The 54,854-nt window shown below is 54.9% G+C and carries 45 protein-coding genes (1 of these 45 only partly in view); 16 read left to right on the top strand and 29 right to left on the bottom strand.

Annotated features, from left to right (window positions below; translation table 11 throughout):
- From QN378_RS13345 to QN378_RS13360, 4 genes are all read left to right on the top strand, one after another.
- Positions 1-917, top strand: partial view of an amino acid ABC transporter substrate-binding protein gene (locus QN378_RS13345; RefSeq protein ID WP_322201274.1) — the 3' portion only. The gene continues 115 nt to the left of window position 1, outside the view; the window shows 917 of its 1,032 coding nt (coding positions 116-1,032); its start codon lies off the left edge, out of view; it ends in the stop codon at positions 915-917.
- Positions 918-987: 70 nt separating this feature from the next.
- Positions 988-2,169, top strand: coding sequence for an amino acid ABC transporter permease (locus QN378_RS13350; RefSeq protein WP_322201276.1), 1,182 nt, complete (start codon positions 988-990; stop codon positions 2,167-2,169).
- Between the two features lie 10 nt (positions 2,170-2,179).
- Positions 2,180-3,277: an amino acid ABC transporter permease gene (locus tag QN378_RS13355; RefSeq protein WP_323548942.1), complete on the top strand. Its 1,098-nt coding sequence runs from the start codon at positions 2,180-2,182 to the stop codon at positions 3,275-3,277.
- Positions 3,278-3,287: 10 nt separating this feature from the next.
- The gene (locus QN378_RS13360) at positions 3,288-4,052 is read left to right on the top strand and encodes an amino acid ABC transporter ATP-binding protein (RefSeq protein ID WP_322201280.1); all 765 of its coding nucleotides are present in this window, start codon (positions 3,288-3,290) and stop codon (positions 4,050-4,052) included.
- Between the two features lie 907 nt (positions 4,053-4,959).
- Here the strand turns inward: QN378_RS13360 and QN378_RS13365 are convergent.
- The 5 genes from QN378_RS13365 to tssD form a co-directional block, all read right to left on the bottom strand.
- Positions 4,960-5,490 carry a hypothetical protein gene (locus QN378_RS13365; RefSeq protein ID WP_322201282.1) on the bottom strand — a complete coding sequence of 177 codons (531 nt, stop codon included), beginning with the start codon at positions 5,488-5,490 and terminating at the stop codon, positions 4,960-4,962.
- 327 nt (positions 5,491-5,817) lie between these two features.
- Entirely contained in the window at positions 5,818-6,417 is a 600-nt protein-coding gene (locus tag QN378_RS13370) for a DUF4225 domain-containing protein (RefSeq protein WP_323548943.1), read from the bottom strand.
- 515 nt (positions 6,418-6,932) lie between these two features.
- A complete protein-coding gene (locus QN378_RS13375) occupies positions 6,933-7,637 on the bottom strand; it encodes a DUF4225 domain-containing protein (protein WP_323548945.1) in 705 nt (234 codons plus the stop codon).
- Positions 7,625-8,119 carry an Hcp family type VI secretion system effector gene (locus QN378_RS13380; RefSeq protein ID WP_323548946.1) on the bottom strand — a complete coding sequence of 165 codons (495 nt, stop codon included), beginning with the start codon at positions 8,117-8,119 and terminating at the stop codon, positions 7,625-7,627. Before QN378_RS13380 ends, QN378_RS13375 begins: the two co-directional genes overlap by 13 nt.
- A gap of 251 nt (positions 8,120-8,370) precedes the next feature.
- Positions 8,371-8,853, bottom strand: coding sequence for a type VI secretion system tube protein TssD (tssD, locus tag QN378_RS13385; RefSeq protein ID WP_323548948.1), 483 nt, complete (start codon positions 8,851-8,853; stop codon positions 8,371-8,373).
- A 560-nt stretch (positions 8,854-9,413) separates the two neighbouring features.
- On the opposite strand from tssD, the gene QN378_RS13390 reads away from it, so the two are divergent.
- From QN378_RS13390 to QN378_RS13410, 5 genes are all read left to right on the top strand, one after another.
- Positions 9,414-10,706 (top strand): CynX/NimT family MFS transporter, encoded by a 1,293-nt coding sequence (locus QN378_RS13390; RefSeq protein WP_323548949.1) that lies wholly within the window; start codon positions 9,414-9,416, stop codon positions 10,704-10,706.
- 93 nt (positions 10,707-10,799) lie between these two features.
- Positions 10,800-11,270: a nuclear transport factor 2 family protein gene (locus QN378_RS13395; RefSeq protein ID WP_322201294.1), complete on the top strand. Its 471-nt coding sequence runs from the start codon at positions 10,800-10,802 to the stop codon at positions 11,268-11,270.
- Between the two features lie 155 nt (positions 11,271-11,425).
- Complete coding sequence (locus QN378_RS13400; RefSeq protein ID WP_323548972.1) at positions 11,426-16,915, top strand: NEL-type E3 ubiquitin ligase domain-containing protein; 5,490 nt, start codon at positions 11,426-11,428, stop codon at positions 16,913-16,915.
- Positions 16,916-16,989: 74 nt separating this feature from the next.
- Positions 16,990-17,331: a GIY-YIG nuclease family protein gene (locus QN378_RS13405; RefSeq protein WP_322206818.1), complete on the top strand. Its 342-nt coding sequence runs from the start codon at positions 16,990-16,992 to the stop codon at positions 17,329-17,331.
- A gap of 84 nt (positions 17,332-17,415) precedes the next feature.
- Positions 17,416-18,348 (top strand): glutathione S-transferase family protein, encoded by a 933-nt coding sequence (locus tag QN378_RS13410; RefSeq protein ID WP_322201296.1) that lies wholly within the window; start codon positions 17,416-17,418, stop codon positions 18,346-18,348.
- 6 nt (positions 18,349-18,354) lie between these two features.
- On the opposite strand, the gene QN378_RS13415 is transcribed toward QN378_RS13410, so the two are convergent.
- Both QN378_RS13415 and yejK read right to left on the bottom strand, forming a co-directional pair.
- The gene (locus QN378_RS13415) at positions 18,355-18,705 is read right to left on the bottom strand and encodes a glutaredoxin family protein (RefSeq protein WP_322201298.1); all 351 of its coding nucleotides are present in this window, start codon (positions 18,703-18,705) and stop codon (positions 18,355-18,357) included.
- A gap of 56 nt (positions 18,706-18,761) precedes the next feature.
- Positions 18,762-19,763 carry a nucleoid-associated protein YejK gene (yejK, locus tag QN378_RS13420; protein WP_322201300.1) on the bottom strand — a complete coding sequence of 334 codons (1,002 nt, stop codon included), beginning with the start codon at positions 19,761-19,763 and terminating at the stop codon, positions 18,762-18,764.
- Between the two features lie 414 nt (positions 19,764-20,177).
- On the opposite strand from yejK, the gene QN378_RS13425 reads away from it, so the two are divergent.
- Positions 20,178-20,459, top strand: a complete 282-nt coding sequence (locus tag QN378_RS13425; protein WP_299829188.1) for an HU family DNA-binding protein — start codon at positions 20,178-20,180, stop codon at positions 20,457-20,459.
- A 148-nt stretch (positions 20,460-20,607) separates the two neighbouring features.
- Here the strand turns inward: QN378_RS13425 and rlmF are convergent, their stop codons facing one another.
- The 5 genes from rlmF to QN378_RS13450 all read right to left on the bottom strand — a co-directional run bounded on the left by rlmF (position 20,608) and on the right by QN378_RS13450 (position 27,189).
- A complete protein-coding gene (gene rlmF / locus QN378_RS13430; RefSeq protein ID WP_322201302.1) occupies positions 20,608-21,576 on the bottom strand; it encodes a 23S rRNA (adenine(1618)-N(6))-methyltransferase RlmF in 969 nt (322 codons plus the stop codon).
- Positions 21,577-21,756: 180 nt separating this feature from the next.
- The gene (locus QN378_RS13435) at positions 21,757-24,603 is read right to left on the bottom strand and encodes a valine--tRNA ligase (protein WP_322201304.1); all 2,847 of its coding nucleotides are present in this window, start codon (positions 24,601-24,603) and stop codon (positions 21,757-21,759) included.
- Positions 24,604-24,738: 135 nt separating this feature from the next.
- On the bottom strand, positions 24,739-25,209 hold the full coding sequence (locus tag QN378_RS13440; RefSeq protein WP_322201306.1) for a DNA polymerase III subunit chi: 471 nt from the start codon (positions 25,207-25,209) through the stop codon (positions 24,739-24,741).
- Between the two features lie 7 nt (positions 25,210-25,216).
- Entirely contained in the window at positions 25,217-25,645 is a 429-nt protein-coding gene (locus tag QN378_RS13445) for a DNA polymerase III subunit chi (protein ID WP_322201308.1), read from the bottom strand.
- 56 nt (positions 25,646-25,701) lie between these two features.
- A complete protein-coding gene (locus QN378_RS13450; RefSeq protein WP_322201310.1) occupies positions 25,702-27,189 on the bottom strand; it encodes a leucyl aminopeptidase in 1,488 nt (495 codons plus the stop codon).
- Positions 27,190-27,521: 332 nt separating this feature from the next.
- On the opposite strand from QN378_RS13450, the gene lptF reads away from it, so the two are divergent.
- Together lptF and lptG are read left to right on the top strand one after the other, a co-directional pair.
- Positions 27,522-28,643, top strand: a complete 1,122-nt coding sequence (lptF, locus tag QN378_RS13455) for an LPS export ABC transporter permease LptF (protein WP_322201312.1) — start codon at positions 27,522-27,524, stop codon at positions 28,641-28,643.
- A complete protein-coding gene (gene lptG, locus QN378_RS13460; RefSeq protein WP_323548955.1) occupies positions 28,636-29,697 on the top strand; it encodes an LPS export ABC transporter permease LptG in 1,062 nt (353 codons plus the stop codon). The genes lptF and lptG overlap by 8 nt, the downstream gene beginning before the upstream one ends.
- A gap of 81 nt (positions 29,698-29,778) precedes the next feature.
- Here the strand turns inward: lptG and QN378_RS13465 are convergent, their stop codons facing one another.
- The 17 genes from QN378_RS13465 to gap all read right to left on the bottom strand — a co-directional run bounded on the left by QN378_RS13465 (position 29,779) and on the right by gap (position 49,477).
- Complete coding sequence (locus QN378_RS13465; RefSeq protein ID WP_322201316.1) at positions 29,779-30,264, bottom strand: RDD family protein; 486 nt, start codon at positions 30,262-30,264, stop codon at positions 29,779-29,781.
- 101 nt (positions 30,265-30,365) lie between these two features.
- The gene (locus tag QN378_RS13470) at positions 30,366-30,578 is read right to left on the bottom strand and encodes a cold-shock protein (protein WP_322201318.1); all 213 of its coding nucleotides are present in this window, start codon (positions 30,576-30,578) and stop codon (positions 30,366-30,368) included.
- A 378-nt stretch (positions 30,579-30,956) separates the two neighbouring features.
- Positions 30,957-32,081, bottom strand: a complete 1,125-nt coding sequence (gcvT, locus tag QN378_RS13475) for a glycine cleavage system aminomethyltransferase GcvT (RefSeq protein ID WP_322201320.1) — start codon at positions 32,079-32,081, stop codon at positions 30,957-30,959.
- 70 nt (positions 32,082-32,151) lie between these two features.
- Entirely contained in the window at positions 32,152-33,528 is a 1,377-nt protein-coding gene (locus tag QN378_RS13480) for an L-serine ammonia-lyase (protein WP_322201322.1), read from the bottom strand.
- Between the two features lie 118 nt (positions 33,529-33,646).
- The gene (gene gcvP, locus QN378_RS13485; protein WP_323548958.1) at positions 33,647-36,511 is read right to left on the bottom strand and encodes an aminomethyl-transferring glycine dehydrogenase; all 2,865 of its coding nucleotides are present in this window, start codon (positions 36,509-36,511) and stop codon (positions 33,647-33,649) included.
- A 9-nt stretch (positions 36,512-36,520) separates the two neighbouring features.
- Entirely contained in the window at positions 36,521-36,904 is a 384-nt protein-coding gene (gene gcvH / locus QN378_RS13490) for a glycine cleavage system protein GcvH (RefSeq protein WP_322201326.1), read from the bottom strand.
- Positions 36,905-37,203: 299 nt separating this feature from the next.
- Positions 37,204-38,712 carry a sigma-54-dependent transcriptional regulator gene (locus QN378_RS13495; RefSeq protein ID WP_323548959.1) on the bottom strand — a complete coding sequence of 503 codons (1,509 nt, stop codon included), beginning with the start codon at positions 38,710-38,712 and terminating at the stop codon, positions 37,204-37,206.
- Between the two features lie 126 nt (positions 38,713-38,838).
- Positions 38,839-39,195 carry a DUF5064 family protein gene (locus tag QN378_RS13500; protein WP_323548960.1) on the bottom strand — a complete coding sequence of 119 codons (357 nt, stop codon included), beginning with the start codon at positions 39,193-39,195 and terminating at the stop codon, positions 38,839-38,841.
- Between the two features lie 60 nt (positions 39,196-39,255).
- Positions 39,256-40,185 (bottom strand): carbamate kinase, encoded by a 930-nt coding sequence (gene arcC / locus QN378_RS13505; RefSeq protein WP_323548961.1) that lies wholly within the window; start codon positions 40,183-40,185, stop codon positions 39,256-39,258.
- 75 nt (positions 40,186-40,260) lie between these two features.
- Positions 40,261-41,268 (bottom strand): ornithine carbamoyltransferase, encoded by a 1,008-nt coding sequence (locus tag QN378_RS13510; RefSeq protein WP_322167880.1) that lies wholly within the window; start codon positions 41,266-41,268, stop codon positions 40,261-40,263.
- A 30-nt stretch (positions 41,269-41,298) separates the two neighbouring features.
- Complete coding sequence (gene arcA, locus QN378_RS13515; protein WP_323548963.1) at positions 41,299-42,555, bottom strand: arginine deiminase; 1,257 nt, start codon at positions 42,553-42,555, stop codon at positions 41,299-41,301.
- Positions 42,556-42,588: 33 nt separating this feature from the next.
- Positions 42,589-44,019 (bottom strand): arginine-ornithine antiporter, encoded by a 1,431-nt coding sequence (gene arcD / locus QN378_RS13520; RefSeq protein WP_322201336.1) that lies wholly within the window; start codon positions 44,017-44,019, stop codon positions 42,589-42,591.
- Positions 44,020-44,261: 242 nt separating this feature from the next.
- Positions 44,262-44,675, bottom strand: a complete 414-nt coding sequence (locus QN378_RS13525; RefSeq protein ID WP_323548966.1) for a YbaN family protein — start codon at positions 44,673-44,675, stop codon at positions 44,262-44,264.
- A gap of 68 nt (positions 44,676-44,743) precedes the next feature.
- On the bottom strand, positions 44,744-45,343 hold the full coding sequence (locus QN378_RS13530) for a biliverdin-producing heme oxygenase (protein WP_323548967.1): 600 nt from the start codon (positions 45,341-45,343) through the stop codon (positions 44,744-44,746).
- A 71-nt stretch (positions 45,344-45,414) separates the two neighbouring features.
- Positions 45,415-47,775 carry a TonB-dependent hemoglobin/transferrin/lactoferrin family receptor gene (locus QN378_RS13535; protein ID WP_416350627.1) on the bottom strand — a complete coding sequence of 787 codons (2,361 nt, stop codon included), beginning with the start codon at positions 47,773-47,775 and terminating at the stop codon, positions 45,415-45,417.
- Positions 47,776-47,864: 89 nt separating this feature from the next.
- Positions 47,865-48,380, bottom strand: a complete 516-nt coding sequence (locus QN378_RS13540; protein ID WP_323548969.1) for a sigma-70 family RNA polymerase sigma factor — start codon at positions 48,378-48,380, stop codon at positions 47,865-47,867.
- A 95-nt stretch (positions 48,381-48,475) separates the two neighbouring features.
- Positions 48,476-49,477: a type I glyceraldehyde-3-phosphate dehydrogenase gene (gap, locus tag QN378_RS13545; RefSeq protein ID WP_322201343.1), complete on the bottom strand. Its 1,002-nt coding sequence runs from the start codon at positions 49,475-49,477 to the stop codon at positions 48,476-48,478.
- Between the two features lie 221 nt (positions 49,478-49,698).
- Between gap and edd the strand changes: the two genes are divergently transcribed.
- The 4 genes from edd to QN378_RS13565 are packed head-to-tail and all read left to right on the top strand — an operon-like array spanning position 49,699 to position 54,727.
- Complete coding sequence (edd, locus tag QN378_RS13550) at positions 49,699-51,525, top strand: phosphogluconate dehydratase (protein ID WP_322201345.1); 1,827 nt, start codon at positions 49,699-49,701, stop codon at positions 51,523-51,525.
- On the top strand, positions 51,522-52,484 hold the full coding sequence (locus QN378_RS13555; RefSeq protein ID WP_322201347.1) for a glucokinase: 963 nt from the start codon (positions 51,522-51,524) through the stop codon (positions 52,482-52,484). The genes edd and QN378_RS13555 overlap by 4 nt, the downstream gene beginning before the upstream one ends.
- 52 nt (positions 52,485-52,536) lie before the next feature.
- The gene (locus QN378_RS13560; protein ID WP_322201349.1) at positions 52,537-53,274 is read left to right on the top strand and encodes a response regulator transcription factor; all 738 of its coding nucleotides are present in this window, start codon (positions 52,537-52,539) and stop codon (positions 53,272-53,274) included.
- The gene (locus QN378_RS13565) at positions 53,264-54,727 is read left to right on the top strand and encodes an ATP-binding protein (protein ID WP_322201351.1); all 1,464 of its coding nucleotides are present in this window, start codon (positions 53,264-53,266) and stop codon (positions 54,725-54,727) included. Before QN378_RS13560 ends, QN378_RS13565 begins: the two co-directional genes overlap by 11 nt.
- Positions 54,728-54,854 lie beyond the last annotated feature (127 nt).

Here is a 54,854-nt window from a genome sequence, read left to right on the forward strand (position 1 = left end):
AGTGCGGCGTCAGTGATGGCCTGCCAGGTTTTTCGGTGCCTGATTCCAAAGGCGTCATCCAAGGTATCGACGCAGACTTCTGCCGTGCAGTCGCTGCTGCAGTTTTCGGTGATGCTACCAAGGTCAAATTCAGCCAGCTGAACGCTAAAGAGCGTTTCACCGCGCTGCAATCGGGCGAGATCGACATTCTGTCGCGTAACACCACGTGGACCAGCTCCCGTGATGCAAGCATGGGCTTGATCTTCCCTGGCTTTGTTACCTATTACGACGGTGTGGGTTTCCTGGCCAACAAGAAACTGGGTGTGAAAAGCGCCAAGGAACTGGATGGCGCTACCATCTGTATTCAGGCCGGCACCACCACCGAGCTGAACGTTTCTGACTACTTCCGCGCCAACAACCTGAAGTACACGCCGATCACATTCGACACCTCCGACGAAAGTGCCAAGTCGCTGGAAAGCGGCCGTTGCGACGTTCTGACTTCCGACAAATCCCAGCTTTACGCACAGCGCAGCAAACTGGCTTCGCCGGCAGACTACGTTGTACTGCCTGAAACTATCTCCAAAGAACCTTTGGGGCCGGTTGTACGTAAGGGCGACGAAGATTGGATGGAGATCGTGCGCTGGACTGGCTTCGCTCTGCTGAACACTGAAGAAGCCGGCGTAACGTCGAAAAACGTTATGGATCTGGTCAAAAACGGCAAAAACCCTGACGTTGCTCGTCTGTTGGGTGTTGATGGCGAGTACGGCAAAGACCTGAAGCTACCTAAAGATTGGGTTGTGAAGATCGTTTCGCAAGTCGGTAACTACGGTGAAATCTTCGAGAAAAACCTCGGTAAGGCCACACCACTGGCGATCGACCGTGGTATGAACGCTTTGTGGACCAATGGCGGCATCCAATACGCACCACCAGTACGCTGATAGGCCCTGCGCTCGGTAATCCATAACGGTTACCGAGCGCTGTCTGTTGCATTTTTTCCTGGGGCACTTCATGCAAAATCAAATCGGCGCACCCAAGCAGAGGTTCTCCCTCAGCGACCCAAAAGTGCGTGCGTGGCTATTTCAGATCATCACGATTGTCGCGGTGGTCTTCATGGGTTGGTATCTGTTCGATAACACCCAGACAAACCTTCAACACCGCGGTATTACCTCTGGCTTCGAGTTTCTTGATCGCAGCGCCGGATTCGGTATTGCTCAGCATCTGATTCCCTATGTCGAATCGGACACCTACTCGCGCGTTTTTGTTATCGGTTTGCTCAACACACTGCTGGTCACGTTTATCGGCGTGATACTGGCAACGCTGCTGGGCTTCATCGTCGGCGTGTCACGGCTATCGTCCAACTGGATGATTAATAAGCTGGCGACTGTTTATGTAGAAGTCTTCCGTAACATTCCGCCGCTGCTGCAGATTTTATTCTGGTACTTCGCGGTCTTCTTGACCATGCCAGGGCCTCGTAGCAGTTACAGCTTCGCCAGCATGTTTTTCTTCAGCAATCGTGGCTTGAATATGCCCGGTGCTCTTTTGACTGACGCTTTTTGGCCGTTTTTTGCCAGTATTGTGTTGGCAATAGTAGCCATCGTGTTTATGTCTCGCTGGGCGACCAAACGGTTCGAAGCCACTGGCGTTCCTTTTCACAAGTTTTGGGTTGGGTTGGCCCTGTTTCTGGTCATCCCTGCACTGGACGTGCTGATCGTCGGTAGCCCGTTGCAATGGGAAATGCCTGAACTCAAAGGGTTCAACTTCGTCGGTGGCTGGGTAATGATCCCGGAGTTGCTGGCGCTGACCATTGCCTTGACGGTGTACACGGCTGCGTTTATCGCTGAAATCGTGCGCTCCGGGATCAAATCGGTCAGCCACGGGCAGACCGAGGCCGCTCGTTCGTTGGGGCTGCGTCCGGGTCCAACCCTGCGCAAGGTCATCATCCCGCAAGCGTTGCGCGTGATCATTCCTCCGCTGACCAGCCAATACCTGAACCTGGCGAAGAACTCGTCGTTGGCGGCGGGTATCGGTTACCCGGAAATGGTTTCGTTGTTCGCCGGTACGGTGCTCAATCAGACCGGTCAAGCTATTGAGGTGATTGCGATCACCATGAGCGTGTACCTGGCAATCAGCATCAGCATTTCGCTGTTGATGAACTGGTACAACAAGCGCATTGCGCTGATCGAGCGGTGAGGAAAAGCTCATGACAACTCATTCTTTCAAACCCGACATGACGCCGCCAAAAATGAGCGTGGGCGCCGTGGCGTGGATGCGGGCCAACCTGTTCTCCAGCTGGCTCAACACATTGTTAACGCTGTTGGCGTTTTACCTGATTTGGCTCATCGTGCCGCCGTTGCTGCATTGGGCGATCTTCGATGCCAATTGGGTGGGTACAACCCGCCAAGACTGCACCAAGTCGGGCGCATGTTGGGTGTTTATCGAGCAGCGCTTTGGCCAGTTCATGTACGGCTATTTCCCGCCTGAACTGCGTTGGCGAGTGAACCTGACGGTTATATTGGCCGTCGTCGGCGTTGCGCCGTTGTTCATGAAAATGATGACCCGCAAAGCGATCTATGGCTTCAGCTTTCTGGTGATCTATCCGATCGTGGCTTATTTCCTTTTGCGAGGCGGCATTTTCGGCTTGACCAGAGTGGCCACGAGCCAGTGGGGCGGGTTGATGTTGACCTTGGTGATTGCCACCGTCGGTATCGCCGGCGCATTGCCTTTAGGTGTTGTACTGGCCCTTGGTCGACGTTCTAGCATGCCGGCGATTCGCGTGGTCTGCGTGACCTTCATCGAGTTCTGGCGCGGCGTTCCATTGATCACCGTATTGTTCATGTCGTCAGTGATGCTGCCGTTGTTCCTGCCAGAAGGCATGAGCTTCGACAAACTGTTGCGCGCACTGATCGGAGTGATTTTGTTCCAGTCGGCCTACGTGGCTGAAGTGGTACGTGGTGGCTTGCAAGCCATCCCTAAAGGTCAGTACGAAGCGGCCGCTGCGATGGGCTTGGGTTACTGGCGCAGCATGGGCCTGGTGATTCTGCCGCAAGCGTTGAAAATGGTGATTCCGGGCATCGTCAACACGATCATTGCCCTGTTCAAAGACACCAGCCTGGTGATCATCATCGGCTTGTTCGACCTGCTCAACAGTGTCAAACAAGCAGCCGCCGACCCGAAATGGCTCGGTATGGCCACCGAAGGCTATGTCTTCGCTGCGCTGGTGTTCTGGATCTTCTGTTTCGGCATGTCCCGCTACTCCATGCATTTGGAGCGTAAGTTGGACACAGGCCACAAGCGTTAGGAGTTTTGTGATGACTGAAGTGAGCAAACTGCCTCTGGGCGCCGAAGGCATGATCCAGATGGAAGGCGTACACAAGTGGTACGGCCAGTTCCACGTACTCAAAGATATCAACCTGAACGTCCGCCAAGGCGAGCGTATCGTTTTGTGCGGCCCGTCGGGTTCGGGTAAGTCGACCACCATCCGCTGCCTCAATCGTCTGGAAGAACACCAGCAAGGCCGGATCGTGGTCGATGGCACTGAGTTGACCAACGACCTCAAACAGATCGAAACGATTCGTCGTGAAGTGGGCATGGTGTTCCAGCACTTCAACCTGTTCCCGCACCTGACCATTCTGCAGAACTGCACCTTGGCCCCAATGTGGGTGCGCAAGATGCCCAAGCGTCAAGCGGAAGAAATCGCCATGCACTACCTGGAGCGTGTACGCATTCCAGAGCAGGCGCACAAATTCCCGGGTCAACTGTCCGGCGGTCAACAACAGCGCGTGGCGATTGCTCGCGCTCTGTGCATGAAGCCGAAAATCATGCTGTTCGACGAGCCAACCTCGGCCCTCGATCCAGAAATGGTTAAGGAAGTGCTCGACACCATGGTCAGCCTGGCAGAAGACGGCATGACCATGCTCTGCGTAACCCACGAAATGGGCTTCGCCCGTACCGTGGCAAACCGAGTGATCTTCATGGACAAAGGCGAGATTGTTGAAGAAGCCGAGCCTAATGCGTTCTTTGATAACCCGCAGAGCGACCGGACCAAGTTGTTCTTGAGCCAGATCTTGCACTAGTGGTTTTGATGATGTGAAGAAAAAACCCGGACTTAGTGTTCGGGTTTTTTTATGCGCAGCTGGCCAAATTTGGTGGGAGCAGGCGTGCCTGCGAAAGCGGTGGGGCGGGCGGTGGAGATGTTGGCGAATTACACATCCTGTGGGTCCAGCCTAAACAACTCCACCATGCAATATTTCCATGAAAATGAGGGCGTTGGGCATGGAATACCACATGTTAAGCCCAACCAGCATCCACACGAAATTCAGCAGCGTAAATCTAGCATTACCCTTGCCTAGAAGATCATTCTCAAAATAGTTGATTGCACGCTGCGCTCCGATCCATAAGTAGATTTTTATATCCAGAGAGAACAGGGTGACTTGGCCCCCGTCAGTCTGGGGCAGTCAAATATCTGAACATCATATTTTCTTCCACTAACGCGAGGTTTTCGTACGACACGAATTTCGGCACGAAAACATCGTAGGGCAGGCTTGTCTGCGAAGGCCATTCATAGCTGAATGTCAGGCAAAACTCAGCGCCTATTTTTTCAATAAGCAACTTTCATTTCCCTGCATGCTTTATTCACTTTGGATTCAAAACATTTTCCGGCCCGGCTTTTTCAAATAAGCACGCATTGCATAAGTCCCAGTGACCAAAAGGGATACAAAGAACACGCCCATGACATATCGCGATTGAATGGGTGTTAATGTTGCGATCCTCAATAATATATTCCCGGCAATAACAGTATAAAATACAGAGCAACAGATAATCACTCCGGCCCTTCCTAAAAAAAATTAAAACACGGATAAAATTATCTGCAATTCTCATAAAACCTCAAAATATAAAGTTTTTCATTGTTAATTTAAAAGATTTTCCAGAATAATATTCTTCTACTCCATGGATAAGCTACAGCTTCAGCATGAAGAATGATCATACAAAATGACAGCCAACCATCGATTTATCGATAACGTTTAAGAATAGAAATTTCCCATCGTTCAAAAACTCTTGGTGAAATATCGCGCAGAAAATGTTGTAAACCAATGCAGCGGTGGATTTTTCGACTGAAAATCCTTCGCCCGAAAGCGCAAACCTTGCCCAGAGAGAAGGTAAATAAATCATAAAGGCGAGCAGTATAAAAATATATGAGGTAACCCCATTGGGACCAAACGCTCCCCCGTTGGATTTCGGAATTATAGTATCTGGTCGCGCAAGCCAGTCTTGCAGTGGTTTCAACCAGAACAGAATAAATAAAACAGTGATCACGACATATACTATGAAATTTTTTACAGGTTTTTTTTCCCATTTGGCCAACGCTCGTCTCTGGTAGGTCTTTCGGCGGTCCGGGCTGGGGCAGGGCAAAACTACTGGCATAGGATCGCGTGAGAACCAGCTTTTTCGTTTCCATGGTACTGGGCTGGTGAAGAAGTAAGCGAACATGACGAGGAGTGATGCTCCGGCCATAATGGGGTTCTCCTTCACTCCTACAAATGGAATGTAGTTGTTCTCAAGGTAGTTCCAGTGCAAAGCGAAGCATGCGAGGATATACAAATAGTAGCCTAAGTATCTCGTGGGGGAGTAATTATCTCCTTATAATGCGCTCCTGGCCATAGAGCAGGCAGGTACAATAAAATACCTGCAATAATAAAAAGGCTGCTAAACAAATGATCATTCACTTTTAGCTTATCAAGTTTTCCCCGCTTCCCATGCGTCATATGCAGTTATCAAGGTGGTTGTTGCATCAAGCATCAAAGCCGGGACAGACGCTAGTTTGTATGCTCTTGTGAGATCTTACCTTATGTAACGAAATAGGCGCCGCGCTTCTAGTTTTAACATTAGTCGAGCGGAACCATATACTGACGTGAATATATCAACGCCTGCATAGGCCATATTGCCTTCAAACTCCCCATAGCCCAGCTTTTTCGAGATATCCTTATAAAGTATTCTGACAGGACCTTGCGTATCTGACTTGCCGTCGCGTAAATTTACACCGTTCTCGTACATATTGTTAAACCCATGGGCGACTACTATCGTGCCATATGGACAGGCCACCACAGAACCGCAGTACTTAGATCCCTCAATAACCTGAACCGTGCCAGCGGTAAATCCAATCGCATATTTAGCGACTTGCTGCGATTGTTCTACAATATCTTTTATGTTCTTTTTTAGCTCTTTTAACCCCCAGTCAGCACTCTTCCTCCCCTCCGCCACATCCCTGACAATACCCCGCGCATAATAAGCAACCTCACGGTTGAACTGTATTCTCAACATCCCGTCATGAATATGCTTGGCCGACACGGTGCACGCTTGGCTTGCCAATACACTTGCCGCAGTGGTCACTCGGAAGTAGTCATCGCTGCTAGGCTTTTGCTTGCCGTTTATTTGTTCCATGCGGAGTCATCCCAAGAGCTCCATCCGCTGGTATTGGCGAGGTGATTCGTCCAGGTGATATCGCGACAGCGGATAGCAATTTCCTCTTGAGGTTTGGCGTCATTTTCCGCGATGGAGATTCAGGCGTTACGTATTTTTTCTAAACTTCATAAGTCGAAATTACCGTTTTTCTTAAAGTGGTTAAAGGACCAGTAAAATCCAATTATATTAAGACATGAAAAAAATATAATTACGATGCAGCGCCAAAAAATAGGCTCTAGTGATATAAATTGCATAAGTAAGAAAAAGGTGACAGCCGTATAAAACCCAGCGGCAGCGGGGATCAACAATAACATTTGAAAAAAAGCAAAAACCTTTTGGTTAAATGCAGCTTTTTTTTTCATTGCGACACTCTACACTCAAATGTGGTTTTAGACTGTTAGGGCTGGCGACCTAAATGGCATCGCAAAACGAAAATATTTTCTGGGTAATTGGCGCCGACAGCCTACTGTCTACTGTTAAGAAGGTCCGATCGGTCATTGGTCGTTCAATTGGTACAATTGTCGAATTGTCATGCTATCGCTAAGTATTTCTAAAGCCAATGAGGGCTTATTCATTAGTCTATATGCCCTGAAGAGATCCGTAGGCATTGTACGAAATAGTTTCCATGTCTCGGGTTTCTGCACCTTTCGAATTAAACCCCATCCAGACAAGCTTAAATCGATGATGGCGTAGGCTTTATCTCCTGTGGCGTCTGTGCCAATCATGTTTTTTGCGATGTACCTATATACTTTTCTTACGGGGCCCTGCATGTTCGAATCTCCGGTCCATAAATTTACGCTGTTCTCTATAATGTTGTTGGTTCCGTCGGCTATGATTGTTGCACCAATGGGGCAAGTAATAACGCCAGTGCAGATTGCGGCTCCCCCCACCATCTGAGATACCCCCGCGACTACGCCAACGCTCTTTTGTCCGATTTCTACCGATTTTATTGCAAGTGCTTTTAATTCTACTGTTAACTCCTTCAACCCCCTCTCAGGGCTCTTCTTCCCCTCCGCCACATCCCTGACAATACCCCGAGCATAATAAGCAACCTCACGGTTGAACTGTATTCTCATCATCCCGTCATGAATATGCTTGGCCGACACGGTGCACGCTTGGCTTGCCAATACACTTGCCGCGTTGGTGACGCGGAAGTAGTCATCGCTGCTAGGTTTTTGCTTGCCGTTTATTTGTTCCATGCGGAGTCATCCCAAGAGCTCCATCCGCTGGTATTGGCGAGGTGATGCGTCCAGGTGATATCGCGATAGCGGATAGCAATGTGTTCCTGGGGTTCGGCGTCATTTTCCGAAACAGCATGGGGCATTTCCATTTGCTGGTCGGCAATCTGGCAGTCTTTCAGCTTGATCGTGAAGAATTTTTCTTGAGTTCCGAACTTCGAGACTCGGTAGAAGGTAATCTCGCAGTTGACCACTTCACGGTTGGACAGCGCTTGTGCCAGTAACGGGGTGGCCTTATCGATGTTTTTAGTGATGAGTGCGGGTTGATGTGTGGCGTGGTTCGAGTTCTCAGCGTTGAACATTCGATGATCGAATGAGAGCACCATTATTTCATCCGTGTGTGCAGTCTGGCACTTGTTGCCAATTGATTCGTGGCTTGAGCAACCGGCTGAAATGAGCCCTTGCTGTTTACCGGTCATGGTCATGTATCCGTGATAAGCCATAGAGAGAATCTCCTGTGAAAAATTCGGGCTATTGTATGGCGAAAATTTTTAGTGGATGCGTAGGACCTTTCCGTAAATTCGCAGCATTCCCGCTAACCGACATGTCTGCCCTTGATTGATTGATACAAAATGAAACGGAGAGGTGGCCGCCCCTTATGAGTGGACATGTCAGCCCATTTCATCGCGTGAATGCGATCGACTTATTTTTTCATCGACAAATATGTTTCCACGGGTCTGATGCTTGCTGGTATTTATAAGTCGATTGTCGGAGTGAAGGACTCTCTGGTGCTTCCTTCGTGATATATCTGGCTGAGACTGCGGTAGCTAATGCCAAAGTGTTCTATGATTTTTTCACCGTTCCCCGAGAGCTCAGGTCGGCTTTCCATGTTATGCGAAGTGATGACGGCTCCCTCTAGAGTGAAGGTGAAGAATTTTTGTTGAGTGCCCGACGGCGACTCGCGGTAGAGGGTGATTCCGCATTCAATTATTTCTTCTTCTGCGAACGCTTGAGTCAGAAGGGGTGTGGATCGATCATCATCCTTGCTGAAAAAGAATGGATATTCGGATAGACCGTCTGAAGTCTCTTTTCTACTAAATTGGTGATTGAACGACAGCATCCTAATTTTATCAATGTGCTCAGGTTCACGTTTATCTTCTTTGGTTACCAAGATCGAGCCGCCAGAGATGAGCCCCAGTTTTCGCCCCATGATGGATATGTAAGAGTAAGGTGTCATTGGTTGAGCATCCTTTTTAACTTCCAATAATTATATTCATGTGTTTTACGAGAGGTAGGTCGAGCAATCGATGATTGCGCCTTAATTCAATAGCCGTGTTGCACTCAGCTTCTGCAAACGCCCCCTTTGAATTGCGGGACATTGTATTTCGAGGGTTTCTGCGAAGTATGTAGGACGTTTCCGAGATTTCGCTCAAGCGTAAAAAACGAGTGTCAAACAACGAATAACTTAGGGAGTCGCTAATATTAATTGTAGGAGCGCCCATCCCGCGATGGGCCCGGCGTCGCGCTCGACCGAGCGGTCCTGATAGTTTGACCCCGGTTCTAACGGGAAGAATCGAGTCGCGGTTTTTACAACTGCTTCGCAGCCGGTGCTAGCAAGCCCACTCCTACAGTTTAAATTTATATATTCAATGAATTATGTATTTTTGATAAGGGTTGACGAAGGCTGAGATAGGCCCAGAGAACTTTCTCCAAAAAGTAGGCGCCTACAGATTCGGAGCCAAGTGTCGCGCCCTAAAACAGCGCCCAACCTTGTTTTCTCTCCCGTTCTCCAACAGGATGCTCGATCCGCCTCCGAATCCTGACCCAGAGAACAACATGCCGACGCCCCACGAAATCAACGAGCTGCTGATCGATGCCGAGGCTGACGATCAGCAGGTCCAGCAACCGCACCCGGCATTAAAGCGCCCTTGGTTGCTGTTGCTCGGTTTGGTGTTGGTGGCGCTGAACCTGCGCCCGGCGTTGTCGAGTATGTCGCCGTTGCTGAGTGAGGTGTCCAATAGCCTTGGGTTGTCGGCGGCCAAGGCCGGTTTGCTGACGACCTTGCCGGTGTTGTGCCTCGGGCTGTTTGCGCCGCTGGCACCGGTGTTGGCACGGCGTTTTGGCAGTGAGCGGGTGGTGTTGGGAATTCTGCTGACGTTGGCGGGCGGGATTATCTTGCGCAGTTCGCTGGGTGAGTTCGGACTATTCGCCGGCAGCCTTTTAGCGGGCGCAAGTATCGGCATCATCGGCGTTTTGCTGCCGGGCATCGTTAAGCGTGACTTCGCTAAGCAGGCAGGCGCCATGACCGGTGTTTACACCATGGCGCTGAGCTTGGGTGCCGCTATTGCAGCCGGTGCGACAGTGCCGCTTAGTCATTATTTCGGCGGCAGTTGGTCCCTGGGCTTGGGCTTTTGGATGGTTCCAGCGCTGCTGGCGATGCTGTTCTGGCTGCCTCAGGCGCGTCACGGTCATGGCGCGCATTATGTGGCTTATCGAGTTCGTGGGTTGCTGCGCGATCCCCTGGCGTGGCAGGTCACTCTTTATATGGGCCTGCAATCGTCGCTGGCGTACATCGTGTTTGGCTGGTTGCCCTCGATCCTGATCAGTCGCGGGTTGTCGCCCACCGAGGCGGGGTTAGTGATGTCAGGTTCGATCATTGTGCAACTGGTCAGCGCGCTCACCGCGCCGTGGCTGGCAACGCGCGGTAAGGATCAGCGTTTGGGTATCTTGATCGTGATGCTGTTGACCGTCGGGGGATTATTCGGTTGCCTGCTCGCGCCGTTAAATGGCTTGCGGGGCTGGGCGGTCGTGTTGGGATTGGGGCAGGGCGGTACCTTCAGTCTGGCGTTAACGCTGATCGTGTTGCGCTCGCGGGACGCACACATTGCGGCCAACCTGTCGAGCATGGCCCAAGGCTTTGGCTACACGCTGGCCTCGCTGGGTCCTTTGGCTGTGGGCATCGTCCACGATCAAACCGGAGGCTGGAAGGCGGTGGGATGGATCTTTGCCGTTATCGGTTTGGCTGCCGTAATTTTTGGCTGGGGCGCGGGAAGGGCTGAATATGTACAGGTCAGCGCCGAAAAAGTCTGACAGGCGGTATTTATGAGGCGAATGCTGATAGTCAATTTACGCATTGCCGATTAATGTGCGGGGATCTTTCCGTTCGTCATGGAACCGACAAAAATGAGCGACGCTAACAGCGCAGTAATCATTGAGTTTTACCAAGCTTTTAACCGGCTCGATGCTGAGGCCATGAGCGCCTGTTACACCGAGGATGTCCTGTTTAGCGATCCTGTATTTGGTGAGTTGCGGGGCCGGCAAGTCGGTGACATGTGGCGGATGCTGACCTCCCGCGCCAAAGACTTTTCACTTACGTTCGACCATGTTCGCGCCAATGAGCTTACCGGCGGCGCGCACTGGGTTGCGACCTACCTGTTTAGCCAGACCGGTAATACGGTGGTCAACGATATTCAGGCCAGTTTCATCTTTCGCGATGGCAAGATCTGCGAACATCACGATCAGTTTGATCTGTGGCGCTGGTCGCGTCAGGCGTTAGGCACCAAGGGGCTGCTGCTGGGCTGGACGCCGCTGGTGAAAAACGCAATTCGGGCACAGGCCCAGAAGGGCTTGAAAGCATTTCAAGCCGGAGACTGAACGTGCGCGCCGAGATAATATTTATGTAGGCATTTTTTTATGCTCGGCTAGATAACGTCAATGCCTTATTCCCGCGATAAGGCAATTGCACAATGTCATCTATACCCCAATCTCCACCAATCGTATCTTTGCTTCCTACTTCGCTGCTTGAGCAGATGAGGGACCGATTCAAGCGCGATCCTGTACTTGATGTTATTCAGAAAAACCTGTCACCCGCCTTCATCCAATCCTCGCTGCAAGATCGCCAAGACTACTGCGCAGCGTTGTTGGCCAGTCGACGGGCCAAGGAGGCACTGAAACTATTGTTCAAGCCGCTTAAAGGGCTCAGTGAGTTTTCTGAACCCTTATTGTGTCAGGCCCTGGACGCTAAGTTTGGTGCGGGTCTTGATGCCAGAACAGACCGGCTGTTTTATGTCGTTCAGGAAAGAGCGACCCTGGCGGGTACCCAACTAACGCTGTTGGAGTCGGCGCTGCATAACTTTGAGCGCAAAGAAGCGGCGGCGGGGTTTCTCCGACCCAATGCAGCAATTCTCGACAGCACCGGAAATGTTCACCCGAAAAAAATCAAACCCCAAGCGTTTATAGACCTTTGCCGCCAATTGAACTTAGGGCGCAAGTACCAGGACCACCTGGAGAGTGTGCTCGAGCCGGACTCTGCCCCTGGCGATGCTCACGACGCCGGCCGCTTCAATGCACGAGGAACCTTCAAGGCCAATGACAAGGCCGACATGGAAGTTTATGCCCGCGAAGCCGCCATGAAAAAAACCATCAGTCAGGACGCGTGCTCGGCGATGGTCGCGTTGGCCCGTCGCAGGCCTGAGCCTCGCTTCAACGGTAAACCTCTGTTGTTGCAATGTCTGACACTGTTTGGCGTCGAGATCCCCCGAGTGTTGTTGATCAGTCCGCAACGTACATGGAGCACAACGCAAGTTCCTACGCTTTTGTACATCCCGCAAGACCCCGTTAGTCCGTTCACTGAATATGCATCGCTAAAAGACCTAGAAGATGGGCTTCGCTCGCGATTAATGGACAAGTCCTATCAATCGTTCTTCGCCCAGCTTATCGGTGAGCGGCAAAGAGCTGCATTTTTTACCCGGCTAAACAAGCATCTTTTCCCGTTGGTTCCCAAAGATGGAAGCATATTCACCTCGGGCCTTTGGCACCGTGTTGCCGACCACGAGGCAAATCTGGTGGTCGACACTGATGTTCTTAGCGAGGATCCGTTTAGCCGAATGTACCGCCAACATTTGTTTCTTCTGAAGGACAACGCTCGATTCCTGGCAGTGCCCACTGAGGAAGAAGACGCGAAAAGCCGTCAGGAGCGGCTGCAACTTTGGTTGAGCGCAGGTATGAACATTCTCAACCTCGCTTCGTTCGTTATCCCACCCTTGGGTGCGGTCATGATGATTTATGCGACGGTGGAGTTGATCGGGGAGGTCTATCACGGTCTTCAGGATTTGAGCCACGACGACATGAAAGAAGGGCTTCTTCACTTAATGAGCGCCGCTGAACAGATTGCGTTTATGGCGCTATTAGCTGCGGGCCACCAATTGCCTGAACCGCCGCCGATCACCAGCAATAATTTTGTCGGGCGCGTCATCCCTATCAAGTTGAACAACGGACAAACACGGCTTTGGAAACCTGACTTAACCCCGTTTGAACTTCCAAGCGCGCTTCCCGAAGGCGCGAGCCCCGATATCAACGGCGTTATTGAGCACAGCGGTAAAAAGTACCTGAACCTTTCGGATAAGTACTATGAGATCCAGCATCATGCACCGTTGAATAAATGGGTCATCAAACATCCGAACAACAACCATATGTTCTCCCCGGCGCTTGAACACAACGGTGTCGGAGCATTCCGGCATGAGGGCGAAATGCCCCAAGAGTGGGCGAAAAACAAGTTGTTCAAACGGCTTGGTCATTCAGTATCGGGTTTGAGTGAAACCGCTGCTGAAAAAATTCTGGCCATCGCTGATATTGACGAATCGATATTGCGCCAAGTGCATGTAGACAGCGTGCCGCCTCCGGGGCAATTGAGCGATACGATCAAGCGTTTTCAGCTGGACTCAATGCTAGGAACTTCTATTCGCGAGCCCGGTAGCACTCGTGCCGAACACTTCGAACGGTTGTACAACACAAGCGAAATGACGACGGATCCGCTTGTGACGTTGATCCAGAGAGACTTCCCTACCACTCCAATCGCAGTGGCGGAGGATCTATTGGTCACCCTCACGGCGGTCGAAAAACAACACATGCTGGAAACCGGCCGCATCCCTTTACGCGTTGGCGAAGCAGCGGTCTGGCAGCAGAGGGAAACGCGACTTAACCGCGCCCTTGAAGGATTCTTTTTGCACTCGGTGAACAATGCCGACACTGAAACCTTGAGCTTGCGCCTACTTGAAAAATTACCGGGTTGGTCTGATCAGGTACGTATAGAGGTCCGCGAAGGCTCCTACTATGGCGGGTTGCTGGATTCCGTTGGCGAGCCCCGAGCCTCGGTCTACAAGATTCTGGTCAAATCGGAGGGTCGCTACCAAGCATTTGACGACGAAGGTAATGCCCTCAACGGCGTTCACTTCGAAGGCAATAACCTCTGTGATTCAATCTTGCATGCATTGCCCGATGGCCCTCGGCGGGCTATTGGTTTTCCCCATCCCTCACAAGGCTCGGCGCTAAACCAGGCACTTGCGGATCTGGCTATTGCCGATCGAGCACAGGCGTCACGCCTGCTGCGGCAACAAAACATACGCCTGAAATTTAATTCACCAACGCACATCAAACAAGCTCGCTTAGGCTACCCCCTGAGTGGCAGGGGCGTGCTGCCGGGATATATTCTTGAAGATCATTTGCTCGACAAAATTGGCCTGCTTGAATGGAATGACGTTTCTGCGTCGAACGTTTTGGGCGTCATGCGCGATGCCGGAATGACCAATGCCGATATCAACGCCCGGCTGGACGTATTGCTGGAGGAGGCGCACGCCCTGCGGGTGAGCTTTGACCAATGGACGAGCGCAACAAGCGCAATCGCGGGCATGAGCGAGGCGAGAATGATTAGCCGGACCCGGATTGGCGAAGCCATCAGAGGGCATTGGCAAAGGAGCAGCTTGGCAGCGCCGAACGACGGTCTGGCTACGCTACGTCTGGACTCGATTGGTCTAGAGGACTTTCCTGAAGAGTTGCCGGCGTTCTTCTATCAAAGCGTTCAAGGCCTTGAAATGTCTGACGTGTTAGTACGGGTGGACGTTTCGAGACTTCCGTTATATGACCCTGGTCGACCCGAACTGTTCGAGAGGTTCCTGCTCCGGTTTTCCCATGTTACTTCGTTGGCAATTAGCAGCTCTCACCCGACCGGCTTTTTCATGTCAGATTTTTTTGCTCTCCCGCACATTGTTTCAACCCACTTTCCCAACTTACGTGCCCTCAGTTTGATTAATCAGGGGCTGAACATTCGTCCTGCCAACCTGCAACTCATCGCCGGTCTACAGCATCTCGAACGGCTGGATCTGAGCGGAAACAGCTTTGCCTCGTTCGATGCGCCGGCAGGGTCGGTTCAATTGAGCCTTCAGTATTTGGGTCTTAACCGTGTCGGGCTGAATCGTTGGCCCGTTTGGCTCAATGACCTATTGCCGAACCGCATCGCCGAGGTATCGATGAACGATAATCAAATTACCATGTTGCCCAACCACATCATCGGTAATGAATTGGACTTTCCTAGGCGTACCCGGATCTGGCTGCAGGGTAATCAGTTATCGCGGAGCTCGACCATAGAAGCGATTCTGGGTGAAGCCAGGGCGGGGGGGGCATTCAGTTTTAATCTAGATGTGCCCGCTGAACTCGAACCGCGCTTGATGGAGCTGTTGCAAGAGCAGGCAGCGCTGGAAACGGCCTTGCGAGATTGGGAAGCAGCGGCAAGTTTGGATGCGTCCTCCTCCGCCGAATTGGAGCAAAACAGGAGGCAGCTCAGCGACACTTTACTTTGCCATTGGGTTCAAGCGGTTGCAGGGCTCAACCCCCTCTCCCTGCTGGTTGAGTCGACCAGTTTGCAGAGTTTTCCACAACTATTGCCGGAAACGTTTTACCGCAATGTCAACGACCTGACGTTACGGCGCGTAGTGTCGGATGAGAACCAGTTGGATCAATTTTTAAGACGCTTTCAATACATGAACAGTCTGGACATCATCGAACACTCTCCTCCTTTGGTGGCGCCTCCTCCGGTATTGACGGATCTGCCCCGCCTGAGGGCGTTGGGTCTGACCGACCAAGGGATGTTGATAGACCAAGAGGTCATGGAGTTTCTAAGCGGTCGCAGTCAGCTGGCCCAACTAAACCTGAGTGGTAATAGGCTGGACCCCATTTCCATCACCCCTCTATTGTCGGACCGCTATTGGCAATCTCTGACGTTGGATAATGTCGGTCTGAACCAATGGCCTGACTGGTTGACCGAAATTGTGCCAACGGGCGTCAATTCGCTGTCGCTTTGCGAAAACCACCTGACAGAGTTACCCGAGGAAATACTTCGAAACCCGCGCTGCGATTCTGCACACACGGAAATATCGTTGAACGGTAATCCGCTGTCCCGAGACACGATGATCGCTGCCCATGTAGGGGAGCACGGTAATCACAGGTCATTCAGTTTCTATATGGATTTACCCGACGATATTCGCAATCTGCCGACCGAGCGCGCTGATTCGTCCCCTCCAGGTAGCTCAGATTCAGACTCAGACTCAGACTCAGACTCAGATTCAGACTCAGACTCGGAGTTTGCGCAACACCTGCATGGGGCCGCGGGGCGTTCAACTTCTGCACCGCCTACTGTCGAACCTTGGCTAACGGGTTCTAGTTTAGAAACCGCCACTCAACGCGCCCTGTGGGTGCAGCTTGAAGCAGCGGCTGATGCGCCACGGCTTATGGCATTGATAAACCGTCTTCAAGAGTCTTCGGACTTTCTCCGAGCGCGGAGCGAATTAACGTTACGTGTTTGGAACGTGATAGAGGCTGTAGGGCATGACGCTGAGCTGCGTGCGCTGCTTAATGTTATGGCTGAAGAACCTCTCGTCAATCGAACCTGTGCCGACGGTATTCGCCTGCAATTCAACCAAATGGAAGTTCAGGTCTATACCAGAAGTTCACTGCGCGGGATACCGGAAACCGAACGGGGGCAGACACTCTACCGTCTCATGCGGCAGTTGTACCGTCTGGATGAAGTTGATCGCATCGCGCTTGCAAACAGCCGACATCGCGACGCGGCCGAAGTACGACTTGCCTACCGTGTGGGTTTGGCCGAGCGTCTCGGATTGCCGCTACCTCCGACGAGTATGCTGTATCGAAACCTTGCATCGGTGACGCCAGAGGAACTGTCGGCTGTTCAAGCCGAGGTTGTCACCCACCAAAACAGCGGCGATTTCCTGGCTTCTGCGGCGGGTCGAGACTTCTGGATCAGTTGGCTACGTGACGAGTACGCCTCGGAGTTCACGGCGCTTGAGGCGACATTTGAGCAAGAAAAGGCGCGTCTGGAGGATGAATTTGCAGAATTGAACGATGACTATCTGAGCCGCGCAGAATTGTTGCAGACGCAGCAAAAGGATAGGGAGCGCGACCTCATTCAACAACTGACCCACCGAGAAGGGCTCAAGTACGACGAATAACGTAATTCCCGGTTGCGGCCATGGCATCTGCTAGAATTGCCACCTCTCCAGTGTTGGCAGTCGTCACTCAGCAAATGCCCGCTTCCTCCGTCAGCTCAGCTACGAGCAATGTCACCCTGAAGACCAGTGCTGCAAAGCGCTGGTTTGTCTACTTGGTGCGCGCCGCTAACGGCGCGTTGTACTGCGGGATCAGTGACGATCCCCAGCGCCGCTTCACGGCTCATCAAAGCGGTAAAGGCGCACGCTTCTTCTATTCCAGCCCGGCAGTCGCGCTGGTTTACGTAGAAGCGTGTTGCGACAAGCGTGAAGCCCTGCGCCAAGAGCGTTTAATCAAACAACTGAAAAAGAGTGCCAAGGAAACACTTGTGTCGAGCTTTGGCGTCGGACTTGAGGGCGCCATTTATCCACCTTCGTGATGACTGACTATCAGGCTGACCAGATAGGCTCCCCACGCGCCGGGAGGTAAGCTTCAGGCTTTCTATCCGAACGCGGAGCCAAACATGTCAGAGCTGATTTTGCATCACTATCCAACGTCCCCTTTCTCCGAAAAAGCTCGTTTGATGTTCGGTTTCAAAGGACTGTCATGGCGTTCGGTAATGATCTCGCCGGTCATGCCCAAACCTGACCTGACCATCCTGACTGGTGGGTACCGCAAAACCCCGGTGCTGCAAGTGGGTGCAGATATCTACTGTGACACCGCCATCATTGCTCGTCGTCTGGAGCAGGAAAAAGCTTTGCCAGCGTTCTTTCCTGAAGGTCAAGAGTTTACCGTCGCAAGCTTCGCCGCCTGGGCTGATTCGGTAGTTTTTCTGCACGCCGTAAGCCTTGCTTTACAGCCTGTGTCTGCTGCACAACGGTTCGCCAAATTGCCTCCTGAAGGTGTGAAAGCTTTCATGGTTGATCGTGCTGGACTGTTCTCGGGTGGGAACGCCGTGCGAGTCACGCTGGAACAGGCCAAGCATCAATGGCCGACGCTCATGGCCCGTCTGGAAATGCAACTTGAGCGCAACGGAGACTTCCTGTTTGGTAAGCCGTCGATTGCTGATCTCGCCCTCGCTCACCCGCTATGGTTCGTCAAACAAGGTTCTGTGACTGCCCCTCTGGTTGACGACTATCCGGCCATTACCGCTTGGTACCAGCGGGTAGAGGCCCTTGGCCATGGAGCCTTCAATGCATTGAGCGCCTCCGATGCACTTGAAATTGCCCGATGTGCTGCTCCAGCGCCGTTACCCGACGAACAATTCAGCGAGCCTAATGGCTTTACACTCGGCCAGAAAGTCATCATCTGTGCCACGGATTATGGGGTCGATCCGGTCGAAGGCGAATTGGTGTTCAGCGGCAGCGAAGAGCTGATTCTACGCCGCGAGGATGAGCGCACAGGTGCGGTGCACGTGCACTTTCCACGGCTAGGGTTTCGAATCGAAGCGAGGTGACTCGATTCATTTCAGTGCCGCCAGTATCTCCTCCGGGCTGAATCCCCTGATCAGCGTGCCATTGACGTCGATCATGGGGATACCGCGTCCGCCTAGCGCCTCGTAAGCTTTGCGACCCTCGGCGGATTTCTCGATATCGAATTCGCGATAGGGAATGCCTTTGCTGTCGAGCAAGCGCCGAGTCTGTTTGCAGTAGCCGCACCAGTCGGTGGCATACAGCACGACCTTGGCGTTTGCCAATCTTTGGCTGATCGCCGCCGTGTCAGGGCTGAAAAAGTGTTCGACCTTGCCCCAGTTCTGGTAGGCCACCACCACCAACATGATCAATACGAATTTCTTCAGCGTGCGGATGAGCATTGCTAACCTTTTCTTGCTTTGGCTTCGGCGAATAACCTAGATGTCCGATCCAACCCTCAGCGGCGCTTCAACTGATCAGTGAGTTGGGTTGGCAGACCTTTGATGATAAGAGTACCGGCTTCTTCGTCGTATTGGATCTTGTCACCCAACAGATGTGCCTCAAAACTGATTGAGAGGCCCTCTGCACGGCCAGTGAAGCGACGGAACTGATTCAGGGTGCGCTTATCCGCCGGAATCTCTGCAGACAGGCCATAGTCCTTGTTGCGGATGTGATCGTAGAACGCTCGCGGACGCTCTTCATCGATCAGACCAGACAGCTCCTCCAGCCCCATGGGTTCGCCCATTTTGTTTTGGGCGCTGGCGTAATCCACCAGGGTTTTGGTTTTCTCCCGGGCGGACTCTTCGGGTAAATCTTCACTCTCCACAAAGTCGCTGAACGCCTTGAGCAAGGTGCGGGTTTCACCGGGGCCGTCGACGCCTTCCTGGCAACCGATGAAGTCGCGGAAGTATTCAGATACTTTTTTGCCGTTTTTGCCTTTGATGAACGAAATGTATTGCTTGGACTGCTTGTTGTTCTGCCACTCGGAGACGTTGATACGTGCCGCCAGGTGCAGCGTGCTCAAGTCGAGGTGACGTGAGGGCGTCACGTCCAGCTCCGCGTTCACCGCCACGCCTTCACTGTGGTGCAGCAGGGCGATGGCAAGGTAGTCGGTCATACCTTGCTGGTAGTGAGCGAACAGCACGTGGCCGCCGACCGACAGGTTGGATTCTTCCATCAGTTTTTGCAGGTGTTCAATGGCGATCCGGCTGAACGCTGTGAAGTCCTTGCCGCCCTCCAGGTATTCTTTCAGCCAGCCGCTGAAGGGGTGTGCCCCCGATTCCGCATGAAAAAAGCCCCACGCTTTGCCTTGCTTGGCGTTATAGCTCTCGTTCAGGTCGGCGAGCATGTTCTCGATGGCCTGAGACTCGCCGAGTTCTGAATCGCGGGCGTGCAACACCGCTGGCGTACCGTCGGGTTTTTTCTCGATCAGGTGGACGATGCAATGACGGATCGGCATGGGCTTCTCGGTTGGAAAATCACGGATGAAGAGCGGCGGAGGAGCCTGCGCTCAATTCAAAGTCGGCAAGTGTAACGCACCTTGGGCGGCGTAGATGTGTTCGGCACGAGGCGGGTTTTGGGCTGTTTTGAGTGTTTACAGCGTATTTTTTACCGTTTAACACTCTAAAGCTGACCAAATGGGTAGGTAGGGGCGGATATTTGATTGCCTCTGTGCTAGTTTTGCCCGGTCTTGCGCACCTTAAGGGCGCTAAGCACGCAGTTTGTACGCGTCAGGTCGAACCAAACCCGGGTTTCAGCATCTACACTTCGCGCTTGATCGTGGCTGCTCCGTGAGGGCCAGGCTTATCGCCTGGCCCCAGGCCGACGCCGCACTCTGCAATCCAAATGAATTAGATAGGGAAGGAACACCACCATGGCAATGACTAAAGACCAATTGATCGCCGATATCGCTGAAGCTATCGACGCGCCAAAAACCACCGCGCGTAATGCTCTTGAGCAATTGGGCCAGATTGTTGCTGATCAACTGGAAAACGGCGCTGAAATCACTTTGCCAGGCATTGGCAAATTGAAAGTCACTGAGCGCCCAGCTCGCACTGGCCGTAACCCTTCGACTGGCGCTGCCATCGAAATCGCTGCCAAGAAAGTCATCAAATTCGTACCGGCCAAAAGCCTCAGCGATTCGGTGAACAAGTAAGTATTTGTTTGCCCTGACGGGCAATCGGATCTTGCTGTAAAAAAGCCGTGCTCCGGATCACTCCGGGCACGGCTTTTTTCTGTCTGATGTCCCTGAAAAATCTGTAGAAACCAAGATGTTGGCTCCTACAGGTGTTGAGTTTTCAATATCAGGCCTTGGCTGCGGCCCAGCGCTTCTCGCGCCAGATACGCTGCTGAGTGTTGTCGAGGAAGGTCCAAGCCACGAAGCGGCTTTGTTTCTGGCCCTGAGACATCTCCACCACGCGGCTGTCGAACACACCGGCTTTCTTCAGTGTGCTTTGAATCAACGGCAGGTTCGAGGCCTTGGAGACCAAGGTGCTGAACCAGAACACCTGCTGTGGCACGTGTTTGCTTTCGTTGATCAGTTGCGTCACGAAGCCTATTTCGCCGCCTTCGCACCACAATTCCTGTGATTGCCCGCCAAAGTTCAGCACCGGTAACTTGCGTTTCGGGTCAGCCTTGCCCAATGCGCGCCATTTGCGTTGGCTGCCGCGTTGCGCTTCTTCCCATGAGGCGTGGAACGGTGGGTTGCAGACGCTCAGGTCGAAACGTTCTTCGCTGTGCAGGAGGTCTAGCAGGATCTGTTTGCGGTTGCTTTGCAAGCGCAGGCTGATGACTTTCTGCAGGTTGTTGGATTTGACGATGGCGGTGGCGCCGGAGATTGCCGTGGGGTCGATTTCCGAACCGAGGAACTGCCAGCCGTAGTCACTGTGGCCAATCAACGGATAGACGCAGTTGGCGCCCATGCCGATGTCCAGTGCACGAATCGACGCGCCGCGTGGAATCACGCCGTCGTTGCTCTCAGCCAACAGGTCAGCCATGAAGTGCAAGTAATCGGCGCGGCCTGGGATCGGTGGGCACAGGTAGTCAGCCGGAATGTCCCAATGCGCGACGCCATAGAACGACTTGAGCAGGGCGCGGTTGAACACTCGGACTGCCGATGGATTGGCGAAATCGATGCTTTCGTTACCGTAGGGATTGACCACCACGAACTCGGCCAGCTCGGGGCTGCTTTTGATCAACTTCGGGAAATCGTAACGGCCTTGGTGACGGTTGCGCGGGTGCATCGTGGCTTTAGGTTTGTCTGGGGTGGTCATGGAATTCAATTCTGTGAATGCAGGTGCATCACGCTGTAGGCGCGCGCTTGCCCGCGATTGCTGTGGGTCAGGCACCGTGTTTGATGAACAAAACCTTCGGTGTCAGGGCTGGCCATATCGCGGGCAAGCGCGCTCCTACAGAGAGGCTGACCCGCGAACGGGCCAGCTTTGATGTCGCCCTTACAAGCTGGCGATGCGTGCGTGTTGTTCCGCCAGTTTGGCTAAGGCTTGTTCAGCTTCGGTCAGTTTGGCGCGTTCCTTGGCAATCACTTCAGGCGGCGCTTTGTCGACGAACGCTGCGTTGGACAGCTTGCCGCCCACGCGTTGCACTTCACCTTGCAGGCGCAGGATTTCTTTGTCCAGACGCGCCAGCTCAGCGGCTTTGTCGATCAGACCGGCCATGGGCACCAGCACTTCCATTTCGCCAACCAATGCGGTTGCGGACAGCGGAGCTTCTGCACCGGCAGCCAACACTGTAATAGATTCAAGCTTGGCCAGTTTTTTCAGCAGGTAATCGTTTTCGGTCAGGCGGCGTTGATCTTCGGCGCTAACGTTCTTGAGGAACAGTTGCAGTGGCTTGCCAGGGCCGATGTTCATTTCCCCACGAATGTTGCGGGTGCCCAACATCAGGCCCTTGAGCCATTCGATGTCGTCTTCGGCGGCCTGATCGATGCGTGCTTCGTTGGCCACTGGCCAAGGTTGCAGCATGATCGTCTTGCCGGTCACGCCCGCCAGCGGTGCGAGGCGCTGCCAGATTTCTTCGGTAATGAACGGCATGAACGGATGAGCCAGACGCAACGCCACTTCCAGCACGCGAACCAGCGTTCGACGAGTGCCGCGCTGACGCTCGACCGGGGCATTTTCGTCCCACAGCACGGGCTTGGACAGCTCCAGGTACCAGTCGCAATACTGGTTCCAGATGAACTCGTACAACGCTTGGGCGGCGAGGTCGAAGCGGAACTGATCCAGATGGCGAGTCACTTCAGCTTCGGTACGCTGCAACTGCGAGATGATCCAGCGATCAGCCAAGGATAGTTCCACCGCTTCGCCGTTTTGCCCGCAGTCTTCGCCCTTATCCAGAACGTAACGTGCCGCGTTCCAGATCTTGTTGCAGAAGTTGCGATAGCCTTCGACGCGGCCCATGTCGAACTTGATGTCACGACCGGTGGACGCCAGCGAGCAGAAAGTAAAGCGCAACGCATCGGTGCCATAGCTGGCGATGCCGTCCGCAAACTCGTCACGGGTTTGCTTTTCAATCTTTTTCTGCAGTTTTGGCTGCATCAAACCGGTGGTGCGCTTGGCGACCAGGTCTTCGAGTTCGATACCGTCAATGATGTCCAGCGGGTCAAGGACGTTGCCCTTGGACTTGGACATCTTCTGACCGAGACCATCGCGCACTAAACCGTGAACGTATACGGTCTTGAACGGAACTTGCGGTGTGCCGTCTTCGTTTTTCACCAAATGCATAGTGAGCATGATCATCCGGGCGACCCAGAAGAAAATGATGTCGAAGCCAGTGACCAACACGTCAGTGGAGTGGAAAGTCTTCAGCGCTTCGGTTTTTTCCGGCCAGCCCAGCGTAGAGAAGGTCCACAGCCCTGAGCTGAACCAGGTGTCGAGAACGTCGTTGTCCTGTTGCAGCGCAATCTCTGGCCCGAGATTGTTCTTCGTGCGAACTTCGGCTTCGTCGCGACCGACATAAACTTTGCCTGACTCGTCGTACCAGGCCGGAATCCGATGGCCCCACCACAGCTGACGGCTGATGCACCAGTCCTGAATGTCACGCATCCAGGAGAAGTACATGTTTTCGTACTGCTTGGGCACGAACGCAATGCGCCCGTCTTCCACAGCGGCGATGGCAGGTTCAGCCAGCGGCTTGGTGGAGACGTACCACTGGTCGGTCAGCCATGGCTCGATGATCGTCCCGGAGCGGTCGCCCTTGGGCACTTTCAGTGCATGGTCGTCGACACTGACCAGCAGGCCAGCAGCATCAAAGGCGGCAACGATTTGTTTACGCGCTTCAAAGCGATCAAGACCGGCATAGGCTGCCGGAAGTGCGCCGTCAATCAGCTCATTCAGCGTGCCGTCGATGTTGAACACTTGGGCGACAGGCAGCACTGCAGCGTTTTTGTCGAAGATATTCAGCAGGGGCAGGTTGTGGCGCTTGCCGACTTCGTAGTCGTTGAAATCGTGGGCCGGGGTGATTTTCACGCAGCCGGTGCCGAACTCAGGATCGCAATAATCATCAGCGATGATCGGGATGCGGCGGCCAACCAATGGCAGTTCGACGAACTTACCGATCAGGGCTTTATAGCGTTCGTCTTGCGGGTTAACGGCAACGGCGGCGTCGCCGAGCATGGTTTCCGGACGGGTAGTGGCGACGACCAGGTAATCCAGGCCATCAGCGGTTTTCGCGCCATCGGCCAGTGGGTAACGCAGGTTCCAGAGGAAACCTTTCTCGTCGTGGTTTTCCACTTCCAGATCGGAAATAGCGGTGTGCAGTTTGGTGTCCCAGTTGACCAAACGCTTGCCACGATAGATCAGACCGTCTTCATGCAGGCGTACAAATGCTTCTTTTACCGATTCGGACAGCCCGTCGTCCATGGTGAAGCGCTCGCGGCTCCAATCCACTGAAGAACCCAAACGACGGATTTGACGGCTGATATTGCCACCGGACTGGTCTTTCCATTCCCAGATTTTTTCGAGGAATTTATCGCGACCTAAGTCATGACGGCTCAGGCCTTGGGCTTCGATCTGGCGTTCCACCAGCATTTGCGTGGCGATACCCGCGTGGTCGGTGCCTGGTTGCCACAGGGTGTTGCGACCCTGCATGCGGCGGAAACGGATCAAGGCGTCCATGATCGCGTTGTTGAAACCGTGACCCATGTGCAAGCTGCCGGTAACGTTCGGCGGCGGAATCATAATGGTGTACGAGTCACCAGCGCCTTGCGGAGCGAAATAATTCTCGGACTCCCAAGTCTGATACCAGGAAGTTTCAATGGCGTGCGGCTGGTAGGTCTTTTCCATGCGCGGCTGGACCCTATTGGCATTAATTCAGGAAAGCCGGCAAGTATAGCGGCAGGGGCAGCTGCAAGCCACAGACAGCGGACAGAGGCAAGCTACAAGCGGTGCGCGTTTGGCTTCTGCTTGCAGATTGCGCCTTTATAGCTTTCCGCTTGAAGCTGCTGCGAGCAGCCGCTCCATCCTCGCATCAAGCCGACGTTTGATTTCGGTTTCGATGTGTGGGGCGAAGTCGTCGATGACGTCTTGCATGATCAATTGCGCGGCGGCGCGCAGTTCGTTGTCCAAGTGCAGCAAAAGGTCCGGGTTCGGTGCTGCCTGCTCGGCGACCGGTTCTGGGATCAAGGTGGGGATGTCCGCTTCGTTGCCTTCAAACTCGGCAACCTGCGCAACAGGTTCGGCGTCGAGAAAAGGGATCTTGACCACTTGGCCTTTATCCGTTGTGGCTGTTTGAGCGCCAACCACATCGAACAACAACGGGATTTGCACGTCGCCCTTAACGCTGTCGGTCAGCAACGGCGGTTGCAATGAATCATCCCCGAGCAGTTGGCGGATCGACTCAAGGTCATCCAGCAAATGCGCGGAGTCTTTCAGGGGTTTTGGAGTATCCATCGTGTGCTCAGAGACGCTGTAACCGGTGATCTTGCAGAGGATAGCCCTGTTCACGATAGAAGCGAAAACTCTCTCGTGCGGCCAGACGAATAGCGGGATGTTCTACTACCACTTCCGCCACACGGGCGAAACGCTTGAAAAATTCGGGGATGCGCAGGTCCAGATTGACCAGCAAATCCTGATGTTGCCCTGGATCATCGCCCAGCCCCAGTACGATCGGAGCATCCTGATCGTCCTCGGCATTGCCGTGCGGCACGAAGCTTTCGCCTTTGAAGCGCCACAGTCGCGCGTCGAGGTCTTCACGCTGGGCGGCATCACTGCAATGCAAATAGACCCGATGCCCGAGGCGCCAGGCTTTTTCGCTGAGTTTGCAGGCGAAGTCCAGGCGTGCCTGCGGATCGGCGCTGGGCAGGATATAAAAATCGACTTGGGTCATGTCAGTTCCTGAACGCGGGACGTATCGGCCAAGCGGCCAATACGTCCCTAAGCGGTTTACACGCCAGCGCGGTCGAGCAGGTATTGAGTCAGCAGCGGAACCGGACGGCCCGTGGCGCCTTTGTCCTTGCCGCTCAGCCATGCAGTGCCAGCGATGTCCAAGTGCGCCCAGTTGTAGGCTTTGGCGAAGCGTGACAGGAAGCAACCCGCAGTGATGGTGCCGCCTTTGGGGCCGCCAATGTTGGCGATGTCGGCAAACGGGCTGTCCAGCTGTTCTTGATACTCATCGAACAACGGCAATTGCCAGGCACGGTCGTCGGCTTGTTTGCCAGCGTCGAGCAGTTGCTCGATCAGTTCGTCGTTATTGCCCATCAGCCCGGACGTGTGGCCACCCAAGGCAACGACACAGGCGCCGGTCAGGGTTGCGATATCGATCACCGCTTGCGGTTTGAAGCGTTCAGCGTAGGTCAGGGTGTCGCAGAGGACCAAACGCCCTTCGGCGTCTGTGTTAAGGATTTCGACGGTCTGGCCGCTCATGGTGCTGACGATATCGCCAGGGCGAGTGGCGCTGCCGCTCGGCATGTTTTCGGCACAGGCCAGCAGGCATACCAAATTGATTGGCAGTTTCAGTTCAAGCACGGCGCGCAGGGTGCCGAACACACTGGCGGCACCGCACATGTCGAACTTCATCTCGTCCATGCCCGCAGCCGGCTTGATGCTGATGCCGCCGGTATCAAACGTAATACCTTTGCCGACCAGTACGTAGGGCTTGTCGGTTTTCTTGCCGCCCTGATAATTCATGACGATCAAGCGTGGTGGTTGGTCGCTGCCGATGGACACGGCGAGGAACGCACCCATGCCCAATTCTTTGAGCTTCTTCTCGTCGTGTATCTCAACCTTGAGGTTTTTATGCTCTTTGCCCAGGCTTTTAGCTTCTTCAGCCAGGTAGCTCGGGTGACAGATGTTCGGCGGCAGGTTGCCCAAGTCGCGGGTGAAAGCGATGCCTGTTGCGATAGCAGCGGCGTGCGTGGCGGCGCGCTCAGTGTCAGCCTGGGTAGTTTTGCTGGTCAGCAAGGTGATTTTTTTCAATGCGCGCGGTTCGGCTTTCTGGCTCTTGAAACGGTCAAACACATATTCGCCATCAGCCAAGGTTTCTACCAGCAGGCGCGCTTTGCCGTAGGTGTCGCGATTTTTGACGACCAGCTCATCCAGGACCAGCACGGCATCGCTGCCACCTAGACCTTTCAATACGGACAATGTGCAGCTAACGACTTTGCGAAACTGACGATCAGTCAACTCACCTGTTTTGCCCACACCAACCAACAGCACACGCTCGGCCTTGAGGTGAGGCAAGCTGTGTAGCAAAAGACTTTGCCCGACTTTGCCTGCCAAATCGCCCCGCTTAAGGACTGCGGTGATTTCCCCGCCGGTCAGGGTGTCGAGATTTTTGGCCGCTTCGCTTAGAGCACGACCTTCTGCCACTGCAACGACCAGCGTGGCGGTTTTCAAAGTTTCTGGGCTAGCGTTTTTTACAACAAATTCCATGTCGGGGTCCCCGATAACTGTGGGTTTTCGCAGAAAGAATGAAGCGCACAGTCACTGGCGTTGTTTCGCACCGGTAATGCCTGCGGCAAGGCCCGCAGTTTGACCCTCACCTACGGAGCCTGACAACCCTTCGTGTGCCAGGTTTTTACCCGCTATGGCGTTGCCGCGTAAAGACTCTCGCGCTTCTATGCAGAGCGCGCAGTGACAGACACCCTTAATCACAGGATAATGCCGCATATTTTTTTGGTGGTTCGTCTCTGCGAGCCGTTAGTCATCGTGGCTGATACGTTTTTGTTTGGCCGCCTGTGCCTGACAACCCTGGAGTGTCTGGTTTGATCGTCTTCCGTTATCTGTCCCGAGAAGTGCTGGTGACCATGAGCGCGGTCAGCGCCGTGTTACTGGTGATCATTATGAGCGGACGCTTCATCAAGTACCTGGCTCAAGCCGCATCGGGCGCGCTCGATCCCGGCGTGCTGTTCATGATTATGGGCTTTCGCCTGCCAGGCTTTATGCAGCTGATTCTGCCATTGGGCCTGTTCCTGGGCATTTTGCTGTCCTATGGCCGGCTCTATCTCGAAAGCGAAATGACCGTGCTTGCTGCCACCGGCATGAGTCAGCAACGCTTATTGTGGATGACCTTGGCTCCGGCGGCTGTCGTAGCGCTGCTGGTCAGTTGGCTGAGCATGGGGCTGGCCCCGCAAGGTGCTGCGCAGGTGGCCTTGATCGTCAATCAACAAGATGCATTGACCGAGTTCGACACGTTGGTGCCGGGTCGCTTCCAGGCGCTGCGGGACGGTTCCCGGATTACCTATACAAAATCTCTTTCCGAAGACCGCACCCATCTCGGTGGTGTGTTTATCTCCGAAAAAAGGTTGTCCCGCGATGGCAAAAAAGATCAGGGTATTTCCGTACTGGTCGCCGAAAAGGGTCGTCAGGAGGTCAAGCCTGACGGTACGCGTTACCTGATTCTAGAAAACGGTTATCGCTACGACGGTAATCCAGGTGAGGCGAACTATCGCGCCATCAAATACGACACATATGGCGCGGTGTTGCCTAAACCGGAAATCAGTGGAGAAGTTACCGATCGCGAGGCCATTCCTACACGGGATCTGATTGGCAATGACACCTTGCGCGCCAAGGCAGAACTTCAGTGGCGTTTGTCACTGCCGCTGCTGGTTTTCATCGTCACACTAATCGCCGTACCACTTTCCAAGGCCAACCCGCGACAAGGTCGCTTCCTCAAGTTGCTTCCGGCGATTCTTCTGTACATGGCGTACCTCACCATCCTGATCGCCGCGCGTGGAGCGCTTGAGCGCGGCAAGATCCCAATAGCCTTTGGTTTGTGGTGGGTGCACGCGCTGTTTCTGGCGATCGGTGTCTTGTTGCTGTACTGGGAACCTCTGCGGCTAAGCATGGCGAGTCGCCGCGACGCGAAGGAGGTGACCCGTGGTTAAAATTGACCGTTATATTGGCAAAAGCGTCTTTGTGGCGATCCTGGGTGTACTGGGCGTCATTTTGGGTCTGGCTTCGCTGTTCGCTTTCATTGATGAAATGGGCGACGTCAGCGACACCTACACGCTGCTAGACGCCAGCTCGTTCGTATTGCTGACGGCGCCTCGGCGGGTCTATGAGATGTTGCCGATGTCGGCGCTGATCGGTTGCCTGGTCGGACTTGGCAGCCTGGCCAGCAGTAGCGAGCTGACCATTATGCGCGCGGCCGGTGTCTCGATTGGCCGCATTGTCTGGGCGGTGATGAAGCCAATGTTGCTGCTGATGATCGCTGGCGTGTTGGTCGGCGAATACGTAGCGCCTGTCAGCGAAGACATGGCTCAGTCCAACCGTTCTCTTGCTCAAGGTAGCGGCGACGCACAAAGCAGTAAATACGGGGTATGGCACCGCGAGGGCGAAGAGTTTATTCATATCAATGCCGTGCAACCCAACGGTGTGCTTTACGGCGTGACACGCTATCGGTTCGACGATCAGCGCCATATGCAGATCGCCAGCTTTGCCAAGCACGCGAAGTTCGATACGGACCATTGGCAACTGCAGGACGTGACCACCACGCGGTTCCATGGTGATAGCACAGAAGTTGTCACCAGTCCGAGCGAGCTATGGGATGTGACGTTAAGCCCGCAGCTATTGAGTACCCTGGTCTTGCCCCCGGATTCGCTGTCCATTTCCGGGTTGTGGAGTTATTCGCACTACCTGGCTGAACAGGGTTTGAATAACGGTCGTTACTGGCTGGCATTCTGGACCAAGGTCCTACAACCGTTGGTGACGATGGCTTTGGTGTTGATGGCTATCTCATTTATTTTCGGACCACTGCGGTCAGTGACCTTGGGTCAGAGGGTGTTCACCGGGGTGCTGGTTGGCTTCACCTTCCGTATTGCTCAGGATTTGCTGGGGCCGTCGAGCCTGGTGTTTGGCTTCTCACCGTTGTTCGCAGTGCTGGTGCCGTCAGGTATCTGCGCTATTGCCGGGGTTTGGTTGTTGCGCAGGGCGGGGTAACCCACCAGTAGGAGCCCACGTATTGGCGAGGCTTAAATTGTCTCGCCAACACGTTGACTCCTACTGGTAATGTTGAAGCGCTTATTTCTGCTTCGGCACCCGCACCAATTGTGTGTCGGAATACATGTCATGCCAGCTGCGTTGCTGCTTGTCGAACAGTACCCAGAAAAAACCCAGTCCTACGCAAAGCCACGAGCCAATCGAGACCACAAAGCGCAGCAGCGCTTGCCATAGGCTGATGCCGGTGCCGTCGGCGTTCTGCACGCGGATGCCCCAGACCTGCATGCCCAAAGTCTGGCCCGAGTGAGTCCAGAACTTGGCGAAGAAGCCGAACAGGACAAACAGCAGGATCGTTGACAGTAACGGATCGCCATCCAAGGTGCCGGCTTCCGACAAGGTTCTCAGTTTGGCTTCACCGATAAACGCCATCAAAATAAGCTTGTAAACCAGAGTGGTGACCATGAGCAGGGCGATGCAGAGCAGGGTGTCGTAAACCATTGCTGCCAAGCGACGACCTAGCCCCGCAATGGGGAAGTCACCTTGGGGGCGAAGCTGATGTGTCGACATGGCGGACGCTCGATTACAAAAAAGAAAGCATTTTACGGAATCCCACGCATAAAAAAGCCCCTGATGGTCAACATCAGGGGCTTTAGTTGTTTCCGAAGGGTTTACGCCTCAGGAATGACCTCATCTGCTTGCAGACCTTTTTGGCCCTGCACGGAAATGAAGGTGACTTTCTGGCCTTCTTTCAGGCTCTTGAAGCCGTTACCCTGAATAGCGCGGAAATGGACGAACAGATCCGGGCCGCTTTCTGGAGTGATAAAACCAAAACCCTTTTCGTCGTTAAACCACTTGACGGTACCGCTCTGACGATCAGCCATTTTCTTTATTCCTTGGAGCTTGAATTAATGACAGCCCCTTTGCGTTGAAAGGGAACTGGGACTGGTTGCAGGAAGTAAGAATCGTCGAACGGGATGTAGCAATACTTGGCTCTACTGCCCGGGTCACGGTTCAGCGACCCATGCAAACACAGTTAAGGAACTTTACGCCAACTTCGCCCGGAAAAACAAGTCCGGCTAAGGCCCGGTTTCAGGGGTTCTCCGGCCTGTTTGAAAACTTTTACCGACACGCCGCAATCGATAGATTTTACGGAAGTTTCTAGTTGTTCGCGCGCCTGGATATGGACTACAACTGCTAATAATCGAGAAGGTATGACTGTCCTGCGCACTGTTTTTGCCAGTGCGCAGCTTGTCGTTATGTTAACCGCGAAAGTAACGCTGAGCCACGAACGGCATCTTGCTGACCTTCATCGGAATTTTTTTGCCGCGCACGATGGCCCATACTTCGCTGTCAAGCGCCACGTGGGCGCTGTTGAGATAGGCCATGACTAGAGGTCCGCCGAGGCTTGGCCCGAAGCCGCCACTGGTGACAATGCCGATGACTTTGTCGTCAGCGTCGACGATTTCTGCGCCTTCACGCACAGGAGTGCGTTCTTGTGGCAAGAGTCCTACACGTTTGCGAGCCACACCTGCTTGCTGCTGGGCGAAGATCTGTTTTGCACCGGGGAAGCCTCCGGCCCGGGCGCCGTCGGCACGTCGTACTTTGGAGATTGCCCACAACAGGCTCGCTTCGATCGGAGTGGTCTCGGTGTTCATGTCGTGGCCATACAGGCAAAGACCTGCTTCCAGACGCAGCGAATCACGCGCGCCGAGGCCAATCGGTGCGACTTCAGGTTCGGCCAGCAGGCGTCGGGCCAAGGCTTCAGCGTGGTCCGCTGGAACCGAGATCTCATAGCCGTCTTCGCCGGTATAGCCCGAGCGGCTAACGTAGCAGTCGGCACCCAGCAGCGTCACTTTAGCGAACTGCATGAAGGTCATTTTCGCCACTTCAGGCGCCAGGCGTGCAAGCACGGTCACGGCAGATGGGCCTTGCAGGGCGAGGAGGGCGCGCGCTTCGAACATCGGCTCGATGTCGCACTGACCTGCCAGATGCTTCTGGATGTGTGCCAGGTCGTCGTCTTTGCAAGCGGCGTTGACCACCAGAATCAACTGGTTGTCGCCAATGTTGGCGACCATCAGATCGTCCAAAATGCCACCGCTTTCGTTGGTGAACATCGCGTAGCGTTGCATGCCTACTGGCAAGTCGATGATGTCGACCGGCACCAGCGTTTCCAGTGCTTTGGCGGCGTTGGCACCGGTCAGGCGAATCTGACCCATGTGCGACACGTCAAACAAACCGGCCTGAGCGCGGGTGTGCAGGTGTTCTTTAAGCACGCCGGCGGGGTATTGCACCGGCATGTCATAACCGGCGAATGGGACCATTTTTGCCCCGAGTTCGCGGTGCAGAGCGTGAAGCGGTGTGGTTAACAACTGTTCAGTGGACATTGATGACTCCTAAGATTTTCCAGAACCGTCTAAACCACAACAATTCCGGTGAATGGCATGAGGCTGGATGTCAGCACTCGATAATGTTCACGGCCAGCCCGCCTCGGGCTGTTTCCTTATATTTGCTTTTCATGTCGGCGCCGGTCTGGCGCATGGTGCGGATCACTTTATCCAGGGACACAAAGTGCTGGCCGTCGCCACGCAGCGCCATGCGCACGGCATTGATGGCCTTGACCGAACCCATGGCGTTGCGCTCGATACAGGGGACTTGCACCAGTCCGCCAATCGGGTCGCAGGTCAGGCCCAGATTATGCTCCATGCCAATTTCGGCAGCGTTTTCCACTTGTTGAACGTTACCGCCCAAGACTTCGCACAACGCGCCAGCGGCCATGGAGCAGGCAACACCGACTTCACCCTGGCAGCCCACTTCAGCGCCAGAGATCGAAGCGTTTTCTTTATAAAGAATGCCAATGGCAGCTGCTGTGAGTAGAAAACGCACGACACCGTCTTCGTTGGCTCCGGTAATAAAACGCATGTAGTAATGCAATACCGCCGGAATGATTCCCGCCGCGCCGTTGGTGGGCGCAGTGACGACGCGGCCGCCATTAGCGTTTTCTTCGTTCACCGCCAAGGCGTACAGGTTCACCCAGTCCAGCACCGACAGTGCATCGCGCAGCGCGGCTTCAGGGTTCTGGCACAGCTGACGGTGTAGCGCGGCGGCGCGGCGCTTGACCTTCAAGCCGCCCGGTAAAATGCCTTCGTTACGGCAGCCTGCGGTGACGCAGTCCTGCATGACTTGCCAAATCTTCAGCAGACCGCTGCGGGTTTCTGCTTCCGGGCGCCAAGCGGATTCATTGAGTAGCATTACTTCGCTAATGGACAACCCATGGGTGGTGCAATGGCTGAGCAACGCTTTGGCACTTTTGAAGGGAAAGGTCAGCGGTGTGCTGTCTTCGACAATACGGTCTGCGCCGGCAGCGTCTTCATCGACGACAAAACCACCGCCTACTGAATAATATTCGCGACTACGGATTTGCAATCCAGCGGCATCGAAGGCACGAAAAATCATGCCGTTTGGATGGAATGCCAAGGGTTTGCGGATCATCGCCAGGTGCTGTTTTTCAATGAACGGGATGCTGTGTTCACCGAGCAGATTCAAGCGTTCGCTGCCACGGATCTGTTGCAGGCGCTCGGCTACGGTTTCGGTATTCACCGTGTCCGGGTGCTCGCCTTCCAGGCCCAGCATTACCGCTTTGTCACTGCCATGGCCTTTGCCGGTAGCGCCCAGCGACCCATACAACTCGACCTTGATGCTGGCTGTGCTGGTTAGTAAGTCATCGCGACGCAGGCCTTCGGCAAACCGCGCAGAGGCACGCATCGGGCCTACGGTGTGCGAACTGGAGGGTCCGATGCCGATCTTGAACAGGTCAAATACGCTCAGTGACATGGTGCACTCCGGTATTTTTTGTTGTTATGAGTCGCTTCGCCAACAAGTTGGCTCCTACAGGGAATTGCATTCCTCTGTAGAGCCAACTTGTTGGCGAGGCTGTTAATGCCTATTCAGATCAAGCCTCTTGATAGCTCTCAATCGATGGGCACGCGCAGATCAGGTTGCGATCACCAAAGACATTGTCGACGCGACCCACTGGCGGCCAGTACTTGCCATCAATCAACGAGGCGACGGGGTACACCGCTTGTTCGCGGCTGTACGGGTGAGTCCACTCGCCAACGATTTCGGCCGCCGTGTGTGGCGCGTTTTTCAGCGGGTTGTCTTCCTTGTCCAGCGCGCCACTTTCCACTGCACGGATTTCGTCGCGGATACAGATCATGGCGTCGCAGAAACGGTCCAGTTCTTCCTTGGATTCGCTTTCGGTTGGTTCGATCATCAAGGTGCCGGCCACCGGGAACGACATGGTTGGCGCATGGAAGCCGAAGTCGATCAGGCGCTTGGCGACGTCATCAACGCTGATGCCGCTGCTGTCTTTCAAGGGGCGCAGGTCGAGGATGCATTCGTGTGCCACCAGACCATTGCTGCCGGTGTACAGCACGGGGTAATGCTCTTCCAGGCGTCGCGATATGTAGTTGGCATTGAGAATCGCCAACTGCGAAGCACGCTTGAGGCCAGCCCCACCCATCATGCGGATGTACATCCAGGTAATCGGCAAAATGCTTGCGCTGCCGAACGGTGCCGCGCAGACCGCGCCCACCTTGCGCTCCATCGTGACGTGGCCCGGAAGAAACGGGGCAAGGTGCGATTTCACGCCAATCGGGCCAACGCCTGGACCGCCACCGCCGTGGGGAATGCAGAAGGTTTTGTGCAGGTTCAGGTGCGACACGTCGCCCCCGAATTTTCCTGGTGCGCAGAGGCCAACCATCGCGTTCATGTTGGCGCCGTCGATGTAGACCTGACCGCCGTTATCGTGAACGATGCCGCAGATTTCGCGAATGCCTTCTTCGAACACGCCATGGGTCGACGGGTAAGTGATCATTAGCGCCGCGAGGTGTTCGCGGTGCTCAATGGCTTTGGCGCGCAGGTCTTCGATGTCGACGTTACCGCGTGCATCGCAGGCGGTTACGACCACTCGCATACCGGCCATGTTGGCGGTCGCGGGGTTGGTGCCGTGGGCAGAAGATGGGATCAGGCAGATGTCGCGGCGTTCGTCGCCACGGCTTTGGTGGTAAGCGCGAATCGCCAGCAGACCGGCGTATTCACCTTGAGAGCCGGCGTTTGGTTGCAGCGAAATGGCGTCGTAACCGGTGGCGGCGCAGAGCATCGTTTCCAGTTCGTCGGTCAATTGCTGATAACCCAGGCTCTGCTCGGCAGGGGCAAACGGGTGCAGATTACCGAACTCGGCCCAGGTGACCGGGATCATTTCGCTGGCGGCGTTGAGTTTCATGGTGCACGAGCCGAGCGGGATCATGGTGCGATCCAGCGCCAAGTCCTTATCCGCCAATTTGCGCAGGTAGCGCATTAGCTCGGTTTCGGAGTGATAACGGTTGAACACCGGGTGGCTGAGGATTGGCGATTGGCGCACGAGCGCGGCAGGCAGCTTCGATTTGGCATCGTTAGCCAGTGCGTTGAAGTCCGGCAGTTTTTGTCCATCAACCGCAAATAACTGCCACAGGGCTTCAACGTCGGCCTGTTGGGTGGTTTCGTCGAACGACAGGCCGAGGCGCTGGGCGTCGATTTCACGCAGGTTGATCTGTTGCGCGCGGGCCTTAGCGTGCAGGGTCGCGGTGTCGGCGCCGGTGACCAAGGTCAAGCTGTCGAAGAAGAACGCCTGCTCGACGTTTAAGCCCAGCTGGCTCAGCCCTTGAGCGAAAATCGCGGTCAAGTGGTGTGTTCGCTTGGCGATCTGTATCAGGCCACGGGGTCCGTGGTAGACCGCATACATGCTGGCAATGTTGGCCAAGAGCACTTGCGCGGTGCAGATGTTGCTGGTGGCCTTTTCGCGGCGGATATGTTGTTCGCGGGTTTGCATGGCCAGACGCAGCGCAGACTTGCCATGGCGATCAACCGACACCCCGACCAAACGGCCAGGCATGTCGCGCTTGAACGCGTCGCGGGTGGAAAAGTAAGCCGCGTGCGGACCACCAAAACCCAGTGGTACGCCGAAACGTTGTGCACTACCAATGGCCACGTCTGCGCCGAATTCGCCAGGCGGGGTCAGCAAGGTCAATGCCAGCAGATCCGCGGATACCGCCACCAGTGCATGGGCAGCATGGAAGCGTTCGACCAGTTCACGGTAGTCGAATAGATCACCGTTGCTCGCTGGGTACTGCAGCAGCGCGCCAAAATATTCACCGACCTCAGTCAGTTCGCTTTCATCCGCGACCACGACGGTAATCCCCAGCGGTTCAGCACGGGTGCGCAGAACATCGACGGTCTGTGGATGGCAATGGATTGAGGCGAAAAACAGATGGCTGCTCTTGTTCTTGCTCAAGCGCTTGCAGAAGGTCATGGCTTCGGCGGCAGCGGTCGCTTCGTCGAGCAGCGATGCGTTGGCGATCGGCAAACCGGTCAGGTCGCTGATCAATGTCTGGAAGTTCAACAATGACTCCAGGCGGCCTTGGGAAATCTCGGGCTGATATGGCGTGTAAGCGGTGTACCACGCTGGATTTTCCAGCAAGTTGCGCAGGATCGGAGCAGGGGTATGGGTGTTGTAATAGCCCTGGCCAATGTAGGTTTTGAACAGCTGGTTTTTGCTGGCGATAACTTTGATTGACGCCAGTGCATCCGCTTCGCTTTGCCCCGGGCCCATGTCGAGGACGCTGGTGCCCTTGATGCTTTCCGGGATGATAGCGGCGCTCAACGCTTCTAGCGAGTCGAAGCCCAAGAGGCCGAGCATGGCTTTTTCGTCAGCTGGGCGAGGGCCAATATGGCGCGCGATAAATTCGTTAGCGGTGTTTAACTCGATACGGTCAGTCATGTCTATTCCTCAAGCCTCGGCGTTGGCTTTGATCAAGCGGTCGTACGCGCCTTGATCGAGCAAGGCGTGAATGGCGTCAGCATCTTCAGGGATGAAACGAAAGAACCAGCCCGCGCTGGATGCATCTTCGTTGACCAGCTCAGGAGTGGTTTCGAGGGCAGTATTGACTTCAACCACCTCACCATTTAGCGGCATGTTTATGCTGCTGGCGGCTTTGACTGACTCCACTACCGAGACTTCAGCGTGTTGAGTGTAGGCCTGCAGCTCCGGAAGTTGCACGAACACCACGTCGCCTAGCGATTCCTGTGCATACGGGGTGATGCCAACAGTAACGCTGCCATCAGCTTCAGCACGTAACCATTCGTGATCAACGGTGAATCGCAACTCGCTCATAAAAACTCCTCAAAGGCGCAAAAGCTCGTGACCGGCACGAACGTAATGGCGAGTTCATAGCAATTTTGCGGCCAGTGTCTAAATATTGTTTTAAATCATATAGTTATGAGATTTTTAACATCGACATGTTTTGTCCGCTGTAGCGGAATCGCTACAGTTAAACCTGTCTGGAAAATGCCTATGGGATCAGGGCCTTGCGTTGCGCGGCGTGCAGGGTTCTGTAGCGAATTCGTTCCGCTGTAGTGGTTTCAGTACAGTTCAGAGAAATAACCTTCCCTGAAGGAGCCAACCTTTGGGCATCAACCCTTTCCGGAAATCCCATACTTGCGCAGCCGGTGAGCGATGGCGGTGTGGGAAGTTTGCAAACGGCTGGCAAGTTGGCGAGTCGAGGGGTAGCTGACGTAGAGCTTTTCTAGCAAAGTTTTTTCGAAGTCTTCGACCGCCTGTTCCAAGCTGGCGACTTCGCCGTCGGTCTGGCGCGCTACTGAGGTGCCCGCGATGTCCAGGTCGCCGATGTCCACCAGCGAGCTTTCGCAAATCGCCGCCGCGCGGAAAATCACGTTTTGCAACTGGCGCACATTGCCGGGCCAGCGATTACTGAGCAGGGCCGGGTAGGTGCCCGGCGTCAGGCGGCAGATAGGCCGTTGAATCTGCGCGCAGGCTTGCTCCATGAAATAGCGCGCCAACAGCAAAATGTCTTGCCCGCGTTCACGTAGCGGCGGCACCTCAAGGTTAAGCACGTTCAGTCGATAAAACAGGTCCTCGCGAAAGGTGCCTTCGCTGACCATCTTTTCCAAGTCGCGGTGGGTGGCGCTGAGGATCCGTACGTTGACCTTCACTTCCCGGTCGCCACCGACTCGCCGGAAGCTGCCGTCGTTCAAAAACCGCAGCAGCTTGGCTTGCAGGTACGGCGACATTTCGCCGATTTCATCGAGAAACACCGTGCCGTGGTTGGCCATCTCCATCAGTCCGGGTTTGCCGCCACGTTGGGCGCCAGTAAAGGCGCCGGGGGCGTAACCGAACAGTTCGCTTTCGGCGAGGTTTTCCGGGAGTGCGGCGCAGTTGAGCGCCAAAAACGGTGCCGCATGGCGGGCACTGATGGCGTGACAGGCACGGGCCACTAGCTCTTTGCCGGTGCCGGTTTCGCCTTGAATCAGCAGCGGCGCGTCCAAAGCAGCGACGCGCAACGCTCGCGTCTTCAACGTGCGGATGGGCTGCGACTCGCCTAGCAGTGAGTCAAAACCCTCGGAATGGTCATGGTGCAGCGCGGCCAAGCGTTCACCAATGCGGCTCGGCAGGTACAGGGTGAGCAATGCCCCAGCGTCAGTGATCGGCGTGGCGTCCAGCAGGAGAGCTTCGCCGTTGAGCGTGACTTCGCGCAATGGCAGGCGAAAACCGTTTTCCAGCAGCGCCGTATGCAGACCGGGATCAGCGAACAGCTCCGCCACAGATTCGCCCGCAGGCTCACGGCCGCAGAGCGCAATTAGTGCAGGGTTGGCAAGCAGTATGCGGCCGTTGCTGTCCAGCGCCAAAACCGGGTCGGTCATGGCGGCGAGCAGGGCATCAAGCTGAAGGTGCCGCCGTTGGCCGGGAAGGATGTCGACCACGGTAATCGCCTCGACACCGCGCACTCGAAACAGCCGGTCTTTCAACTCTTCCAGCACTTGCGGGCTGAGGGTGGGGGCGTCGATGTATACGTTCGGCGGAACCATCTCCACCGCGTCCAGATTCAGATTGCGCCCGCCGAGAATCGCCAGCACTTCCTGGGTAATGCCAACGCGGTCGATGAAGCAGACGTGGATACGCATGGGGCGAATGAGTGTTCCGGCGGCGAGGGCGGCAATTATGCCAGTAAATTGGGTGGTGGCGTGGCAGGCGCTTCGCCAACAAGTTGGCTCCTAAAGAGCGAACGTGGTGGCGAGAGGCTTTGTAAATTACTTCAGATGCTCAGGCTTCACCGGCTCACCCGATTTAATGGCGAGCTTTGCCCGGACGTCTTCGAACATTTCGTCGTATTGCTTGTGCATCGCCAGCGGCAGGGTCGCGGTGTGCGGCAAACCGTGTTTGATTGCGATCTTGTTGGCCACGCTGGCGAAGTTGAAAGCGCTGTCACGCGGCAGATCAAACGTATCTTCGAACGCGTCGCCGTTGACATCGCCGACCATGGAGAAATGCATGTAAGCGCCGTCTTTTGGGTCTTGATGCACTTCGTAGTGGATATGGATGTCATACCCGAAGTCATCGGGTTGCAGCGCAGCGCGAGTGATATACAAATGACCTGGCTCGTACATGTGCGTTGCTCCTTTACGGTACAAAAGTGTAGGAATAGACCACATGGTCGCTTCCCAGGTTCACCGATAGTGAATGCCTTGTCTGGCGGTGCTGATCCGGGTTCCGGCATAACCGTTGACGATGTCTTCGATGTCCGCCAGCGAACCGATCACGGCCTCTTTTCCGGTGTTGCGCGCGAATTCGCAGGCAGCCTGCACTTTAGGCCCCATCGAGCCTGCGGCAAAGCCCAGTTTTTCCATGTCGTCGGGATGAGCCTGGGCGATGGCCTTTTGCGTCGGCTTACCCCAGTCGATAAACGCTGAATCAACGTCAGTGGCAATCACTAGCAAATCGCAGTCCAGTTGCTCCGCCAGCAAGGCCGAGCACAGGTCTTTATCGATCACGGCTTCCACGCCTTTGAGCTTGCCGTCTTCGCCATACATCGTCGGAATGCCGCCACCGCCCGCGCAGATTACAATGCTGCCTTTCTCCAGCAGCCATTTGATGGGGCGAATTTCGAAGATGCGCTTGGGTCTCGGGCTGGCTACAACGCGACGGTACTTGTCACCGTCTGGGGCAATGCTCCAGCCTTTTTCTTGAGCCAGGTGTTCGGCCTCTTCTTTTGAGTAGATCGGGCCGATGGGTTTGCTCGGGTGCTGAAACGCGGGGTCGTTACCATCCACTTCAACTTGAGTCAGCAGAGTGGCGAACGGTTTATCAATGGGTAGCAGATTGCCCAATTCCTGCTCGATCATATAGCCGATCATGCCTTCGGTTTCTGCCCCAAGCACGTCAAGCGGGTATGGAGATACCGAAGTGTAGGCGGCCGCTTGCAGGGACAGTAGGCCGACTTGCGGGCCATTGCCGTGAGCGACGACCAATTCATTGTGGTGGGATATTTTGGCGATTTGTTCGGCGGCGATGCGAATATTGATCCGCTGATTGTCAGCCGTCATCGGCTCGCCACGACGGAGCAGGGCGTTACCACCCAGAGCAACGACGATACGCATGGTGGTTTTTCCTTTTTGAAGTTAGCGCAACCCCTGTGGAGCCGCCAATAGTGGCTCCTGAAGTCTTGTTGCAACTTATCCTGCCAATGCCGCTACCAAGATTGCTTTAATCGTGTGCATGCGGTTTTCCGCTTGCTCGAAGGCGATGTTGGCTGGGGATTCGAAAACGTCTTCGGTCACTTCCACGCCGTTGGCCAGGTTTGGGTAGCGGCTGGCGATGTCTTTACCGACTTTGGTTTCGCTGTTATGAAACGCAGGCAGGCAGTGCATGAATTTAACCCGTGGGTTGCCCGCCGCTTTCATCATGGCGCTGTTGACCTGATACGGCAGCAATTGCTCGATGCGCTCATCCCACGCTTCTACCGGTTCGCCCATGGACACCCAAATATCGGTGTGGATGAAATCGACGCCTTTGACCGCTTCTTTCGGGTCTTCGGTGATGGTGATGCGTGCGCCGCTTTCCTCGGCGAAGACTTTGCATTGGGCGATGAAATCCTCATGCGGCCACAGCGCTTTAGGTGCGCCGATACGCACGTCCATGCCCAGCTTGGCGCCGATCATCAGCAGTGAGTTGCCCATGTTGTAGCGCGCATCGCCCAGGTAGGCGTAGCTGATGTCGTGCAGCGGTTTGTCGCTGTGTTCGCGCATGGTCATGGTGTCGGCGATCATTTGCGTTGGGTGAAACTCAGCGGTCAAGCCATTGAAAATAGGTACGCCGGCGAACTTGGCCAGTTCCTCGACGATTTCCTGCTCAAAACCACGGTATTCGATGGCGTCGAACATGCGCCCGAGAACCCGTGCGGTGTCTTTCATGCTTTCCTTGTGGCCGATTTGCGACGACACCGGGTCAATGTAGGTGACGTGCGCCCCTTGGTCGTGGGCCGCTACTTCGAATGCGCAACGGGTGCGGGTCGAGGTTTTTTCGAAGATCAGTGCAATATTTTTGCCTTTGAGGTGTTGCTGTTCGGTGCCTGTGTATTTCGCGCGCTTGAGATCGCGGGACAGGTCGAGCAAATAGTGCAGCTCACGGGTGGTGTGGTGCATCAAGCTCAGCAGGCTGCGATTACGCATATTAAAAGCCATGTTTAATCTCCCTTGAAAGTGGGCAAACAATCAGTAATTAACCGGGTCACGAACGATTGGGCAGGTCATGCAGTGGCCACCGCCGCGACCTCGGCCCAACTCACTGGCGCTGATGGTGATGACCTCGACGCCAGCTTTGCGCAGCAGGGTGTTGGTGTAGGTATTGCGGTCGTAACCGATGACCACGCCTGGCTCTAAGGCCACGACGTTGTTGCCGTCGTCCCACTGTTCGCGCTCAGCGGCAAAGCTGTTGCCACCGGTTTCCACCACCCGCAGGGTTTTGAGATTGAGCGCTGCGGCGACGGTGTCGAGGAGGTTGGTGTCCTCGCGACGGATGTCGATGCCACCTGGTTTGCTTTCGTCAGGGCGCAAGCTGAAGGCGACGATTTGTTTGACCACGTCCGGGAAAATCGTTACCAGGTCGCGGTCGCAAAAGCTGAAAACGGTGTCCAGGTGCATCGCTGCGCGGGACTTTGGCAGACCGGCGACGATCACCCGTTCAACCGCGTTGTACTTGAACAAGTTTCGCGCCAGTTGGCCGATGGCTTGATGTGACGAGCGCTCGCCCATGCCGATCAACACCACACCATTGCCGATGGGCATTACGTCGCCACCTTCAAGGCTGGCGTTACCGTGGTCTTCATCCGGGTCGCCGTACCAGATACGGAAATCCGCGTTGACGAATTCAGCGTGAAATTTGTAGATCGCGCTGGCGAGCAACGTTTCCTGACGCCGCGCGGGCCAGTGCATCGGATTCAAGGTAACGCCGCCATAGATCCAGCAAGTGGTGTCACGGGTGAATATCGTGTTTGGCAACGGCGGCAGAATGAAGCTGGAATGCCCCAGGAAATCGCGGAATATCTCTAGAGTCTTTCCGCCGAAATCGCTCGGCAGGTCATCTGCAGACACGCCGCCAATCAAGTATTCGGCGATCTTGCGCGGCTCCAGGCTGCGCATCCAGGCGTTGGTCTCGTTGATTAAACCGATGCCGACGGAGTTCGCACTGATCTTGCGCTCCAAAATCCAATCGAGTGCTTCGGGCGTCGCCACGATATCGGTCAGCAGATTGTGCATTTCCAGCACATCGACGCCACGCTCACGCATTTTGGTGACGAAATCAAAATGGTCGCGCTTGGCCTGATTGACCCATAGCACGTCGTCGAATAGCAGTTCATCGCAGTTATTTGGAGTCAGGCGTTGGTGAGCGAGGCCGGGTGAGCAGACCAAGACCTTTTGAAGCTTGCCTACTTCAGAGTGGACGCCAAGTTTGACGGGTTCAGCGGACATTTCTGTACTCCTCCAATGACATGAGCAGGGGTGTTACAACAGGGTCAGAAAACCGGCGTAAAGGCCATAGGCAGCAGCCAGCGCCCCGATCAGCACGACGGCAAAGATCAACTTCTCCAGGTTGGTAAAAACCGGTTGGCCGAGTTCACGTTTGGCTTTGGCAAACAGAATCACGCCGGGTGCATAGAGCAGGGCCGAGAGCAGCAGGTATTTCACGCCGCCGGCATAAATCAACCAGACCGCATAGATCAGCGCGACGGCACCGATAAACAGGTCTTTCTTGCGTTCGGCGATGGCCTTTTCGTAGGTTTCGCCGCGCACCGCTAACAACACGGCATAGGCTGCGGACCACAGATACGGGATTAAAATCATCGAGGTCGCGAGGTAGATCAGCGACAGATAAGTGCTGGCAGAGAATAAAGTGATGATCAGGAATACCTGAACCATGGCGTTGGTCAGCCACAGTGCATTGGCCGGTACATGGTTGGCGTTTTCACGCTTTAGGAACGCTGGCATGGTGTGGTCTTTGGCTGCGGCAAACATGATTTCCGCACACAGCAAGACCCACGACAGCAGGGCGCCGAGCAGGGAGATGATCAAGCCCACGCTAATCAATACCGCGCCCCAATGCCCGACTACATGCTCAAGCACGGCAGCCATTGATGGATTCTGCAGTTTGGCCAATTCTGGCTGAGTCATGATGCCCAGCGACAGCACGTTCACGAACACCAGAAACAGCAACACGGTGATGAAACCAATGATGGTGGCCTTGCCCACATCCGAGCGCTTTTCGGCCCGGGCGGAAAAGATGCTTGCGCCTTCAATGCCAATGAACACCCAGACGGTGACCAGCATCATGTTGCGCACCTGATTCATCACGCTGCCCAGGTCCGGGTTCTTGATACCCCAAATGTCAGCGGTGAAGATGTCTAGCTTGAAGGCGAAGATCGCAATCAAGACAAACAGCAACAGCGGCACGACTTTGGCAACGGTGGTGACGAGGTTTATAAACGCGGCTTCTTTGATCCCGCGCAGCACCAGAAAATGTACTGCCCACAACAAAATAGAGGCCCCCACTATTGCGGCTGGGGTGTTGCCTTGACCGAAGATCGGGAAGAAATAACCGAGGGTGCTGAACAGCAGAACGAAGTAACCGACGTTGCCTAGCCACGCGCTGATCCAGTAGCCCCAGGCTGACGAAAAGCCCATGTAATCGCCAAAACCGGCTTTGGCGTAAGCGTATACACCACCATCGAGGGTGGGTTTACGGTTGGCCAGGGTTTGGAACACGAACGCCAGGGTCAGCATGCCGACGGCAGTTATTGCCCAACCCAGTAAAATGGCGCCGACGTCGGCGCTGGCGGCCATATTTTGCGGGAGCGAGAAAATCCCCCCGCCTATCATCGAGCCCACTACCAAGGCCACTAGCGCGCCGAGTCGAAGTTTGCCAGGAGAATCAGACATCGCGCAGCTCCATCCAAGAGAAGGAATTCACAACGGTAGTTCAATCGCTGTACGGGCAGATGACGCAGATCAAGTAGTTATCTTATTGCCGTGACAATCTGTCGCTGGTACCTGCAGGCAACTGGGGCAACCTGGACCACATAACTCGACGAGCTATCGTTGCTCTATTTGTAGATACCGTCTTGTTGGCGAGGTGGCGAAGTGTCATGCATCGCATGAAGTCCTTCGCCAGAAGTTGGCATCTACACAGAGTTTTCAGCAGGCTCCGGCCTTGACCAGATCCATAGATTGCCCAGGCTCATACCGCCAATGGCGAGGTAGACCGGCCAGTGGTGGTTGAGCAGGATGAGCATCGCTACAGCGCAGATCAACATGCTGACGCTAGCGCTGATTTTAGCCCGGCGGGCTATCAGGCGGCCGTTGCGCCAATTGCTCAGCATCGGGCCAAACAGTCGATGGTTTTCTAGCCAGGCGCTTAACCGGGGTGAACTTTTGGTGGCAGCCCAGGCGGCTAGCAGGATGAATTCGGTAGTGGGCAAACCGGGTACGACGATGGCGATCAAGCCTATGGTCAAGCTGACATAGGCAAGAATACCGAACAGCACGCGAGCGGTTTTTGAGCCGGTCGGTGCGTGAGGTTTGGTCGAGAGGGTCATGGGCGTGTGTCCATTTAACAACCCGGGCAGTTTAACAGGGCTGGCCGGGCGCGCCGGGTTCAAGCAGTTTAAGTCTTCGGTGCGGTGGCGTAAGCCTGTCGCAGCAACACATTGAAACGTTCAAATGCCTCGATTGCGCCCCGTTCGACTTGCGCCTCTTGCTCGGCACTGAGCTGCAAATTATCCAGAGTTCGCACAAAACGCTTCCAACCGTCGGCCCGGCCCCCGGCAGGTTCGCTCAGATGACGCGCGCCAAAGGTAGCGTTGAGGTCTAGAGCCACGGCGCGCTTGATCAAAAAAGCTGCGCCCAGCTTGGAGCCTTCCGAGACGTATAACCATCCCAATGCCTGGAATTTGGTGGGCTGAAGCAGTGCACCGGCGACCGGTTCAGGCACCACGGTGCAAAGGTCTGCCAGATCGGCCTTGGCGTGTTCAGCGCGGCAGCGGTCGGGCAGGTCGTCGAAGATTTTCACCAGTTCCGGGTCGTTGTACACGGCTTCCAACTCCGCTTGAAAAGCGTATTGAGCCACGACAAAGCGGGTGTAACTGGCCAAGCTTTCAAACGGTGCGTTGGCTTTTACCGCCTTGTCGAGCTGTTCATGAGGCGCCTGGGTGATCTGATTCAGCCGTTGAGAGCGAAGGGCCGGGCGATGCTGTCGGGAAGTCATAAATCGTCCTTTTAAAACACGTTTCGAAACGAGTAAACCTGCGCCGAATGTCCCCGGCGCAGGCTAAAACATCAGATGTCCCACACCACGTTGACGCCGAAGTTGCGGCCCGGCTGGGTCAAACGATCAAGATTGGCCGGGGCGGTGGCGCCCGCTTCGCCGGTGCTGTCGTAACCGCGCACGTCATCCCAGCTCCAGTATTTTTTATCGGTGAGGTTGTACAGGCCGGCGTTGATGGTTACGTCATCAGCAACCTGGTAGTAACCGGTTAAATCGAAGACGCCATAGCCTGCTGATCTGAATTGGCTGGAGGTGCCGTCTGGCGCATTGAAAACGGTCGCGGTGTCGTCGACCTGGTTCTTGCGCTGAACCACTGTCCAGCTCAGCAATCCGCCATAAGCATTTTGGTCGTAGCCCAAACCGAAGACGCCGGTCAGCGGGTTGACGCTGTTGATCGGCTGGCCAGTGTCGTTGTTGCGTCCGTGGGCATAGGCCACTGAACCTTGGGTGTACAGACCGGCGGATGCACCGAATGCATCAAGGTTCAAGCGGCCTTTGACCTCGGCGCCCTTGATGGTGGCGTGCTTGATGTTATTGGCCTGGAACACGGTTTCAAGAGCACCAGGGGTAATCGCGTCTTCGTTGATAAAGTCGCGGTACTTGTTATAGAACACCGCTACGCCAAACGATCCCGCGTCGAAATTGCCTCGCAGGCCGGTTTCGTAGCTTTTGCTGGTCTCCGGTTTCAGGTTCGGATTAGGTGCAACGATGTAGCCTGAGGTGAGATTTTCGAACTGGCCATACAGTGCTTTGGCGGTTGGCGTGCGGAAACCTTCGGCGTATTGGCCGTACAAGGTGTATTGCTCGGTCAGCGCATAGGTCAGACCCAATTTGGGTGATACGCGATGCCAGGTTTTATTTTTGTCGCTGACCGTGCCGTTACCGCTTGGGTTGGCGCTATTCAAAAATTCCTGAGTGATATGCGGATCAAGCTGGGTGTAGTCGTAGCGCAGGCCCGGCGAGAAGGTCCAGTTGTTCCAGCGAATTTCGTCTTGAGCGAACAGCGCATAACTGGTGACGGTAGGGTCCGGGAAGTCGCTCATAGGCTTAACACGGTCGGCCGGGCTGTCCGTACCAATCACTCGGCAGGCGCGAAATACGGCCACGCAGGTACCGCTGCCTTGGCGCAAGCCGGTGACTTTTTGCTGCTTGATGGTTGTGCCGTAGGTCAGCAGATGATCGGTATCAACAATCGAAAAGGTTTTGTCGAACTGCGCGTCAACCACCCATTGTTTGTCTTGATAGACAGTGTTTCGCACACGGTTCACTTTACGGCTAGGAGACGATAACAACTCTTCTGTGCTCTGGTCGGTCCTGGCGACTTGATAGTTCAAACTCCATTTGACGTGATCGGCCAGCGCCCTATTGAGGGCGAAGCGGTTTTCAATGCCGAATCGTTCGCGGGTGAGGGTGTCATTCCCCGTGCGCGACTTGTACCAACCTTGGGGAGCGGGGAAGTAAGGCCCGCCCACTGCACTTTTCTGGTTGGTATCGGTATCACTCCTGTAGCGTTCGTAAGTCAACCCCAGCCGCGATTCCTCGCCATAATTCCAGCCCAGTTTTGCCAGTACATTTGTGTTACGCACATCCTCCGGGTTCGCAGCGGTGCGGCCCAGCCCGGTGCCGCCATGGTCATCATAGGATTCAGTTGCACGACCGTTGCGCTGGCTCAGGTGCAGCAAACCGTCGATATTTTCATGGTGACCGGCGACGGTAGCGGAGTTGAGCCAACTGTTGTCCGCCGAGTTGTAACCGGTTTTCAACCGGGCGCCGACGTCTTGCCCGGGCTTAATAATGTCGTCCGGATCGAGGGTGAAATAGCTGACCGCGCCACCGATAGCACTGCTGCCGTACAGCACCGACGCCGGTCCGCGTAGGATCTCTACGCGTTTGACGATTTCCGGGTCCACGTAGTTGCGGTGAGTTTTAGCATAAGGCCCGTTAGAAAAACTGGCGGGAACTTCGACGCCATCGACCTGGGTCAGGACTCGATCCCCATCGATCCCTCGGATGTTGTATCCGGTAGTGCCAGAACGTTGCCCGGTACCGCCCACCGACACACCGGGTTCGTAGCGCACCAAATCACGAATGTTATTGACGTTCTGCTCATCAAGTTCTTTGCGTTCATGCACGCTGACGCTGCTTGAAACCGAGTTGACCGACTGTTCAGTGCGTGTGGCGCTTATAGTGGTTTGTTGCAACATGACGGCATTGCCCGCCGATACCGGCGCGGCTTCTTCGTTAGGTATCGCAGCGGTCGCTACAAGACTGAATGCCTGCGCTGCAATCAATGCCAGGGTGAGTGAAGATTGGGTGAAGGTTTTACTTGGTGTCAGCATCGATAGCTCGCCGTCGTTAGGGTCATTATTCATAGTCACGCTTGATTTAAGTGAGAATCAATTGCGTTGGCTATAACTAGACGAACGACGGATGGACATCGCGTAAAAACTATTGGTATTCACTACAGTTCATGCTGAAACACAACCCCATTGCAGATGGCTTTGATCAGCTTTAGCTCCTTTTGCACCGTGCTTGTGGAGACGTCGAGCTGGGCTGCAATTTCCGGATAGCTGCAGCCTTGCAAGCGATTGAGGGAGAATATTTTTTGCTGACGTGTACTCAGTTCAGTGAGGCAGGTGTTGAGGCGTTCAAGCAAGCGTTGAGCATGAGCGGCATCTTCGGCGCTGCTTTGGGATTGGGTGACGTTGCGCAAAACATCCAGCGGTACGTCTTCGATCATCGTCCGGGATTGAAGGCGTTGCGCACGCAGGTGGTCTAACGCCAGGTTTCGCGCGGTCTGATAGAGAAAGGGTGCCAAATGCTCGATTGAGCGTTCAGCCAACGCGCGAGTGACGCGCAAGTAGGTGTCGTGCAACAAGTCTTCTGCCGCGAAAACGTTGCCAACCATTCTCTGCAGCATGCGTAGCAGAATTTTGCGCTGGGAAAGGAAGAGTTCATTGAAACTCGACTGGTTCACGGAATACCTGACCAATAAAATAGCTAATGATAATTGTTATCATCTGCGATATTGGTCAAGCGGCCATTCGTGACAAGCTATGAAAAGATGCCCTGTTAGTCTGCGTTGTGCAGCGCCAGGCAATTGTCCAGCATCCGGTTGGAGAATGCCCATTCATTGTCATACCAAGCCAACACTTTCAGCAGCTTACCGTTTACCTTGGTGTGATTGGCGTCGAAGATTGAGGACAGTGGGTTGTGGTTGAAGTCACTGGAAACCAACGGCAACGTGTTGTAGCCGAGCACTTTAGAGTGGCGGCTGGCTTCCTTGAATATCTCGTTGACCTCTTCGGCAGTGGTTTCACGCTTGAGCTGCACGGTCAGATCCACCAGTGAAACGTTGATCACCGGGACCCGAACCGACATTCCTGTCAGTTTGCCCGCCAGTTCCGGTAGCACCAGCCCCACCGCTTCAGCTGCGCCGGTCTTGCTTGGAATCATGTTGTGTGTGGCTGAACGCGCACGGTAAGGGTCAGTGTGATAGACGTCAGTCAGATTCTGATCGTTGGTGTAGGCGTGAATCGTGGTCATCAAACCGTTTTCAATGCCCAGCTCGCGATGGATCACTTGGGCCACGGGTGCCAGGCAGTTGGTGGTACACGATGCGTTTGAAATAATCTGATGCGATTGACGCAGCACGTCGTGGTTAACGCCGTAAACCACGGTGGCATCGGCACCTTTGGCCGGTGCAGAGATAATCACTTTGCGAGCGCCAGCAGTGATATGCGCAGCGGCTTTATTGCGGTCGGTGAACAGACCGGTGCATTCAAATACAACGTCAATGTTCTCGGCTTTCCACGGCAAGTCGGCCGGGTTGCGGATGGCGCTGACTGCAATTCGGTCCCCATTGACCGTCAGGCTCTCATCGTCGAACTCGACCGTGCCGCCGAAATGGCCGTGAACAGTGTCAAATTGCAGCAGATGTGCGTTGATTGAGCTGTCGCCCAAGTCGTTGATGGCGACGACTTGCAAGTCTTGCCGGTAACCTTGGGTATAGAGTGCGCGTAGGACATTGCGGCCGATGCGGCCAAATCCATTGATTGCGATGCGAAGAGTCATACAGCCGTCCTCTGTGAAATTTGTTGTTGGAATTACAAGATTATTCGCATAAAAATAGAAAACAAGCCTTTTTAGTGGCAATATTTTGTTTTATCTACAACGAGTAACCCGTAAGCCCATTACAGTTGTTCGAAGTCGTGCCTGAGCTCAGCCTAGGCTCGACTGCCGAAAATTGAAATCATCTGAACGGGTCACCTATCCGCTAGCTTGGAGTTCATTACATGCATCCCCGTGTTCTTGAGGTAACTGAGCGGCTAATAGCCCGTAGTCGTGCGACACGTGAGCGCTATCTGCACATGATCCGTGGCGCCGCCAGCGATGGTCCGATGCGCGGTAAATTGCAATGTGCCAACTTCGCCCATGGCGTGGCCAGTTGCGGCACTGAAGACAAACAAAGTCTGAAAATGATGAATGCTGCCAACGTGGCCATTGTTTCTTCGTACAACGACATGCTCTCGGCTCACCAACCGTATGAGCATTACCCTGAGCAGATCAAACAAGCCTTGCGTGAAATCGGCTCGGTGGGCCAATTTGCCGGTGGGGTTCCCGCTATGTGCGACGGCGTTACCCAAGGTGAGCCGGGCATGGAACTGGGTATCGCCAGCCGTGAAGTGATTGCAATGTCGACCGCCATCGCGCTGTCTCACAACATGTTCGACGCCACGCTGTGTCTCGGTATCTGCGACAAGATCGTGCCGGGCTTGTTGATGGGCGCCTTGCGTTTTGGTCATCTGCCGACTTTATTCGTACCGGGTGGCCCGATGCCGTCGGGGATTTCCAACAAGGAAAAAGCCGATGTCCGTCAGCGCTACGCCGAGGGTAAAGCCACCCGCGAAGAGCTGTTGGAAACGGAGATGAAGTCGTACCACAGCCCTGGCACTTGCACGTTTTATGGCACCGCCAACACCAACCAATTGCTCATGGAGGTCATGGGCCTGCACTTGCCTGGGGCTTCTTTTGTCAATCCATACACCCCGTTGCGCGATGCCCTGACGCGTGAAGCGGCTCACCAAGTCACCCGGTTGACCAAGCAAAGCGGGCAGTTCATGCCGCTGGGCGAAATCGTCGACGAGCGTTCGTTGGTGAACTCGATTGTGGCGCTACACGCGACAGGCGGTTCGACCAATCACACGCTGCACATGCCGGCGATCGCCATGGCCGCCGGGATTATTCTGACTTGGCAGGACATGGCCGACTTGTCAGATGTGGTGCCGACCCTTAGCCATGTGTATCCAAACGGCAAAGCTGACATCAACCACTTCCAGGCGGCGGGCGGAATGTCGTTCCTGATCCGCGAATTACTCGAAGCCGGTCTGTTGCACGAAAACGTCAACACCGTTGCCGGATTCGGCCTGAGCCGTTACACCCAAGAGCCATTCCTCGAAAATGGCACATTGGTATGGCGCGACGGCCCGATCGAAAGCCTTGATGAGGATATTTTGCGTCCGGTCGCTCGGCCTTTCTCGGCCGAAGGCGGCTTACGTGTAATGGAAGGCAACCTCGGTCGGGGCGTGATGAAAGTCTCTGCGGTCGCCGCCGAACATCAAATCGTCGAAGCGCCAGCGCTGGTGTTCCAGGACCAGCAAGACTTGGCGGACGCGTTCAAAGCCGGTCAATTGGAACGTGATTTCATCGCGGTCATGCGGTTCCAGGGGCCACGTTCCAACGGCATGCCTGAGCTGCATAAAATGACGCCGTTCCTTGGCGTGTTGCAGGACCGTGGCTTCAAAGTGGCGTTGGTCACCGACGGGCGGATGTCTGGCGCGTCCGGTAAGATCCCGGCAGCGATCCATGTCTGCCCGGAGGCGTTCGACGGCGGACCCTTGGCGCTGATTCGTGACGGAGACATTATCCGTCTGGACGGTGTTAAGGGTACATTGCACGTTCTGGTGGACGCGGCAGAGTTGGCCGGCAGAGAACCGGCAGTGGGTCTGCTCGACAACGGTGTTGGGTGTGGGCGCGAACTGTTTGGCTTCATGCGCATGGCTTTCAGCTCGGCAGAGCAGGGCGCTAGCGCCTTTACCTCGGGATTGGAGACGCTTAAGTGAAATTGGCTTTGGTGGGTGATATCGGTGGCACTAATGCGCGTTTTGCCATTTGGGAAGACGATACGTTGCATTCGGTCCGGGTGTTCCCGACCATTGATTACGCCAGCCCGGAAAAGGCCCTTGAGGTCTACCTCGAAGACCTGGACCTGCATCCGGGCGAAGTCGGCTCCGTCTGCCTGGCCGTAGCCGGACCGGTGGGCGGCGATGTATTTCATTTCACCAACAGCCACTGGCGAATCAGCCGTTCGGAATTCTGCGCCCACCTCAAAGTTGATAATTTGTTGATGGTCAACGATTTCACGGCAATGGCCTTGGGCATGACCCGGTTGAAAGACAACGAATACCTGACGGTGTGCCACGGCATGCCTGAAGCAGGGCGACCGCGTGTAGTGATCGGACCTGGAACGGGATTAGGCGTGGGCACGTTGATTGGCCTTGCCGATAACCATTGGATGGCCTTGCCCGGCGAAGGCGGACACGTTGATCTTCCGTTGGGAACGCCCCGGGAAGCCCAGATCTGGGCGCGATTGATGACAGAGCACGAGCACGTCAGCGCTGAAACCATCCTCAGCGGAGCCGGCTTGCTGCTGTTGTACCAAGTCAGTTGTTCGCTGGATAACATTGAGCCAACGCATAAATCGCCGGCGGCTATCACTTCGGCTGCCGTGGCAGGCGATCCGGTGGCGGCAGCGGTGCTGGAGCAGTTCTGTTGCTGGTTAGGTCGTGTGGCAGGCAATAACGTATTGACCGTCGGCGGGCGTGGTGGTGTTTACATTTGCGGCGGTGTGATTCCTCGTTTCAGTGATTTTTTCATTGCCAGCGGTTTTGCCAGGTCGTTCGCCGAAAAAGGCTTGATGAAGGATTACTTCAAGGGCGTACCGGTTTGGTTGGTAACAGCTGAATATCCAGGGCTTATGGGTGCCGGCGTAGCATTACAGCAAGCGTTTGGTCGCGTTTAATTTACTCGGCCTCAACTAAGAAACAGGCTTTATTGATAACAAGGACGACCCTGTGAGCTCAGTCAGTAAGTCAATTTTGCTGGTCGACGACGACCAGGAAATTTGTGAATTGCTGCAAACCTACCTGAGTCGCTGTGGCTTCATAGTGCGCACGGTCGGTGATGGTGCCGGTTTTCGCCAAGCGCTCAGTGATGAACCCAGCGATCTTGTGATTCTCGATGTCATGTTGCCCGACGAAGATGGCTTTAGCTTGTGCCGTTGGGTCCGCCAACATCCGCGCTATGCCCAAGTCCCCATCATCATGCTCACCGCCAGTTCAGACGAGGCTGATCGAGTAATCGGCCTGGAACTGGGCGCTGATGATTATCTGGGTAAACCGTTCAGCCCTCGTGAGTTGCAGGCGCGCATCAAGGCGTTATTGCGCCGCGCACAGTTCGGTCATGAGCGCAGCGGCGGCGAAGTGCTGGTGTTCGACGATTGGCGATTGGACATGGTCAGTCATCGCTTATTTCACCGTGACGGTGAAGAAGTCATCCTTTCCGGGGCTGATTTTGCGCTGCTCAAATTATTCCTGGACAATCCACAACAGATTCTTGATCGCGACACGATTGGCAATGCCACCCGTGGACGCGAGTTAATGCCGCTGGAGCGCATTGTTGACATGGCGGTTAGCCGCTTGCGTCAGCGCTTGCGCGATACCGGCAAAGCGCCGCGGTTGATTCGTACCGTGCGCGGCAGCGGTTACCTGTTGGCGGCGAACGTGACCTTCCAGGCCAGCAATGGCTACTGAAATGAGGGGCTGGCGCTTTCCAATGCCTCGTTCATTACTCGGTAGGATGTTGCTGCTGACCTTGCTAGTTGTGCTATTGGCGCAAGGTCTGTCCAGCGTGATTTGGGTCTCGCAGTTGCGCGCGACACAAATGGAAGGCTTGGTCACCAGTGCGCGCAGTCTTGCGCACTCCATGGCTGCCAGTGTCAGCTACTTCCGTTCGCTACCGGTTGCTTATCGACCGCTGGTGTTGGACCAGTTGCGCAGCATGGGCGGCACGCGTTTTGTCGTGTCTCTCAACGACAAGCCGCTGGAAATGGAGGTTCTTGGCCCCACCCTGCGCAAGCAAGCCGTATTGAATGCCGTCGAAGAGGTGCTGCGTCAACACTTGGGCAGCGAACCGACGATATCGGTGAGATTCGTGCGTCCTGAGGATCTGAAGATTTTCAACGGTGGCCTCAAACTCGACGAACTGCCACGTTCCTGGGCGCACTATGCGTTGAGTTTGGAACCGATCAACCCGCCCGTGCTCGTCACGCAAATCGAATTGTCGCCCGGTGAATGGCTGTACATTGCATCGTTGCTGCCGGAACCCTACACCACCCTGGAAGAGCAGAACCTGCCGACGCAACAGGTATGGTTCATTGGGTTAACCAGCAGCTTTCTGCTGCTATTCATCGGTCTGCTGGTGCATTGGCAGAGTCGGCCACTCAAGCGGTTGGCACGGGCCGCGCGGGAAATGTCATTGGGTACCGTGGTCGAACCGGTCATTGAGGGCGGCGGGAGTGAAGTGGTTGAAGTCAGCCGGGCATTCAACGCCATGCGCGAACGCATCAGCCGTTACCTTTCCGAGCGCAGTCAATTATTCAGCGCCATTTCCCACGATTTGCGCACGCCGATTACTCGGCTTCGTTTGCGGGTTGAGTTATTGGAGGATGAAAGCGTGCAGGCCAAGTTCAGTCGCGATCTTGATGAGCTGGAACTGCTGGTCAAAGGCGCCCTGCAATGCGTGAAAGACACTGATATTCATGAAAACATCGAGCCGGTGGACCTCAATCACGTGTTGGATTGTCTGGTCGAGCCCTACGTCTCGCCTGCCGGAAATGGCCGCGTGACCCAACAGGGCCAAGCTGGAGCGCTATTTTTAGGCAAACCGCTGGCGCTCAAGCGCTGCATGGGCAACCTGATCGACAACGCCCTCAAATACGGACAAAGGGCGCACCTGCATGTAACAGACGACAGCAGTGCATTTGTCCTCCACGTCGATGACGAAGGTCCAGGCGTACCCGAGCAGCGTCTGGAGCAGGTATTTGAGCCGCACTTTCGTTTAGCGGGCAAACAACAGCAAGGCTACGGGCTAGGGTTGGGAATCGCTCGCAACATCGCCCACAGCCATGGCGGAGAGGTCAGCCTGCAAAACCTGCGTGAGGGCGGGCTGCGCGTGACGTTGAGATTGCCTCGGACGGTTGATTGATCAATATCTGCTTCCCTGAATTCTGAACTGCGCCCCAAATGTTGGACACTCATCCAACTACCGGGGTGTTTTTCATGGGTAAATATTCAACGCAGTTCAAGCGGTCCGCCATCAATGCTTTCCTTGA

The organism is Pseudomonas sp. 10S5, from assembly GCF_035019745.1.
Lineage (GTDB): Bacteria > Pseudomonadota > Gammaproteobacteria > Pseudomonadales > Pseudomonadaceae > Aquipseudomonas.

Excerpts from the sequence above, each read along its gene's own strand:
- QN378_RS13350 (WP_322201276.1), top strand. The coding sequence starts at position 988 with ATGCAAAATCAAATCGGCGCACCCAAGCAGAGGTTCTCCCTCAGCGAC.
- QN378_RS13355 (WP_323548942.1), top strand. The coding sequence starts at position 2,180 with ATGACAACTCATTCTTTCAAACCCGACATGACGCCGCCAAAAATGAGC.
- QN378_RS13360 (WP_322201280.1), top strand. The coding sequence starts at position 3,288 with ATGACTGAAGTGAGCAAACTGCCTCTGGGCGCCGAAGGCATGATCCAG.
- QN378_RS13365 (WP_322201282.1), bottom strand. The coding sequence starts at position 5,490 with ATGGCCGGAGCATCACTCCTCGTCATGTTCGCTTACTTCTTCACCAGC.
- QN378_RS13370 (WP_323548943.1), bottom strand. The coding sequence starts at position 6,417 with ATGGAACAAATAAACGGCAAGCAAAAGCCTAGCAGCGATGACTACTTC.
- QN378_RS13375 (WP_323548945.1), bottom strand. The coding sequence starts at position 7,637 with ATGGAACAAATAAACGGCAAGCAAAAACCTAGCAGCGATGACTACTTC.
- QN378_RS13380 (WP_323548946.1), bottom strand. The coding sequence starts at position 8,119 with ATGGCTTATCACGGATACATGACCATGACCGGTAAACAGCAAGGGCTC.
- tssD (WP_323548948.1), bottom strand. The coding sequence starts at position 8,853 with ATGACACCTTACTCTTACATATCCATCATGGGGCGAAAACTGGGGCTC.
- QN378_RS13390 (WP_323548949.1), top strand. The coding sequence starts at position 9,414 with ATGCTCGATCCGCCTCCGAATCCTGACCCAGAGAACAACATGCCGACG.
- QN378_RS13395 (WP_322201294.1), top strand. The coding sequence starts at position 10,800 with ATGAGCGACGCTAACAGCGCAGTAATCATTGAGTTTTACCAAGCTTTT.
- QN378_RS13400 (WP_323548972.1), top strand. The coding sequence starts at position 11,426 with ATGAGGGACCGATTCAAGCGCGATCCTGTACTTGATGTTATTCAGAAA.
- QN378_RS13405 (WP_322206818.1), top strand. The coding sequence starts at position 16,990 with ATGCCCGCTTCCTCCGTCAGCTCAGCTACGAGCAATGTCACCCTGAAG.
- QN378_RS13410 (WP_322201296.1), top strand. The coding sequence starts at position 17,416 with ATGTCAGAGCTGATTTTGCATCACTATCCAACGTCCCCTTTCTCCGAA.
- QN378_RS13415 (WP_322201298.1), bottom strand. The coding sequence starts at position 18,705 with ATGCTCATCCGCACGCTGAAGAAATTCGTATTGATCATGTTGGTGGTG.
- yejK (WP_322201300.1), bottom strand. The coding sequence starts at position 19,763 with ATGCCGATCCGTCATTGCATCGTCCACCTGATCGAGAAAAAACCCGAC.
- QN378_RS13425 (WP_299829188.1), top strand. The coding sequence starts at position 20,178 with ATGGCAATGACTAAAGACCAATTGATCGCCGATATCGCTGAAGCTATC.
- rlmF (WP_322201302.1), bottom strand. The coding sequence starts at position 21,576 with ATGACCACCCCAGACAAACCTAAAGCCACGATGCACCCGCGCAACCGT.
- QN378_RS13435 (WP_322201304.1), bottom strand. The coding sequence starts at position 24,603 with ATGGAAAAGACCTACCAGCCGCACGCCATTGAAACTTCCTGGTATCAG.
- QN378_RS13440 (WP_322201306.1), bottom strand. The coding sequence starts at position 25,209 with ATGGATACTCCAAAACCCCTGAAAGACTCCGCGCATTTGCTGGATGAC.
- QN378_RS13445 (WP_322201308.1), bottom strand. The coding sequence starts at position 25,645 with ATGACCCAAGTCGATTTTTATATCCTGCCCAGCGCCGATCCGCAGGCA.
- QN378_RS13450 (WP_322201310.1), bottom strand. The coding sequence starts at position 27,189 with ATGGAATTTGTTGTAAAAAACGCTAGCCCAGAAACTTTGAAAACCGCC.
- QN378_RS13465 (WP_322201316.1), bottom strand. The coding sequence starts at position 30,264 with ATGTCGACACATCAGCTTCGCCCCCAAGGTGACTTCCCCATTGCGGGG.
- QN378_RS13470 (WP_322201318.1), bottom strand. The coding sequence starts at position 30,578 with ATGGCTGATCGTCAGAGCGGTACCGTCAAGTGGTTTAACGACGAAAAG.
- gcvT (WP_322201320.1), bottom strand. The coding sequence starts at position 32,081 with ATGTCCACTGAACAGTTGTTAACCACACCGCTTCACGCTCTGCACCGC.
- QN378_RS13480 (WP_322201322.1), bottom strand. The coding sequence starts at position 33,528 with ATGTCACTGAGCGTATTTGACCTGTTCAAGATCGGCATCGGACCCTCC.
- gcvP (WP_323548958.1), bottom strand. The coding sequence starts at position 36,511 with ATGACTGACCGTATCGAGTTAAACACCGCTAACGAATTTATCGCGCGC.
- gcvH (WP_322201326.1), bottom strand. The coding sequence starts at position 36,904 with ATGAGCGAGTTGCGATTCACCGTTGATCACGAATGGTTACGTGCTGAA.
- QN378_RS13495 (WP_323548959.1), bottom strand. The coding sequence starts at position 38,712 with ATGCGTATCCACGTCTGCTTCATCGACCGCGTTGGCATTACCCAGGAA.
- QN378_RS13500 (WP_323548960.1), bottom strand. The coding sequence starts at position 39,195 with ATGTACGAGCCAGGTCATTTGTATATCACTCGCGCTGCGCTGCAACCC.
- arcC (WP_323548961.1), bottom strand. The coding sequence starts at position 40,185 with ATGCGTATCGTCGTTGCTCTGGGTGGTAACGCCCTGCTCCGTCGTGGC.
- QN378_RS13510 (WP_322167880.1), bottom strand. The coding sequence starts at position 41,268 with ATGGCTTTTAATATGCGTAATCGCAGCCTGCTGAGCTTGATGCACCAC.
- arcA (WP_323548963.1), bottom strand. The coding sequence starts at position 42,555 with ATGTCCGCTGAACCCGTCAAACTTGGCGTCCACTCTGAAGTAGGCAAG.
- arcD (WP_322201336.1), bottom strand. The coding sequence starts at position 44,019 with ATGTCTGATTCTCCTGGCAAACTTCGACTCGGCGCGCTAGTGGCCTTG.
- QN378_RS13525 (WP_323548966.1), bottom strand. The coding sequence starts at position 44,675 with ATGACCCTCTCGACCAAACCTCACGCACCGACCGGCTCAAAAACCGCT.
- QN378_RS13530 (WP_323548967.1), bottom strand. The coding sequence starts at position 45,343 with ATGACTTCCCGACAGCATCGCCCGGCCCTTCGCTCTCAACGGCTGAAT.
- QN378_RS13535 (WP_416350627.1), bottom strand. The coding sequence starts at position 47,775 with ATGAATAATGACCCTAACGACGGCGAGCTATCGATGCTGACACCAAGT.
- gap (WP_322201343.1), bottom strand. The coding sequence starts at position 49,477 with ATGACTCTTCGCATCGCAATCAATGGATTTGGCCGCATCGGCCGCAAT.
- edd (WP_322201345.1), top strand. The coding sequence starts at position 49,699 with ATGCATCCCCGTGTTCTTGAGGTAACTGAGCGGCTAATAGCCCGTAGT.
- QN378_RS13565 (WP_322201351.1), top strand. The coding sequence starts at position 53,264 with ATGGCTACTGAAATGAGGGGCTGGCGCTTTCCAATGCCTCGTTCATTA.